This window comes from Actinomyces stomatis, assembly GCF_031292835.1.
GTDB lineage: Bacteria > Actinomycetota > Actinomycetes > Actinomycetales > Actinomycetaceae > Actinomyces > Actinomyces stomatis.
This window is the reverse complement of the sequence record NZ_JASPEP010000002.1, coordinates 1-56,111: the sequence shown is the minus strand read 5'-3', so window position 1 is coordinate 56,111 and position 56,111 is coordinate 1. Positions and strand designations below refer to the sequence as shown.

General features: G+C 69.0%; 52 protein-coding genes and 1 pseudogene (1 of these 53 running past the window's edge). 33 read left to right on the top strand and 20 right to left on the bottom strand.

Going from position 1 to position 56,111, the window contains the following annotated elements; genetic code table 11:
• On the top strand, positions 1–41 hold the end of the coding sequence (locus RIV12_RS01535) for a VOC family protein (RefSeq protein WP_309321732.1). It extends 574 nt beyond the left edge of the window; the window shows 41 of its 615 coding nt (coding positions 575–615); its start codon lies beyond the left edge, outside the window; it ends in the stop codon at positions 39–41.
• 61 nt (positions 42–102) lie between these two features.
• Here RIV12_RS01535 and RIV12_RS01530 read toward each other — a convergent pair whose 3' ends face one another.
• Positions 103–1,170: a DUF3097 domain-containing protein gene (locus tag RIV12_RS01530; RefSeq protein ID WP_428978901.1), complete on the bottom strand. Its 1,068-nt coding sequence runs from the start codon at positions 1,168–1,170 to the stop codon at positions 103–105.
• 180 nt (positions 1,171–1,350) lie between these two features.
• Between RIV12_RS01530 and hrcA the strand changes: the two genes are divergently transcribed.
• Both hrcA and dnaJ read left to right on the top strand, forming a co-directional pair.
• Positions 1,351–2,436 carry a heat-inducible transcriptional repressor HrcA gene (gene hrcA, locus RIV12_RS01525; protein WP_075417200.1) on the top strand — a complete coding sequence of 362 codons (1,086 nt, stop codon included), beginning with the start codon at positions 1,351–1,353 and terminating at the stop codon, positions 2,434–2,436.
• 93 nt (positions 2,437–2,529) lie between these two features.
• Positions 2,530–3,651, top strand: coding sequence for a molecular chaperone DnaJ (gene dnaJ, locus RIV12_RS01520; RefSeq protein WP_075417199.1), 1,122 nt, complete (start codon positions 2,530–2,532; stop codon positions 3,649–3,651).
• A gap of 25 nt (positions 3,652–3,676) precedes the next feature.
• On the opposite strand, the gene RIV12_RS01515 is transcribed toward dnaJ, so the two are convergent.
• Positions 3,677–4,495 (bottom strand): YggS family pyridoxal phosphate-dependent enzyme, encoded by an 819-nt coding sequence (locus RIV12_RS01515; protein WP_309321728.1) that lies wholly within the window; start codon positions 4,493–4,495, stop codon positions 3,677–3,679.
• 60 nt (positions 4,496–4,555) lie between these two features.
• On the opposite strand from RIV12_RS01515, the gene RIV12_RS01510 reads away from it, so the two are divergent.
• A complete protein-coding gene (locus RIV12_RS01510) occupies positions 4,556–5,368 on the top strand; it encodes a 16S rRNA (uracil(1498)-N(3))-methyltransferase (protein WP_309321726.1) in 813 nt (270 codons plus the stop codon).
• Between the two features lie 90 nt (positions 5,369–5,458).
• Here the strand turns inward: RIV12_RS01510 and RIV12_RS01505 are convergent, their stop codons facing one another.
• A complete protein-coding gene (locus tag RIV12_RS01505; RefSeq protein WP_309321724.1) occupies positions 5,459–5,728 on the bottom strand; it encodes a ribbon-helix-helix protein, CopG family in 270 nt (89 codons plus the stop codon).
• Positions 5,729–6,120: 392 nt separating this feature from the next.
• Here RIV12_RS01505 and RIV12_RS01500 point away from each other — a divergent pair, with 392 nt between their 5' ends.
• From RIV12_RS01500 to RIV12_RS01485, 4 genes are all read left to right on the top strand, one after another.
• Positions 6,121–6,738, top strand: coding sequence for a TetR/AcrR family transcriptional regulator (locus RIV12_RS01500; RefSeq protein WP_309321722.1), 618 nt, complete (start codon positions 6,121–6,123; stop codon positions 6,736–6,738).
• Positions 6,739–6,792: 54 nt separating this feature from the next.
• On the top strand, positions 6,793–7,626 hold the full coding sequence (locus tag RIV12_RS01495) for an ABC transporter ATP-binding protein (protein WP_309321720.1): 834 nt from the start codon (positions 6,793–6,795) through the stop codon (positions 7,624–7,626).
• The gene (locus tag RIV12_RS01490) at positions 7,626–8,372 is read left to right on the top strand and encodes an ABC transporter permease (RefSeq protein ID WP_309321719.1); all 747 of its coding nucleotides are present in this window, start codon (positions 7,626–7,628) and stop codon (positions 8,370–8,372) included. Before RIV12_RS01495 ends, RIV12_RS01490 begins: the two co-directional genes overlap by 1 nt.
• 86 nt (positions 8,373–8,458) lie before the next feature.
• Positions 8,459–9,328 (top strand): EamA family transporter, encoded by an 870-nt coding sequence (locus RIV12_RS01485; protein WP_309321717.1) that lies wholly within the window; start codon positions 8,459–8,461, stop codon positions 9,326–9,328.
• Positions 9,329–9,443: 115 nt separating this feature from the next.
• Here the strand turns inward: RIV12_RS01485 and RIV12_RS01480 are convergent, their stop codons facing one another.
• Complete coding sequence (locus RIV12_RS01480) at positions 9,444–10,388, bottom strand: AraC family transcriptional regulator (protein ID WP_309321715.1); 945 nt, start codon at positions 10,386–10,388, stop codon at positions 9,444–9,446.
• 351 nt (positions 10,389–10,739) lie between these two features.
• On the opposite strand from RIV12_RS01480, the gene RIV12_RS01475 reads away from it, so the two are divergent.
• The 7 genes from RIV12_RS01475 to RIV12_RS01445 all read left to right on the top strand — a co-directional run bounded on the left by RIV12_RS01475 (position 10,740) and on the right by RIV12_RS01445 (position 20,497).
• A complete protein-coding gene (locus RIV12_RS01475; RefSeq protein ID WP_309321712.1) occupies positions 10,740–11,237 on the top strand; it encodes an anthrone oxygenase family protein in 498 nt (165 codons plus the stop codon).
• A 128-nt stretch (positions 11,238–11,365) separates the two neighbouring features.
• Complete coding sequence (locus RIV12_RS01470; protein WP_309321710.1) at positions 11,366–12,232, top strand: NmrA family NAD(P)-binding protein; 867 nt, start codon at positions 11,366–11,368, stop codon at positions 12,230–12,232.
• A gap of 298 nt (positions 12,233–12,530) precedes the next feature.
• Positions 12,531–13,748, top strand: a complete 1,218-nt coding sequence (locus tag RIV12_RS01465) for a PhoH family protein (protein ID WP_428978900.1) — start codon at positions 12,531–12,533, stop codon at positions 13,746–13,748.
• Positions 13,738–14,196: an rRNA maturation RNase YbeY gene (ybeY, locus tag RIV12_RS01460; protein ID WP_309321708.1), complete on the top strand. Its 459-nt coding sequence runs from the start codon at positions 13,738–13,740 to the stop codon at positions 14,194–14,196. The genes RIV12_RS01465 and ybeY overlap by 11 nt, the downstream gene beginning before the upstream one ends.
• Positions 14,197–14,203: 7 nt before the next feature.
• Complete coding sequence (locus tag RIV12_RS01455) at positions 14,204–15,490, top strand: hemolysin family protein (protein WP_309321706.1); 1,287 nt, start codon at positions 14,204–14,206, stop codon at positions 15,488–15,490.
• A complete protein-coding gene (era, locus tag RIV12_RS01450) occupies positions 15,483–16,769 on the top strand; it encodes a GTPase Era (protein WP_309321704.1) in 1,287 nt (428 codons plus the stop codon). Before RIV12_RS01455 ends, era begins: the two co-directional genes overlap by 8 nt.
• A 155-nt stretch (positions 16,770–16,924) precedes the next feature.
• Positions 16,925–20,497 (top strand): proline dehydrogenase family protein, encoded by a 3,573-nt coding sequence (locus RIV12_RS01445; RefSeq protein ID WP_309321702.1) that lies wholly within the window; start codon positions 16,925–16,927, stop codon positions 20,495–20,497.
• 133 nt (positions 20,498–20,630) lie between these two features.
• Here the strand turns inward: RIV12_RS01445 and RIV12_RS01440 are convergent, their stop codons facing one another.
• The gene (locus RIV12_RS01440; RefSeq protein WP_309321701.1) at positions 20,631–22,067 is read right to left on the bottom strand and encodes an MFS transporter; all 1,437 of its coding nucleotides are present in this window, start codon (positions 22,065–22,067) and stop codon (positions 20,631–20,633) included.
• A 121-nt stretch (positions 22,068–22,188) separates the two neighbouring features.
• Here RIV12_RS01440 and RIV12_RS01435 point away from each other — a divergent pair, with 121 nt between their 5' ends.
• Positions 22,189–22,917, top strand: coding sequence for a TetR/AcrR family transcriptional regulator (locus tag RIV12_RS01435; protein ID WP_309321700.1), 729 nt, complete (start codon positions 22,189–22,191; stop codon positions 22,915–22,917).
• Positions 22,918–22,951: 34 nt separating this feature from the next.
• Here RIV12_RS01435 and RIV12_RS01430 read toward each other — a convergent pair whose 3' ends face one another.
• Genes RIV12_RS01430 through RIV12_RS01420 form a run of 3 tightly spaced genes read right to left on the bottom strand, consistent with a single transcriptional unit; the run spans position 22,952 to position 24,845 of the window.
• Positions 22,952–23,176: a helix-turn-helix transcriptional regulator gene (locus RIV12_RS01430; protein WP_075378154.1), complete on the bottom strand. Its 225-nt coding sequence runs from the start codon at positions 23,174–23,176 to the stop codon at positions 22,952–22,954.
• 2 nt (positions 23,177–23,178) lie between these two features.
• A complete protein-coding gene (locus RIV12_RS01425) occupies positions 23,179–23,997 on the bottom strand; it encodes an ABC transporter permease (protein ID WP_309321698.1) in 819 nt (272 codons plus the stop codon).
• Complete coding sequence (locus RIV12_RS01420) at positions 23,994–24,845, bottom strand: ABC transporter ATP-binding protein (RefSeq protein WP_309321696.1); 852 nt, start codon at positions 24,843–24,845, stop codon at positions 23,994–23,996. Before RIV12_RS01420 ends, RIV12_RS01425 begins: the two co-directional genes overlap by 4 nt.
• Positions 24,846–25,226: 381 nt before the next feature.
• On the opposite strand from RIV12_RS01420, the gene leuA reads away from it, so the two are divergent.
• The 3 genes from leuA to uppS are packed head-to-tail and all read left to right on the top strand — an operon-like array spanning position 25,227 to position 28,652.
• Positions 25,227–27,008 carry a 2-isopropylmalate synthase gene (leuA, locus tag RIV12_RS01415; RefSeq protein ID WP_309321694.1) on the top strand — a complete coding sequence of 594 codons (1,782 nt, stop codon included), beginning with the start codon at positions 25,227–25,229 and terminating at the stop codon, positions 27,006–27,008.
• 22 nt (positions 27,009–27,030) lie between these two features.
• Positions 27,031–27,780 (top strand): DNA repair protein RecO, encoded by a 750-nt coding sequence (recO, locus tag RIV12_RS01410; RefSeq protein ID WP_309321693.1) that lies wholly within the window; start codon positions 27,031–27,033, stop codon positions 27,778–27,780.
• Between the two features lie 2 nt (positions 27,781–27,782).
• A complete protein-coding gene (uppS, locus tag RIV12_RS01405; protein WP_309321692.1) occupies positions 27,783–28,652 on the top strand; it encodes a polyprenyl diphosphate synthase in 870 nt (289 codons plus the stop codon).
• Positions 28,653–29,146: 494 nt separating this feature from the next.
• Here the strand turns inward: uppS and RIV12_RS01400 are convergent, their stop codons facing one another.
• The 4 genes from RIV12_RS01400 to RIV12_RS01385 form a co-directional block, all read right to left on the bottom strand.
• Positions 29,147–29,572, bottom strand: a complete 426-nt coding sequence (locus RIV12_RS01400; protein WP_075417174.1) for a Fur family transcriptional regulator — start codon at positions 29,570–29,572, stop codon at positions 29,147–29,149.
• Positions 29,569–30,459 carry a metal ABC transporter permease gene (locus tag RIV12_RS01395; protein ID WP_309321690.1) on the bottom strand — a complete coding sequence of 297 codons (891 nt, stop codon included), beginning with the start codon at positions 30,457–30,459 and terminating at the stop codon, positions 29,569–29,571. The genes RIV12_RS01400 and RIV12_RS01395 overlap by 4 nt, the downstream gene beginning before the upstream one ends.
• Positions 30,456–31,385 (bottom strand): metal ABC transporter ATP-binding protein, encoded by a 930-nt coding sequence (locus RIV12_RS01390; protein WP_309321688.1) that lies wholly within the window; start codon positions 31,383–31,385, stop codon positions 30,456–30,458. Before RIV12_RS01390 ends, RIV12_RS01395 begins: the two co-directional genes overlap by 4 nt.
• A gap of 73 nt (positions 31,386–31,458) precedes the next feature.
• Complete coding sequence (locus RIV12_RS01385; protein WP_309321686.1) at positions 31,459–32,547, bottom strand: metal ABC transporter substrate-binding protein; 1,089 nt, start codon at positions 32,545–32,547, stop codon at positions 31,459–31,461.
• A 226-nt stretch (positions 32,548–32,773) separates the two neighbouring features.
• Between RIV12_RS01385 and RIV12_RS01380 the strand changes: the two genes are divergently transcribed.
• On the top strand, positions 32,774–34,165 hold the full coding sequence (locus RIV12_RS01380) for a glycine--tRNA ligase (RefSeq protein WP_075417170.1): 1,392 nt from the start codon (positions 32,774–32,776) through the stop codon (positions 34,163–34,165).
• A gap of 103 nt (positions 34,166–34,268) precedes the next feature.
• Positions 34,269–35,573 (top strand): YibE/F family protein, encoded by a 1,305-nt coding sequence (locus RIV12_RS01375; protein ID WP_309321685.1) that lies wholly within the window; start codon positions 34,269–34,271, stop codon positions 35,571–35,573.
• Between the two features lie 37 nt (positions 35,574–35,610).
• Here the strand turns inward: RIV12_RS01375 and dusB are convergent, their stop codons facing one another.
• A complete protein-coding gene (gene dusB, locus RIV12_RS01370) occupies positions 35,611–36,909 on the bottom strand; it encodes a tRNA dihydrouridine synthase DusB (protein WP_309321683.1) in 1,299 nt (432 codons plus the stop codon).
• A 181-nt stretch (positions 36,910–37,090) separates the two neighbouring features.
• On the opposite strand from dusB, the gene RIV12_RS01365 reads away from it, so the two are divergent.
• On the top strand, positions 37,091–37,819 hold the full coding sequence (locus tag RIV12_RS01365) for an SDR family oxidoreductase (RefSeq protein ID WP_178388802.1): 729 nt from the start codon (positions 37,091–37,093) through the stop codon (positions 37,817–37,819).
• An 85-nt stretch (positions 37,820–37,904) separates the two neighbouring features.
• Positions 37,905–38,405 (top strand): SixA phosphatase family protein, encoded by a 501-nt coding sequence (locus RIV12_RS01360; RefSeq protein WP_309321964.1) that lies wholly within the window; start codon positions 37,905–37,907, stop codon positions 38,403–38,405.
• A gap of 28 nt (positions 38,406–38,433) precedes the next feature.
• Here RIV12_RS01360 and serB read toward each other — a convergent pair whose 3' ends face one another.
• Positions 38,434–39,144, bottom strand: coding sequence for a phosphoserine phosphatase SerB (gene serB, locus RIV12_RS01355; RefSeq protein ID WP_309321680.1), 711 nt, complete (start codon positions 39,142–39,144; stop codon positions 38,434–38,436).
• 84 nt (positions 39,145–39,228) lie between these two features.
• Positions 39,229–40,473: a glucose-1-phosphate adenylyltransferase gene (locus RIV12_RS01350; protein WP_075417164.1), complete on the bottom strand. Its 1,245-nt coding sequence runs from the start codon at positions 40,471–40,473 to the stop codon at positions 39,229–39,231.
• A gap of 349 nt (positions 40,474–40,822) precedes the next feature.
• Here RIV12_RS01350 and glgA point away from each other — a divergent pair, with 349 nt between their 5' ends.
• The gene (glgA, locus tag RIV12_RS01345) at positions 40,823–42,052 is read left to right on the top strand and encodes a glycogen synthase (RefSeq protein ID WP_309321678.1); all 1,230 of its coding nucleotides are present in this window, start codon (positions 40,823–40,825) and stop codon (positions 42,050–42,052) included.
• A 45-nt stretch (positions 42,053–42,097) separates the two neighbouring features.
• On the opposite strand, the gene RIV12_RS01340 is transcribed toward glgA, so the two are convergent.
• Entirely contained in the window at positions 42,098–42,823 is a 726-nt protein-coding gene (locus tag RIV12_RS01340; RefSeq protein ID WP_309321677.1) for a hypothetical protein, read from the bottom strand.
• Between the two features lie 121 nt (positions 42,824–42,944).
• Here RIV12_RS01340 and RIV12_RS01335 point away from each other — a divergent pair, with 121 nt between their 5' ends.
• From RIV12_RS01335 to RIV12_RS01320, 4 genes are all read left to right on the top strand, one after another.
• The gene (locus RIV12_RS01335; RefSeq protein WP_309321675.1) at positions 42,945–43,766 is read left to right on the top strand and encodes an ABC transporter ATP-binding protein; all 822 of its coding nucleotides are present in this window, start codon (positions 42,945–42,947) and stop codon (positions 43,764–43,766) included.
• Positions 43,767–43,859: 93 nt separating this feature from the next.
• The gene (locus RIV12_RS01330; RefSeq protein ID WP_309321673.1) at positions 43,860–44,327 is read left to right on the top strand and encodes an NfeD family protein; all 468 of its coding nucleotides are present in this window, start codon (positions 43,860–43,862) and stop codon (positions 44,325–44,327) included.
• A 178-nt stretch (positions 44,328–44,505) separates the two neighbouring features.
• Positions 44,506–45,813, top strand: coding sequence for an SPFH domain-containing protein (locus RIV12_RS01325; RefSeq protein WP_309321671.1), 1,308 nt, complete (start codon positions 44,506–44,508; stop codon positions 45,811–45,813).
• Positions 45,814–45,958: 145 nt separating this feature from the next.
• Positions 45,959–46,819 (top strand): TrmH family RNA methyltransferase, encoded by an 861-nt coding sequence (locus RIV12_RS01320; RefSeq protein ID WP_309321669.1) that lies wholly within the window; start codon positions 45,959–45,961, stop codon positions 46,817–46,819.
• A gap of 138 nt (positions 46,820–46,957) precedes the next feature.
• Here RIV12_RS01320 and RIV12_RS01315 read toward each other — a convergent pair whose 3' ends face one another.
• A complete protein-coding gene (locus RIV12_RS01315; RefSeq protein ID WP_309321668.1) occupies positions 46,958–49,078 on the bottom strand; it encodes a glucose PTS transporter subunit IIA in 2,121 nt (706 codons plus the stop codon).
• Positions 49,079–49,451: 373 nt separating this feature from the next.
• On the opposite strand from RIV12_RS01315, the gene RIV12_RS01310 reads away from it, so the two are divergent.
• The 4 genes from RIV12_RS01310 to RIV12_RS01295 all read left to right on the top strand — a co-directional run bounded on the left by RIV12_RS01310 (position 49,452) and on the right by RIV12_RS01295 (position 53,479).
• The gene (locus RIV12_RS01310) at positions 49,452–50,108 is read left to right on the top strand and encodes a hypothetical protein (protein WP_309321666.1); all 657 of its coding nucleotides are present in this window, start codon (positions 49,452–49,454) and stop codon (positions 50,106–50,108) included.
• Positions 50,109–50,156: 48 nt separating this feature from the next.
• Positions 50,157–51,815 (top strand): ABC-F family ATP-binding cassette domain-containing protein, encoded by a 1,659-nt coding sequence (locus RIV12_RS01305; protein WP_309321664.1) that lies wholly within the window; start codon positions 50,157–50,159, stop codon positions 51,813–51,815.
• A gap of 239 nt (positions 51,816–52,054) precedes the next feature.
• Entirely contained in the window at positions 52,055–52,447 is a 393-nt protein-coding gene (locus RIV12_RS01300) for a HesB/IscA family protein (RefSeq protein WP_075417154.1), read from the top strand.
• Positions 52,448–52,486: 39 nt separating this feature from the next.
• Positions 52,487–53,479 carry an FKBP-type peptidyl-prolyl cis-trans isomerase gene (locus tag RIV12_RS01295; protein WP_309321662.1) on the top strand — a complete coding sequence of 331 codons (993 nt, stop codon included), beginning with the start codon at positions 52,487–52,489 and terminating at the stop codon, positions 53,477–53,479.
• A 100-nt stretch (positions 53,480–53,579) separates the two neighbouring features.
• Here RIV12_RS01295 and RIV12_RS01290 read toward each other — a convergent pair whose 3' ends face one another.
• Positions 53,580–54,203, bottom strand: coding sequence for a superoxide dismutase (locus tag RIV12_RS01290; RefSeq protein WP_075417152.1), 624 nt, complete (start codon positions 54,201–54,203; stop codon positions 53,580–53,582).
• 180 nt (positions 54,204–54,383) lie between these two features.
• Between RIV12_RS01290 and RIV12_RS01285 the strand changes: the two genes are divergently transcribed.
• Entirely contained in the window at positions 54,384–54,827 is a 444-nt protein-coding gene (locus RIV12_RS01285) for a hypothetical protein (protein ID WP_075417151.1), read from the top strand.
• A gap of 95 nt (positions 54,828–54,922) precedes the next feature.
• Here RIV12_RS01285 and RIV12_RS01280 read toward each other — a convergent pair whose 3' ends face one another.
• The gene (locus RIV12_RS01280; protein ID WP_309321659.1) at positions 54,923–55,516 is read right to left on the bottom strand and encodes a class I SAM-dependent methyltransferase; all 594 of its coding nucleotides are present in this window, start codon (positions 55,514–55,516) and stop codon (positions 54,923–54,925) included.
• A 28-nt stretch (positions 55,517–55,544) separates the two neighbouring features.
• Positions 55,545–56,111, bottom strand: a pseudogene (locus tag RIV12_RS01275) (DEDD exonuclease domain-containing protein); the annotation flags it as partial.

The following is a 56,111-nucleotide window of genomic DNA, read 5'->3' as shown; positions in this document are numbered from 1 at the left end:
AGTCCATGACGGTGACCTTCGACGACGGCGGTGTCCTGTGAGACTCCCCGTGAGGGCACTGCGTTGAGGACCGTGGCTCCTTAGTGACTCTTCGGTGACTCCTCAGCGCGTGCCCGGGGCGGTGACGAAGTCGATGAGCTCCTCCATGCGACCCAGCAGGCTCGGCTCGAGGTCCTTGTAGGAACGCACCGTCGCCAGGATGCGCTGCCAGCCCCGGGCGACGTCGGCCTGGGTGTCATGCGGCCAGCCCAGGGCCTCCAGAGTGCCGTGCTTGATGTCGGTGCCCCGCGGGATGTCCGGCCATCGCTCCAGACCCACCCGGGCCGGTTTGACCGCCTGCCACACGTCCACGTACGGGTGCCCCAGGACCAGCACGTTCTCCCCGCCGGGCATCTCGGTCACCCGCTGGGCGATCCTCGACTCCTTGGAACCGGTCACCAGGTGGTCCACGAGGACGCCGGCCCTCCGCTCAGGTCCGGGGCCGAAGTCGGCCATGATCTCCTCGAGGTTGTCGACGCCGTCGAGCATGAGGACGACGACGCCCTCGTGGCGCAGGTCGTCACCCCAGACCTTCTCCACCAGCTCGGCGTCGTGCTTTCCCTCCACCCAGATGCGGGAGGCACGTGCCACCTTGGCCCGTTCGCCCTCAACCGCGTAGGAGCCCGAGGCCGTCAGCCGTCTCCCGGCGGCGCTCACCGGGCCGGTGGGGGTGCGCCTGCGCGCCACAGGCGGATCCAGGATCACCGGGCGGCCCTCGATCCAGAACCCGGGCCCCAGGGCGAAGCCGCGGCGCACACCGTGACGGTCCTCCAGGACCACGACGTGCTGACCGCCCGACTTCTCCACCGCCACCGCGGCGCCGACGAACCCGGTCTGCCGGTCCTCAACCACCAGTCCAGGCTTCACCGGCACGTGCACCGACTCCGGGCGCACGGCGCCGGGCCCCGTGCGGTGCGGATTCACCGACAGGACGTCCCCGCCGTAGCGGTCGCTCGACGACGGCCTGCGGGCGGCGGATTGCTTCGCAGCCGCCCCGCCGCGCGAGCGCGAACCGGCCGAGGCGCCCTGCGCCTGCTGCTTCTGCTCCGCCTCGGCGCGAGCCCTCAGAGCGGCTCGGCGGGCGGCGGTCGATCCGGGAACGGGGGAGCGGTACGGGGCAGGCGTGTTCACCCTCGGCACGGTAGGGGAAACTCACGGTCCGCCAGCGGTGGACCCGCCGGACCACGGCGTAGGATGGCACTCACGTGGGGTGAGTGCTAATCGCTTGCCGCACCCCACAGGTGTACGGGCGGCCTGCCGCCTGACGCCGGCACTGATCGCGTCTCGGCACTGACGAGGGGAGGAGGACCCGTGGCCAACGACCGACGTCTCAAAGTCCTGTCCGCCATCGTCACCGACTACGTGCGTACGCGCGAGCCCGTGGGGTCCAAGGCCCTCGTGGAGCGCTACCGGCTGGGCGTGTCCCCGGCCACCATCCGCAACGACATGGCGGCCCTGGAGGACGAGGGCTACATCCACCAGCCGCACACCTCGGCCGGGCGCGTGCCCACCCAGAAGGGGTACCGCCTCTTCGTCGACGAGGTCGCCCGCATCAAGCCCCTCTCGGCGCCTGAGCGGGCCGCCATCACCGCGCTCCTATCCGGAGCGGTCGACCTGGAGCAGGTCGTGGCCCGCACCGTGAGGGCGCTGGCCCAGCTGACCGGCCAGCTCGCAGTCGTTGAGTACCCGAGCCTGCGGTACGCGGCCCTCCAGCACCTCGAGCTCGTGGCCCTGGGGCCGGAGCGCGTCCTGCTGGTCATCATCACCGACACCGGACGTGTCGACCAGCGCACTGTGACCCTTAGGTCCAGGGGCGCCGTGAACTCCCACCATGACGGGGGCTTCGACATCGCCGACGTCGTCGATCCCCTCGTCCTGGAGCGCCTGCGCACCCGGCTCAACGGTGCTCTCACGGGCCGCCGCGCCGCCGACGTCGTCCCGATCCTGGCCGCCCTGGCCGAGCAGGCGCCCGCCGACGAGCGGTTCCTGCTCGATGCCGTCTCCGACGAGCTCGTCGCCGCACTGCGCCCCGACGCGGAGGAGCGGCTCGTCGTCGCCGGGACCGCGAACCTGGCCCGCTCCACCCCCGACTTCTCCTCCCTGGGGCCTCTCCTGGACGCCGTCGAGGAGCAGGTGGTGCTGCTGCGCCTGTTCACCGCCGCAGACGACGCCCAGGCCGGCGAGAACCGGATGCGCGTGAGCATCGGCTCGGAGAACAACGACGATGCCCTGGCCGAGGCCTCCGTCGTCACCACCACCTACGGGCCGGGCACCGGTGAAGCCGTCGCCCACCTCGGGGTCATCGGCCCCACCCGGATGGACTACCCGGCCACCATGACCGCCGTACGGGCCGTGGCCCGCTACCTGTCCCGGTTCCTGTCCCCACCGGAGACGTGAGAACCGGCCTGCCCGACCCACCCCACAGCGGCCCGGTCGAGCACGCCACCCAGACATCCACCGCAGAAGTTGTAGCCGTAAAGGAAGAACGCAGTGAGCAACTACTACGAGGTCCTCGGCGTCAGCCGCGACGCCAGCCCCGAGGAGATCAAGAGGGCCTACCGAAAGAAGGCCCGCCAGCTGCACCCTGACGTCGCCGGCCCCGGCCATGAGGACGAGTTCAAGGAGGTCTCCTCCGCCTACGAGGTCCTCTCCGACGCCGACAAGCGCCAGATGTACGACCTGGGTGGCGAGGACGCCGTGCGAGGCGGCGGATTCGGCGGCGGGTTCGCCGGCGCCGACTTCGGTGACCTGGGCGGCATCTTCCAGTCCTTCTTCGGTGGGGGAGCGGCCAGCCGCGGGCCGGCCTCCCGGGCCCGACGCGGTCAGGACGCCCTCGTGGCCGTGGACGTGGAGCTCTCCGACGTCGCCTTCGGGGCGACCCGGTCGGTCCCCATCGACACCTACGTCACCTGCACCGCCTGTGACGGATCGTGCTGCGCCCCGGGCACCGAGCCGGTCACCTGCTCCCAGTGCAACGGGGTCGGCAACGTCCAGCGCATGACCCGCACCCTGCTGGGACAGGTGATGACCTCCTCACCCTGCCCTGGCTGCCAGGGCTACGGCACCGTCATCGTCACCCCCTGCAAGGACTGCTCGGGCGAGGGGCGCACCCGCGTGCGCCAGGACCTGGAGGTCTCCATCCCCGCCGGGGTGTCCACCGGGACCCGTATCCGCATGTCGGGGCGCGGCGAGGCCGGCCCGGCCGGCGGCCCCAACGGCGATCTCTACCTGGAGATCCACGAGAAGCCGCACGAGTTCCTCGAGCGTGACGGCGACGACCTCTACACCGAGCTGCGCGTGCCCATGACCGCGGCCGCTCTGGGCGCGGTCTTCCCGCTGCAGACACTCGACGGCGAGCAGAACGTCACTGTCAAGGCCGGCAGCCAGCCCGGCGACGAGGTCGTCCTGGACGGCCTGGGCGTGGGGCGCCTGCGCCGCAAGGGCCGCGGGGACCTGCACGTGTCCATCATCGTGGAGACCCCCACGCGCCTGGACGACCGCCAGCGCGAGCTGCTGGTCGAGCTGGCCCGCCTGCGTGGGGAGGACGACGTCGAGCCCGTGCGCGACTCCAGCGTCATGGGCAAGCTCAAGGAGCGCTTCTCCGGACGCTGAGCGCTACCGGGGCGCGGTCCGCCGTTCAGCTGCTGGCCGACGGCTGGTCGGCCTGAGACGACTCGGGCCAGTAGTAGGAATCGGGGGTGGCCCGGGCCCCGAAGATCGCCTGGCCCACCCGCACGCAGGTGGAGCCGCCCTCGATGGCGGCCTCGAAGTCCCCGCTCATCCCCATCGACAGCAGCCCGTCGCCGACGGTGCCCGCCTGGAGGGCGGCGTCGCGCAGCCGACGCATGATGCGGAAGCACTCGCGCACCCGTGCCTCGTCACTGGTGTTGGCGGCCAGGGTCATGAGCCCGCGCACCCGCAGCGAGGAGTAGGCCGGCAGCGCCGCGAGGAAGTCGGCGACATTGTCCGGTTCCAGCCCGAACTTGCTGGGCTCACCCGAGGAGTTGACCTGCACGTAGACGTCCAGGCCGCGTCCGGCCGCCTGGAGGCGCCGGTCGAGGGCCTCAGCCAGGCGCAGGGAGTCCAGGGCCTGGAACTCATCGGCGAAGGCGGCCACGTTCTTGGCCTTGTTCGTCTGCAGGTGACCGATGACTGACCAGGAGATGCCCAGGTCAGCCAGGTTCTCGCTCTTGCGCTGGGCCTCCTGGACCTTGTTCTCACCCATCTGGGTGATGCCTGCGGCGAAGGCGGTGCGCAGGCGCTCCTCTGGGACGGTCTTGGAGACCGGCAGTAGACGGATCTCGGCGGCGTCGCGGCCGGAGCGCCTGGCGGCGGCATCGATCCGGGCGCGGATGGCGGCCAGGTTGCGGCGGAAGTCCTCCACCGTGACGGCAGCGGCATAGGCGGGGGCCGGTGACGACTGCGGGGAGTGGGCGGTGGCTGAAGGCTTGGTCATGGTCACTGACGCTAGCACTGCCGGCGGACACCGGTTTGATGCGGCCCGTAGGCTGGGGGAGTGACCGCACCCGTCTTCCTCTTCACGTCCGAGACCATTGAGCCCGCCGACGCCGTCGCATCGGCGGGGGCCGGAACCGTCCTCATGCTCACCGGTCCTGAGGCCCGCCATGCCGTGACCGTCAAGCGCCTGCGTGCCGAGGAACGTGTGGACCTCGTTGACGGCGCGGGCCTGCGTCTGCTGTGCGAGGTGACCGGGGCCGGTGTTGGTGGCGCCAAGAACTGCCTGGCCGTGCGGGTGCTTGAGCGCGTTGAGGAGCCTGAGCCGTCGCTGAGGCTGGCCCTCGTTCAGGCCCTGGCCAAGGGCGGGCGCGATGAGCAGGCCGTGGAGACAGCCACCGAGGTCGGGGTGGGGCTGGTGCTGCCCTGGCAGTCCGAGCGCTGCGTGTCCGTGTGGCAGGGGGCCAAGCAGGCCAAGGGTCGCCAGCGCTGGCAGGCGACCGCCCTCCAGGCCGCCAAGCAGGCCCGGCGGGCGCGCGTGCCCGAGGTCGATGAGGTTCGGGACACCCGGAGGCTGGTCGACTGGGTGGGGCAGACAGTTCGCGGCGGGGGAGTGGTGCTAGTCCTGCACGAGGAGGCCAGGACCCCTATCAGCACCGCGATGGAGTCGGTGCGCCTGCCCGCGTCCGGAGAAACGCCACTAGCACTGGCCGTCGTCGTGGGGCCCGAGGGCGGTATCGGCCCCGAGGAGACGGCGGCCCTGGAGGCCGCCGGAGCGATGATGGTGCGGCTGGGCCCCCACGTCATGCGCACCGCCTCGGCCGGTCCTGTCGCCCTGGCCGTCCTCGCCCACGCCAGCGGCCTGTGGGAGTGAAACCGTGGTGATGGTGACGATCCCTGTGGAGACCGGGGGAGTTGAGTGGGCTGGCTGACGAACATGGCATCAGCGTGGATGTCGCTTGCTTCAGGCTAGTGCTCTTTCGAGTGCTTCTCGCATGAACTGACTGCGAGTTTCGCCCTGCGCCTCAGCCCTACGGTCCAGTGCGTCTCGATGCGAGCGTGGCACTTTGAAGGCGATGGTGACAAGATCCTCGTCTGAGAGTCGAGGTCTTCCCGGAGAAACAATGAACTCTCCTGGAGTGCCGGGATACACTCCTCGTTCTGCTGCCTCGCCAAGTCGCTCGATCTCATCGTCAGTGAGCGTGGCTCCGCTCTTCGTCTTATAGGTGCTCATGTGCTCTCCCTTCTGATCTGTAGTTCCTGAGCCATCTTGTCGGTGAGTCTCATGGCGTGAAAAATCAGTAGGCTGCCATCGTCGAGTTCCACTCCAACCATCTCGAGCAGCCGTCCATGAGAGTCTGCTCCGGCTGCTGCGTAGTACTCAGGTGGGTCATAGTTTCTTCGGCGGACTGCGATGGCGCTGTGCCAGGCGGACTCAACATCTGCGGCCTGTATGTCAGGGTGACGGCGGGTGATTCGAGGGTGAACGGTGATCCTGTCCAACATCCGCACAACCTCCTGCCGATGCATTTTGTTGAACAAAATTCTAGCATGTCGTGTCGTGGAGTCGCTTCCCAACGGAGTGGATCGCGGGCATGCTCTGTCTATGAGCGAGATGAGTGAGCGATGAGCCCGCGAGGGCGGCGGCCGGCGGGGAGCCCGGACACGCGTGAGGCCATCCTGGCGGTGGCTCGCACCGCCTTCGCCCGCGACGGCTACCAGACCTCCCTGCGCGGCATCGCGCGCGACGCCGGCGTCGACCCAGCTCTGGTCCACCACTACTTTCCGGACCGGGCCACGCTCTTCGCCAAGGCCGTCATAGAGTCGACCGCTGGGGTCGACGCCAACCTCATGCACCGGGCGGCCTCCATCACCGAGCTCGAGCCCGAACAGCTGGGGGAGGGGATCGTGCGTGCCGTCATCAGCCTGTGGGACGAGGCGGGTGCGGACCGCTTCACGGCGGTCATCCATGCCGCGCTCGGTCAGGGGAGTGACGTCGAGCCTTTCCGCGACTTCATCGCCACCGGGATCCTCTCGCCAATCGTCACTCACTTCTGCCCCGACCGCCACCAGCTGCGAGCCCAGCTCATTGCCAGCCAGATCATCGGACTCGGCCTGGCCCGCTGGGTCGCTCGCATGGACCACATCGCCGGCCTCGACGTCGAGGCAGTCGCCGCGCTCGTCGGCCCCACCATCCAGCGCTACGCCTTCGACGACCTGCCTGGCCTCGCCGATCCCGCCTAACGTCATCTGACCCTACCTCTGGACAGGGGATTGTCATCGACCTATATTCATCACATGATGAAAAGCGATGAAGGAGACGCGCCCCGGGAGTCGGGGGCCAGCAACCGATCGCACGACTCCAGTCGAGACATCACGTCCGCCACCGACTCGGCACCACCGGCCGTTACCGCGACGGACCTGCGCGTGACCCGCGGGCGCAAGGAGATCCTCCACGGCCTGGACCTGAACCTGGAGACCGGCACCATTACCGGCCTGCTCGGCCCCTCGGGCTGCGGCAAGACCACCCTCATGCGCACCGTCGTCGGCGTCCAGCGCTACCGCGGGCAGGTCGAGGTCCTCGGGCACGCACCCGGCGCCGCCGCCGTGCGCGGCCGGGTCGGCTACGTCACCCAGGACCAAGCCGTCTACACCGACCTGACAGCCCGCCAGAACCTGCGCTACTTCGCCTCCCTGGCCGGCAGTCGGGCCCGCGCCCTGGACGAGGTCCTCGACGTCGTCGGGCTCACCTCCCTGGCGGACCGGCCCGTGTCCACCTACTCCGGCGGCGAGGCCGGGCGCGTGAGCCTGGCCTGCGCGCTCGTGGCCGACCCCGACCTGCTCGTCATGGACGAACCCACCGTCGGCCTGGACCCGGTCACCCGCGAGGAGCTGTGGGCCACCTTCCACGCCCTGGCCGAGCGTGGCGCCACCCTCCTGGTCTCCAGTCACGTCATGGACGAGGCCTTCCGCTGCGACCAGGTCCTCCTCATGCGCCAGGGACGCATCCTGGCCACCACCACGGCCACGGATCTCCTGGCCAGCACCGGGGCGGACACCGTGGACGCCGCCTTCCTGGCCGTCATCGCCGACTCCGAGAAGCAGTCCGAGCAGAAAGGAGGACAGCGCTGATGCACCTGCGCACCTACCTGGCCACCACCCGCCGCATCCTCACCCAGCTGCGGGCCGACCGGCGCACGGTCGGCCTCATCGCGATCGTGCCCGCCGCGCTGCTGACCCTGCTGTACTTCGTCTACCGCGACTATCCCGGTGCGGATCTGCTGTTCAACCACATCGCCGTCTCCATGATGGCGATCCTGCCGACGACGGTCATGTTCCTGGTCACCAGCGTCGCCATGTTGCGCGAGCGCGTGAGCGGCACCCTGGAGCGGCTGTGGACCACCCCGATCCACCGGGCCGACCTCCTGTTCGGCTACGCCACCGCCTTCGCGCTGACCGCCGTCATCCAGTCCCTCATCCTGTGCGCCGTGGCAGCCTGGGGCCTGGACGTGGACATCTCCGCCGCCTGGGGGTGGGTGGTGCTCACCGCCCTGGTCGACGCCTTCGTCGGGGTGTCCCTGGGGCTGCTGGTCTCGGCCTTCGCTCGCACCGAGTTCCAGGCCGTCCAATTCATGCCGGTAGTCATCGCACCCCAGCTGTTCCTGTGCGGGCTCCTGGTCAGCCGCGACCAGCTGCCGCGCGCCCTGGAGGTGGTCGGTGACGCCCTGCCCATGAGCTGGGCGGTCGACGCCGTCACCGAGCTCACGACGGCCAGCGAACCCTCCAACGATTTCTTCCGATACCTGGCCTACCTGATCTGCTTCGGCCTGGTGGTCCTGGGGGTGGCAGCCTCCACCGTGCCGCGCAAGACCCGCTGAACCGGAAGGAGCCTGCAACGGCGGTTGCGAGGGCGAGGGCTGTCGTGCCCGCCGTGCGGTCGTGCAGGTGGGGTTAGGGTTGCCTTATGTGGATCGTCTTCGCCTGCGGCTCAGCGCTTTTTGCCGGCATCACCGCCGTCCTGGCCAAGGAGGGAATCCGCACCACGGACTCGACCGTGGCGACGGCGCTGCGCACTGTCGTGGTTCTGGCGGGCGCCTGGGGCATGGTGCTCATCGTCGGCTCGCAGGCCGAGCTGGCCCACCTTGACACCCGCAGTACCGGGCTGCTGGTGCTCTCGGGGCTGGCGACTGGCGCCTCCTGGCTGTGCTACTTCAAGGCGCTCCAACTCGGCAGCGTCAGCAAGGTGGTCCCGATCGACAAGCTGAGCACGGTGCTCACGGTGCTGCTGGCCCTCATCTTCCTGGGGGAGAGGGTGAGCCTCCTCGGTGCGCTCGGGGTTGTGCTCATCGCAGCCGGGACGTTGTTGATGCTCGACGCCGATGACCTGCGCTGCCTGCCTCGAGCTGTGCGCGGCGGCGGGGGCTGGCTGCTCTATGCGCTCGGTTCAGCCTTCTTCGCCGCGCTCACCGCGATCCTCGGTAAGGCAGGCATCACGGGGGTGGAGTCCAACCTCGGTACCGCGATCCGCACCGGGGTGGTCCTGGTGATGGCCTGGGTGATGGTCGCCGTCACCGGGAAGCTCAGAGAAGTCCGTGCCGTGCCTCGTGGTGAGCTCGGCTTCGTCCTGGCCTCCGGTGCTGCAACCTGTGCCTCGTGGCTCTGCTACTACCGGGCTCTCCAGGACGGCCCCGCCAGCGTGGTCGTCCCCATCGACAAGCTGAGCGTGCTCGTCACCGTCCTGTTCTCCGCCCTCGTCCTGCGGGAGGCTATCGGTAGGAGGTACCTCATCGGGCTGACGCTGCTCGTCGGTGGGACTCTTGCCATGCTGACATGAGAGACGGCCGGGAGGACTATTCACAAGCATGCCAATCGTCCGTGTTTGCCCAGGTCATATTCTCCCTAGCCCGTGAGTAAGCCTTCGCGTGCTCCAGAACGCCGGCGGGAAGTGGTTAGTGGGTGCGTGACGTGGCAGCCTCGGCGCGGAAGTCACGGGGACTGAGCCCGTAGCGGCTCTTGAATGCGGAGGAGAAGCTGAAAGGACTGGCATACCCCACCTGGTGGGCAATGGCGGACAAGGTGGCATCGCTGCGGTCCAGGAGATCGGCAGCCATTGCCAGCCTCCACTGGGTCACATAGGTCATGGGGGAGATGCCGAGCGTGGCATTGAACCGCCTCGTGAGAGAAGCCCGGGAGACACCTGCTAGAGTCGCGAGTGAGTCCACCGTCCAGTCTCGTGAGGGGGCCGTCTGTACCGACTCGGTTACCCTTCGCACCACGTCGTCCCGGGAGGCGGAGAGCAGACTGACATGGTTCTGTGTCCCAGTGTTGATCCAGGCACGCAGCGTGGTGACCAACAGGACATCCAGGAGCCTGTCCAGAACACTGGACTGTGCAAATCCGTCATGGACGGTCTCGCGGTTCAACAGACTCACCAGTTCCGGGTCAGGGGTGCTCACCAGGAACCACGGTGGCAGCGACTGCAGCATCAGTCGCCCCAGCTCGGAGTGGTGCCGGTAGGTGCCCACCAGCAGTTGATCCTCGCCCTGCGGATCATTGCCCCAGGTGCGCACCCCGGTGCGCAGCTCTTCGGACAGGTCGCGGCCGTCTGGGCCTGAGCAGACCTGGCCGGCCCCAATCCTGGTACCACCGTCGTGCTCCTGGCTGGAGCTCAGTGTGTAGATGGTAGGAGAGCGCACCACAAGGATTTCACCGGCCTCGAATCGGTGCGGGCGTGATCCGTTTGCAGTGATCCATCCTCCGCCGCTCAGTGTGGGGATGATGGATAGCGGTGCCTTGTCCTCCACCGACAACGACCAAGGACGCCCCATGACCACGCGCAGCAGGAATGCGTCGCGAGCGTGAGGCTGGGCCAGGAAGTCCTCCAGCAGGTCCATACCTCTGAGTCTAGGTGGTTGATTCCAAGGCGGTGTGGGTCGATCGCGCCCTTGCTGTGTATCGATACCGAACGATGTTTCCTGTGCTACGCCTGCAAGCACCTGGCCGGTCGGGCTGGCACAACGGCGCCACCGGTACCCCTGCCTTACGCTCCCTGAGTTCCGATGACCGCGAGCCGCCTCCTCTGGAATCAACCATCGAGGGGTGCCTCGAGCCGATGTCGCATGAAGGTGAGCCGTCGGCCCATGGAGCTGTGGACGCCTCGCCAATGGAATGGAGGTGTGCAAGCAGCGATCTGAGAAGCGCTGCCTTGGGTCGGTTGTCACCCCGGTTCTTCGGAAGGGAGAGTCATGTCACTGAACAACTTTGTGTCCGCATGCGGTGCGGTGGGATCCGCTGTTGTCGGGGGCGTCTACACCAACTTTTCGGCCAGGGTGATGCCTTGGCTGGGTTCGTTGTCGGACGCTGAGGCGATCGAGACCATGCAGAAATTCAACCGCACTGCCGTGCAGGTGCCGTTCATGACCTTCTTCTTTGGCACAGCGATCGCCAGCGCGTGGACAGTGGTGCACAACGTGCGTAAGACGGATCGGGGTATTGGAGAGCAGATCTCCGCCGCGGGAGGCCTTCTGTATCTGGCGGGCTGGGTGCTGACCATCGTCTACAACGTTCCGCGCAACAACCGCCTGGCCGACGTGGTAGCGGGGACCGCTGAGGGAGCCCGGATCTGGCACATGTACCTGGCTGAGTGGACCTCCGCAAACAGCGTGCGAGCCGTTCTCTCACTCCTGGGTGCTGTGGGACTGGGAGTTGGAACTGCCATGAACATTATTTCCAAATTGCGGTGACCGGGCAGGGCCCGGCTGGCAGGTGCCTGTCTGTCGACATCGAGTGACCAGACCGTGCTGCAACGATGCTCGCGCCAGCTGCGCGCACCTTGCTTGAAAAGAATCAGCCATACAGAACAGGAGCCACCATGTATGTCATCTCTGGAGCCAGCGGCCGTATCGGTTCAGTCGTGGCCAACTGCTTACTCGATTCCGGCCACCCCGTCCGTGCTGTCGTCCGTCGTCCAGAAGCAGCCGCCGATTGGATCTCTCGAGGGGCTGAAGCGGTCGTCTTGGACCTGTGCGACAGCCGGAAGCTCACCGAGGCCCTGAACGATGCGGCGGCCTTCTTCGCCATGCTGCCCTTCGATCTTTCCGTGCCGGACCTGGATCAGTACGTTGCAGAAGTGGTGCAGTCGGTCTCCAACGCGGTCAAGGACGCCGGCGTTCGACACACGGTAATGCTCTCTTCCGGCGGTGCGGATCTGACCGAAGGTACCGGACCTATTCTGGGCCTGCACCACATGGAACAGGCGCTCGCACAGACTGGGACCGTCTTGACTGCCCTGCGCCCGGGACACTTCCAGGAGAAGTTCGGGGATATCCTCGGAGCCATTATGCATGAGGGGATCTTCCCGGTTTTCGCCTCAAGTGCGGACACGCCTCTACCTATGGTGGCCACCCGCGACATCGCGGAGATCGCGGTCCAGGAGCTGCTGGCGGATACACGGACCAGCGAGACCGTGGACATCGTGGGGCCGGAGTACACGGAGCGCCAGGTTGCCAGGTCGCTGAGTACCGCCCTGGGCAAGCCGCTTGAGGTCGTGCCGATCCCCGAACCCGGTTGGATGGACGCCCTGTTGAAGGCCGGCTTCGCACCGCACATCGCGGAGAATCTGGCAGAGCTGTACCGGGCGGACGAGCAGAAGCGGCTGGGGCCGCGCGGTGATCGGAGCATCCGTGTAACCACGGATATCGACACCACGGTCCGGCACGTGCTTGCACAGGAGGCCTGATCCCTCTCCCCACGTTGACAGTTCCCCGGACAACAGTGGCTCTGTCTGGTGTCTGCGAGTGACTGTGCTGCCGGCAGTAGATCGTAGAGAGCACCGTCTCGGATTCTGGTGTTCAGGGTCAAGATGCGACGAGTACGAGGACGTCAGTGTTCGCCAAGGCTGTGGTTGTGCACAACGGTCTCATGGGTGAGTTGAGATTCCGCTTGAGCTCCATAAGTATTACTTTCACAGCGTGCGAGTAGGCCAGGGGCGACGTGCCCTCGGCGTCTTTCGGGCCAATCATCTAGGATCGACAGTGATGACGACACCGCCCACCGCTGCAGCCGATTCGCCGGCGATGACCTCCTCAACCGCCAACTCCTCAATCCCGGCAGGTTCCACAGCCCCGACCGTCTCATCAGTCAACTCGGCCACCACTCATCCGGACACTCCCGACGCCGTAGTGGTCCGCTCCCTCACCCTGCCCGAGGACGTCGCCCCGGTGACCCTTCTGGGAGCCCGGGACGAGGTCCTGCGCGCCATTGAGAAGGGCTTCATCGACGTCGATATCCACGTGCGCGGCACCGCCGTCACCGTCTCCGGTCCCGCTGCCCGCGTCGACACGGTCGTCGTCCTGCTCTCCGAGCTCATCGACGTCGCCCGCACCGGCACGCCTCTGACCGCGGACGCCGTCGAGCGCGCCGTCGGCCTGCTGGAGACCTCCACCCGCCCCACCGAGGTCCTCACCGACGACATCCTCACCTCCCACGGCCGTACCATCCGCCCCAAGTCGCTCGGCCAGAAGGCCTACACCGACGCCATCGAGGAATCCACCATCACCTTCGGCATCGGCCCCGCCGGCACCGGCAAGACCTACCTGGCCATGGCCAAGGCCGTCGACGCCCTGGCCCGCAAGCGCGTCTCCCGCATCATCCTCACCCGCCCCGCCGTCGAGGCCGGTGAGAACCTCGGCTTCCTGCCCGGCAGCCTCACCGACAAGATCGACCCCTACCTGCGGCCCCTCTACGACGCCCTCCACGACATGCTCGAGCCCGAGGCCCTGCCCCGCCTCATGGCCGCCGGCACCATCGAGGTCGCGCCCCTGGCCTACATGCGCGGACGCACCCTCAACGACGCCTTCGTCATCCTCGACGAGGCCCAGAACACCAGCCCCGAGCAGATGAAGATGTTCCTCACCCGCCTCGGCTTCGGCTCACGCATGGTCGTCACCGGAGACATCTCCCAGGTCGACCTGCCCGGCGGACGCGAGTCCGGCCTCATCGTCGTGCGCAGGATCCTCGCCGGAGTCGACGGCATCAGCTTCTGCGAGCTCGGATCGGCCGACGTCGTACGCCACCGCCTCGTGGGCCGCATCATCGAGGCCTACGCCCGCCACGACGCCGAGGCCGCCGCCCAGGACGCCGCGGCCCGACCCGCCGGACCGCCTGGCCGCAGCGGCCGCAACAGCCAGTACCGTCGGGGGAGCAGCAACCGCCCCGCCCGGCCTTACTCGGAGAGGAACCCGCATGACCACTGAGGTCATCAACGAGACCACCACCGTCATCGACGCCGCCGAGTTCGCGGACCTCGCCGACCACGTCCTGACCGCCATGCACGTCAGCCCCGCCGCCGAGCTCAACATCATGTTCATCGACCCCGAGCCCATGGAAGAGCTCCACGTGCGCTGGCTCGACCTGCCCGGTCCCACCGATGTCATGAGCTTCCCCATGGACGAGCTGCGCCCCGGTTCGGCCGACTCGCCCACCCCCGCCGGGACCCTGGGCGACATCGTCCTGTGCCCGCAGGTCGCCGCCAAGCAGGCCCTGGTCGCCGGGCACTCCGCCGTCGAGGAGATGCTCCTGCTCACCGTCCACGGCATCCTCCACCTCCTGGGCTACGACCACGCCGAGCCCGAGGAGAAGAAGGAGATGTTCGACCTCCAGCGCCGCCTCCTGCTGACCTTCCTGGCCGAGCGCGGCAAGTGAGACCCGCGTGACCGGCATCCCCACCGCCGCGCTCATCGCCTGCGCGGTGATCGTCCTGGCCCTAGGTGCCCTCCTGTCGGCCGGCGAGTCCGCTCTGCTGCGCTTCACCCGCGCCGCCGCCGACGACCTCATCGAGGAGGGCCGCCGCGGCGCCGTCCGTGTCCGCCGCCTGGCCGAGCACCGTACCCGGGTCCTGGGCGCCCTCAGCGTCGCCCGCGTCGCCGTCGACATGCTCGCCGCCGTCCTCATCACCCTGGCCGCCTCCGGGCTGGTGCGCGCCTGGTGGCAGGTCCTGGCCCTGGCCCTGCTGGCCAACATCATCCTGCTGGGCGTCGTCGTCGGCTTCTCCCCGCGCACCTACGGCCGACGCAACCCCGCCGGCACCCTCCTGGCCCTGGGCGGCCTGCTCACCTGGGTCGACGTCCTGGCCGCCCCGCAGCGCCGCTTCGTCTCACGCACCCGCCGCCCAGAGTCCGCCCTTACCGACGCCGAGACCCGCGAGGCCGTCAACGAGGACCTGCGCGAGATGATCGACGAGATCGGCGAGACCGACACCATCGAGGACGAGGACCGCGAGATGATGCGCTCGGTCGTCGAGCTCGGCCAGACCCTCGTGCGCGAGGTCATGGTCCCACGCACCGACATGGTCACCATCGACGCTCACAAGCCCGCCTCCGCCGCCATGCGCCTGTTCATCCGCTCCGGCTACTCGCGCGTGCCCGTCATCGGGGAGGACGCCGACGACGTGCGCGGCATCCTCTACCTCAAGGACGTCCTGCGACGCCTGGCCGCCCACCCCGAGCACGAGGTCCTCGCCGTGGCCGGATTCGTCCGCGAGGCCGAGTACGTCCCCGAGACGAAACCCGCCGACGATCTCCTGCGCGAGATGCAGACCGGCCGCTTCCACATGGCCCTGGCCGTCGACGAGTACGGCGGCACCGCCGGCCTGGTCACCATGGAGGACCTCCTGGAGGAGGTCGTCGGCGAGCTCACCGACGAGCACGACCCCGAGCTGCCCGAGGTCGTCGAAGTCGCCCCCGGCACCTACCGCGTCCCCGCCCGACTCGCCCTGGACGAGCTCGGAGAGCTCTTCGACCTCGAGATCGACGACGACGACGTCGACACCGTCGGTGGCCTGCTCACCAAGGCCATCGGCCGCGTCCCCCTGCCCGGCGCCGCCGGAGACACCCAGGGCGTCCACCTCCAGGCCGAGGAGGCCACCGGCCGCCGCCGCCAGGTCTCCACTATTCTCGCCTCGCGCACCACCGCCCCCGAAGAGGACATCGATGACTGACACCGCCGACCAGACCGCCTCCGCAGCCCGCGACGACCAGCCCCAGCCCACCGAGGAGGCCACCGAGGAGCTCCTGTCCGAGCCCCTCGAGATGCCGGCGCCCGGCCCCGCCCCGGTCGGCTTCCGCTTCCCCACTGACGCCGAGCTCATGGACGGACCCAACCCGCTGACCGAACCTGACGATGAGGAAGACGGCGAGGACGAGACCGGAGACGAGGCCGACGGCTCCGATGACTCCGGTGCCGCCATCGGGCTGGACGCAGACGGCTTCCCGATCCTGGACGAGGACGACGACGCGGATGAGGACGAGCCCGCCGACACTGCCGACTCGACCCGCGTCGAGATCGTCGTCCCCGACTTCCCCGAGGACTTCCGCGCCGGTTTCGCCTGCATCGTGGGCCGCCCCAACGCTGGTAAGTCCACCCTCACCAACGCCATGGTCGGCGCCAAGATCGCCATCACCTCCGGGCGCCCCCAGACCACCCGCCACAACGTGCGCGGCGTCATCCACAAGGAGAATGCGCAGATCGTCCTGGTCGACACCCCCGGCCTCCACCGCCCCCGCACCCTGTTGGGCAAGCGCCTCAACGATCTGGTGCGCGAGACCCTCACCGACGTCGACATCGTCGTCTTCTGCATCCCCGCCAACGAGAAGATCGGCCCCGGCGACCGCTTCATCACCCGTGACCTCGCCGAGCTGCGCACCCCCGTGGTCGCCGTGGTCACCAAGGCCGACACCGTCACCCGCGAGGCCCTGGCCGTCCAGCTCCTGGCCGTCAGCGAGCTGGGGGACTGGGCCGACATCGTCCCGGTCTCAGCCCAGCGCAACGAGCAGATCGACGTCCTCGAGGAGGTCCTGCTGGGGCACATGCCCCTGTCTCCGCCGCTCTACCCCACCGGGGAGATCACCGACGAGCCCCAGCAGGTCATGATCGCCGAGCTCGTGCGCGAGGCCGCCCTGGAGGGCGTGCGCGACGAGCTGCCCCACTCCCTGGCAGTCGTCGTCGACGAGATCGCCGACCCCGACGACGAGCGCGAGGTCGGCCGCATCAAGGGCGCCGGAGGCCGTCTCCAGGTGCGCGTGAGCCTCGTCGTCGAACGCGACTCCCAGAAGGCCATCATCATCGGCAAAGGCGGACGGCGCCTCAAGGAGGTGGGCGTCACCGCCCGCAAGGGCATCGAGAAGCTGCTGGGCCGCAAGGTCTACCTCGACCTGCACGTGCGCACCGCCAAGGACTGGCAGTCCGACCCCAAGGCCCTGGCCCGCCTCGGCTTCTGAGCCGCCCCACCCTGTCAGCGTGGCGGCGGGACGACATCTAGGACCAAGGGGACTTGCGACACGTGGCGACTCGGTGCCCGAATCGGTCGCGCACAATGGGTGTCGTCACGCACACTTGGAGGGCCCGATGCCACATCGACCTGGAGGCCAACCGCATGACGAACAACGCCGTTCCCAGTCAGCCCCTTACCAACGCAGGTAACACAGGACGCCGCTGCCCCGACGACCTGTGGGCGCTAGGTGAGAAAGCCGTCGCCCGAGCACGCCGGTGGGCTGACGAGTCGGCAGCCGAGCCGGTACCGCGCTCGGCCAAGCTTCTCTCCGGCATCCTCTCCGACCCTGAGGGCCTGACATTCACCACCCGCTTCGTCGACGACGTCGTGCGTCCCACCGACCTCGACGTCGCCAGCACAGCCCTCAAGCGCCTGTCCGCAGGGCGCACCGACTTCCTGCCGCCCGCCCTGGCCGGAGCCATGGGCCTGGGCTCGGCCGCCTCCCGCCTCGCCCCGCGCACCGTCACCGCCGTCGCCCGGCGGGTCTTCCGGGAGATCGTCGGTGACCTCGTCGTCGATGCCACCGACAAGGGCCTCGGACCCGCCCTCGCCCGCCTGCGCAAGGGCGGCAACCGGCTCAACGTCAACCTCCTGGGCGAGGCCGTCCTGGGGGAGAAGGAGGCGTCCCGCCGCCTGGCCGAGGTCTCCCGCCTGGTCACCCGTGAGGACGTCGACTACGTCTCGGTCAAGGTCTCCGCCGTCACCGGCCCCCACAACCCGTGGGGCTTCGAGGAGGTCGTCGCCCACGGCGTCCAGGCCCTCCTGCCCCTCTACCGCCTGGCCCGCGACCACGGCACCTTCCTCAACCTGGACATGGAGGACTACAAGGACCTCGACCTGACCATCGCGGTCTTCACCGCGATCCTCGACCAGGAGGACATGCGCGGCTATGAGGCCGGCATCGTCCTGCAGGCCTACCTGCCCGACTCCCTGGGCGCCATGCAGCGCCTCCAGGAGTGGGCCGCCAAGCGTGTCGCCTCCGGCGGCTCACGCGTCAAGGTCCGCATCGTCAAGGGCGCCAACCTGTCCATGGAGAAGGTCGACGCCGAGATCCACGGCTGGGAGCTGACCACCTGGCCCTCCAAGCAGGCCACCGACACCAACTACAAGCGCATGCTCTCCTGGGCGATGACGCCCGAGCGCACCCGCAACATCCGCCTGGGCGTGGCCGGCCAGAACCTCTTCGACATCGCCTTCGCCTTCGAGCTGCGCGCCGCGCGCGGCGTCGAGGACGACGTCGAGTTCGAGATGCTCTCCGGCATGGCCACCGGCATCCAGGAGGTCGTGCGCCGCGAGACCGGTCACCTCCTGCTGTACGTGCCCGTCGTCGACCCTCACGAGTTCGACGTCGCCATCTCCTACCTGGTGCGCCGCTTGGAGGAGAACGCGGCGCCGGAGAACTTCATGTCCGGTGTCTTCGACCTGGCCAGCAACGAGCAGATCTTCGCCCGCGAGCGCGACCGCTTCCTGGCGGCCCTGTCCGACCTCGACCCGGACGCCCCGGTACCGGTGCCCAACCGCACCCAGAACCGGCTCGCCGAGCGGGAGGCTGGCATTCCTCAGGAGACCGGGACAGTTGCCGAGCGTGCCAGGAGGCCCTTCGTCTCCGAGCCCGACTCCGACCCGGCCCTGGCCGCTAACCGCCAGTGGGCCCGGGACATCGCCGCCGCCATCCCGGGCTCCACGCGGGGCGTGGCCGAGGTGGAGGCAGGTGCCGCCCGCCTGGCCACGAACGCCGAGGTGGACTCCCTCGTGGCCGCGACGGCCGAGGCTGCCGGCGTCTGGCAGTCCCTGGACCCGGAGGAGCGGGCCGCCGCCCTGCACCGCGTCGGTGACGTGCTGGCCGCCCGGCGCGCCGAGCTCATCGAGGTCGCCGGCTCCGAGGCCGGCAAGACCATCGACCAGTCCGACCCCGAGGTCAGCGAAGCCATCGACTTCTGCCACCACTACGCCGAGGCCTCGCTGCTCCTGCACGACCCGGAGTACATGGTCGGGGCCCGCTTCGCCCCGGTGGATGTCACCGTGGTCGCCTCCCCCTGGAACTTCCCGGTGGCCATCCCCACCGGGGGAGTGGCCGCGGCCCTGGCGGCCGGCAGCGCCGTCATCCTCAAGCCCGCCCCGCCGGCCCGACGCTGCTCGGCCGAGCTCGTGCGCGCCTTCCACGATGCCGGGATCCCTGAGGACCTCGTGGTGCTCGCCCCGCTGGAGGACGGCGACGTCTCACGCCACCTGGTGACCCACAAGGACGTCGACCGCGTGGTCCTCACCGGCTCCTACGACACAGCCCGCCTCTTCCGCTCCTGGAAGCCGGACATGCACCTGCTGGGGGAGACCAGCGGCAAGAACGCCATCATCGTCACCCCCTCCGCCGACCCCGACATCGCCGTGCGCGACGCCGTCTACTCGGCCTTCGCCCACGCCGGCCAGAAGTGCTCGGCCTCCTCCCTGCTGGTCCTGGTCTCCTCGGCCGGCACCTCCGAGCGCATCGCCCGCCAGCTCGTGGACGCCACCGCCTCCCTGAGGGTCAGGCTCCCGCTGTCGCTGGACTCCCAGATGGGGCCCGTCGTCGTGCCCGATGACGAGAAGGCCGTGCGCGGCCTGACCACCCTGGGGGTCGGTGAGCACTGGGTCCTCAAGCCCCGCTACCTCGGTGACGGCCTGTGGACCCCGGGTATCCGAGCCGGGGTCGTACCCGGCAGCGAGTTCCACCTCACCGAGTACTTCGCACCCGTCATCGGCGTCATGCGGGTCGACACGCTCGAGGAGGCCATCGATGCGGTCAACGCGGTCGACTACGGGCTCACCTCCGGGCTCCAGACCCTCGACGCGGCCGAGCTCGCCGTCTGGCTCGACTCGATCCAGGCCGGCAACATCTACGTCAACCGCGGTATCACCGGGGCCATCGTGCGTCGCCAGCCCTTCGGCGGCTGGAAGCGCTCGGCCATCGGTTCGACGACGAAGGCCGGCGGCCCCTCCTACCTGCTGGGACTGGGGGACGTCGAGCCCGCAGGCGGTCAGGACGTGAAGGAGTCGGCCAGCCAGGGCACTGCCGCGCTGGACCCGCGCGTGGCGAGCCTGTGCGACGCCGTCAGCGGTCAGCTGGATGAGGGCGACCTGGCCGGGCTGCGCCGCGCACTGGTGGCCGACGCCTCCGCCTGGAGGAGCGCCTACGGCGTCAACCGCGATGTCACGGCACTGGCCTGCGAGCGCAACGTTCTGCGCTACCGGCCCACTGACGTCGTCGTGCGCGCCGGGGCGGGAACCGAGCTGGCCGACGTCGTGCGTGTCATGGCGGCCGGTGTGCGCGCCGGAGGGTTCGTCAGCCTGTCAGTGGCCGACCGTCTGCCTCAGCCGTTGCAGAACGCGCTGCTGGCCGCCGGCGTCCAGGTGGCGGTCGAGGACCAGGGGGCTTGGGACGCCCGCCTGGCTGAGCTGTCCGCCTCCGGCGGGCTGGGAACGCGCGTGCGCATCCTCGGCCCACGTGAGGAGACCTCGGCCGCCCGCTGGAGCCAGGCCAGCCGGGTGACCGGCGGGAGCCCCGACATCGCCCTGTACACGGGGGCCGTGACGGCCTGCCCGCACTCCGAGTTGCTGCCCTTCCTGCGTGAGCAGGCAGTGGCCATCACCAACCATCGTTTCGGCACCCCGCTGGACCTGGCCGAGGGCCTCCTGTAGACCGCGGTGTCGCAACGTCCCGACGGGACCGAGTGACAGAAACGATCAGCCGGGTGGTGCCCTCTCGATTGGGAGGGCACCACCCGGCTTCCACATCGCTAGGTATCAGGGGGATCGGAACAGGGGAGCGGACTCATGCGTCCTGCGGTAACGCCTTGGTGCGGTCAGGCATGATCACTGAGGCGAGGCCGGCGAGGCCGTACGCGACGATAGCCACCCACAGGGCGGTTGTGACGGCCTCGCGAGGGTCGGCCGTGTCCTGAAGGATCCCGAAGAACATGGTCCCGGCAAGAGCGACTCCCAGCACCATGCCGACCTGGCCGAAGGTGGTCAGGGTGCCGGATGCCGCTCCGGCGTCCTGGGTGGGCACCGACTCAAGCGTGATACTCGTCAGCGGCATGATGAGAGTCATCAGCCCGGCACCTGTCAGCGCCAGCGGGGCGGTGAGGTCCCACCCCGTCAGGGACGCTCCGGCGGTCCGGATCGTCCACAGGACCCAGGTCAGCGCACCTGCTTGCACCATCCCGCCGAGCAGCACGGCCCACTTGCCGATCCGCCTCGTCGCGAGGATCGCCAACGGTGTGGCCGCCATGGAGCCCAGTGCGAAGGGAAGGAGCGTGAGCCCCGCCGCCAGTGCGGTGAAGCCGAGTGCGCTCTGAACGTAGTACAGCAGGATGAGCACGTACCCGCCGTTGCCGATCGACGAGAGCACCTGCACCAGCTGTCCGCTCGCAAATCCTCGATCGCGAAACAGTGGGAGCGGCAGCAGTGGGGATCCGTGAGCCTTGAGCATGCGCCTCTGCTGCCACACGAAGGCGGCGATGACGAAGGGCGCCGTCGTCAGCATGGCCCAGATCCACCACGCCCACCCCGCGGCGCGACCGTCGGTGAGTGGGAAGACGACCAGGAAGACCCCGAGACCACCCAACAGCACCCCGACCAGATCGGGCCTGAGCGGATGCTCCGAACGACTCCTCGGTACGAACAGGAGCGCCGCAGCGACAAGCATGACTCCGACCGGCACGTTCACGAGGAAGATGCTGCGCCAACCCATACCCAGAAGGTCGGCCGTGACGAGCCAGCCACCGAGGATCAGTCCCCCGATGGCCCCCAGCGAGCTCAGCGCTCCAATGATGCCCAGGACGGGGGCGCGCTCCTCAGGTGCGAACATCACCTGCACGCTGGAGAGCACCTGGGGCACCATGATGCCGGCGAACGCGCCTTGAATCACGCGGGCCGCGACGAGCAGGTCGCCCGTCTGGGACAGTGCTGCCCCCAGGGAGGCGAGGGTGAATCCCACCATCCCAATCACGAAGATGCGCCGGTGCCCGAAGATATCGCCAAGCCGACCGCCCGTGATGAGTAGCGTCGCGAAGGCGATGACGTAACCGGCGAGAGTCCACTCCAGCTGCTCCGGCGTCGCACTGAGGTCCTTGCCGATCGTGGGCAGTGCGACGTTGGTGATCGTTGAGTCCATCAGATCCATGAACGTCGCCACCATGAGCACGGTGGTGGCAACGGTGCGTGACCTTGCGGCGCCCTGATGCTGGGATCGTTCCTCGTTCTTCATGCTCCCGTCCTCTCACGGCTCCAAAATGTATACGCTGTACACGTCGGTGGTGAGTACACTGTACGCATGTGTCGTGGTTGACGCAATCCAATGCCCGACGCAACGGCGAGGAGAGACAGTGATGCACACCGATCCGGACGCCCCGCCCAAGTGGGTGCGGTGGCTGTGGGAAGTCGATGCCTCCGAGGCGGTCGAAGATCGGGAGGAGGGCAAAGGTCTGGATGTCGGCAAGATCGTTCGCGCGGGTATCGCGCTCGCAGACGATGAGGGTCTGGAAGGCGTGTCGGTTCGCAAACTCGCCCAGCGCCTGAGCGTGAGCACCATGGCTGCGTATCGGCACATCAGTTCCCGCGACGAGGTCATCGCCGCCATGATCGATGTCGCCTTCGGGCCGCCTCCGGTCCTTTCAGGGCATTCCGAGGACTGGGCGGGCGGACTGCGATGCTGGGCGCTCGCCGTCCACGCCCGCTATGACGCGCATCCCTGGCTCCTGGATGCCCCGGTCCACGGCATGCCAACCGGGCCGCATCGGCTGCGGTGGATGGAGGCTGTCCTTCAGGTGCTCGCCGGTGCGGGGCTCGAACTGCAGGAGCGGCTCAATGCGGCGCTGCTCGTCGACGGCCACGTGCGCACCGTCGCCGCGCTGAAGCGTTCCTTGGAGACGGCGGAGCGCGGTACGGGCCGCGGTACGTCCACGAGCTGGCTCCTGACCCGCCTCGAAGCCGATGGGCTGACAACCATGGCTCAGGTGCTCAAGGCCGAGGCCCTCGATGACGAACAAGGGTATGAGCTCGACTACGGCCTCGATCGGATCATCGCCGGGATCGAGGCCGATAGCGTCTCAGGCTGACGGCCCGATCGGAGCGTGAGGGTGGGGATGCGTCTCACGTCAGACGGGGGAACTCCTCGAGGGAGAAGACTGACTCGACGGGCACGTCGAAGTAACGGGCGATGCGCAGGGCCAGGTGCAGCGAGGGTGCGTACTCCCCGCGCTCGAGGTAGCCCACCGTCTGGTAGTGGACGCCGAGGGCCTCGGCGAGCTCGCGGCGGCTCACCCGGCGGTCGGTGCGCAGGACCGCGATCCGGTTGTGGACGACGTCGTCGGACATGGTCACAGACCGGTCTGGGAGCGAATGGTGGACTGCACGCGCGCCAGACTACCGATCGTCTCCTTGCGGAAGCTGTACCGCACGATGAACGAGGCCCCTGCGAAGCCGAGGACTGTCCAGGCCGCCAGGACCCCGACGGCGAGCGCCGGGGAGAAGGCTCTGCCCACCTCCCACGAGGGGTCGCCCACCAGTGCCCATCGGGTCAGGTGTCCCGACCAGTACGTCGGCATCACCAGCTGAACCGCCTGCACCCAGGCCGGGAAGCGGTCCAGGGGCATGAAGAAACCGCTCGTTCCGACGAGGGCGAAGATGGGCAGCCAGGAGGCCATGAAGCTGTAGGCGCCGCGGACGAAGGTGCCCACGAGAAAGCCCAGCGGGGCCGTGGCGACGGCCGACAGCGCTATGAGTGGCAGACAGGCCAGTATCTGGGGCGTGTGCAGAGCAAGAGCGTCCACGAAGAGCGCTCCCCCAAGAAGAATGGCCCCCTGGAAGATGAGGGTCTGAATGATCGAGGACATCGTCTTTCCGATCGCCCACGCAAGCGGGCCGTGGGGCAGGATGCGCACCCGCAGCAGGGCGCCGCCGATACGGTCGATGTAGGTCTCGCTGGCGATCTGAAGGGTGATGAAGCAGCTGATGGTGCCGATGCTGCCGGCAAGGAAGATAGGGCCGACAGTTGCTTGGGTGTTCCTGCCGACGATCACGATGGCGCTCACGGATGTCAGCAGCGCGACGCCCATTCCGACAAGACCCGTTCGAAGGTCGGTGGCCGCCTGACGGGAGGCTGCGCGCAGAACCGCCAGGAAGGTGCGAATACTCATGAGTGGGACTCCTCGCTGACGAGGGAGAGGTAGGTCTCCTCCAGGGTGGGGCGGGTGATGGTGAGCCCGGTGACGGTATCGAGGTCGAGCCCTTTGACGAAGCGCTCAGGGCAGTGGGTGGTGTGGACGTGGTGGGTGCCGTCCTGGACCCAGGTGATCTCGGCGCCGCGGTCGAGGCGTTCGCGCAGTGCCGTGACCGTGCCGTCGGCGATGATCCGGCCCTCGTTCATGATGAGCGCCCGAGAGGCCAGGTGCTCGGCCTCGGCCAGATCATGGGTGGTCATGACGATGGTGGCGTCGTCGTCGACCCGGGCCAGGATGAGATCGTGCAAACGCGCCTTCGAGGCCGGGTCCAGTCCGGTCGTCGGCTCGTCCAGGACGAGGATCTCGGGTGAGGCCATGAGCGCGGCCGCGAAGTCAATGGTGCGTCGCTGCCCGCCGGAGAGCCGTGACAGCCGGGAGTCGGCCTTCTCACTGAGCCCGACGGCATCGAGTACCTCTTCGACGCTGCTCACCCGGCTCGCCGCCGTCAGCTGGACCGAGCGGATCCACTCCAGCTGCTCCCTCACCTTCCATTTGGCGTGGTCGGTCCAGCTCTGCTGCACCAGTCCGATCCGCGCCCAGAAGTCGGCGCCCGCCCGGCGCGGATCGGTGTCGAGCACGCGCACCCTGCCACTGGTCGGCATCAGTGAACCCAGCAGGTTCTCCACGAGGGTCGTCTTGCCCACGCCGTTGGGGCCGAGCAGGCAGACCACCTCGCCGGCCTCGACCGACAGGTCGATGCCGCGCAGGACCGGGGTGTCCCCGTAGGAGAACTCGAGGCTCTCCGTGGTGATGACTGGAGACATCGAACAAACCCTCCTCAATAGAAGCGCAACCAAATGTAGCAGAGATACTACAATATAGTGTTGGTGTTCGTCAGATCGGGAGGTGCGGCTCGCGGGGGAGCTCCTTTCCTCTCCGTCTCACACTGCGGTCCCGTGGGGCCGTCTTGCCTGACGACGGATCGTCATCGGGGTAGGGTCTACCCCGTGCGAGCGACTCCAGGCCACCAGGTGAGCCTCCTGCTTAGTCGCCGCGGCGGGGCCTGACAGGCCGGCACCCCGACCGCGGCTGACTCGTCCTGCTCGGCCACGTCCTTGATCGTGCCCCGGATTCCCTCAGGGCTCCTCAGCCCCTGCCGGAACCGCCGTCGGAACCACGAAGCACCTGATCCCAGGAGAACCCCGATGCGTAACGCCCGCCCCGCCCCCCAGCAGCCCTCCGGTATGCCGTTTGCCAAGTACCGGCCCTTCCTCGACGTCGCCACCATCGATCTGCCCGACCGCACCTGGCCGGACAAGCGCATCACCACCGCCCCCCGTTGGCTGAGCACCGACCTGCGCGACGGCAACCAGTCCCTCATCGAGCCCATGGGGCCCCAGGCCAAGCGCGCCGTCTTCGACCTGCTTGTGACCATGGGCTTCAAGGAGATCGAGATCGGCTTCCCGGCCGCCTCTCAGACCGACTTCGACTTCGTGCGCTCCCTGGTGGATGACGGCGCGATCCCCGAGGACGTCACCATCTCGGTACTCACTCAGTCGCGCGGCGACCTCATCGACCGCACCCTGGACGCCTGCGTCGGCATCCCCCGGGCCACCGTCCACCTCTACAACGCCCTGTCGCCCATCTTCCGTGACGTCGTCTTCCGCATGGACCGTGATCAGGTCCGCGAGCTCGCCGTCGACGGCACCCGCCAGATCATGGCCCGCGCAGAGAAGGTCCTGGATGAGGACACGATCTTCGGCTACGAGTACTCCCCGGAGTTCTTCATCGACACCGAGCTCGACTACAGCCTCGAGGTCTGCGAGGCCGTCATGGACGTGTGGCAGCCCGAGGATGATCGCGAGATCATCCTCAACCTGCCTTCCACCGTCGAGCGCGCCACGCCCAACGTCTACGCCGACCAGATCGAGTGGATGAGCCGCCACCTGCCCCGGCGTGAGTCCGTGTGCCTGTCCCTGCACAACCACAACGACCGCGGCTCGGGCGTGGCCACTGCCGAGCTCGGCCTCATGGCCGGCGCCGACCGCGTCGAGGGCTGCCTGTTCGGCCACGGCGAGCGCACCGGCAACGTGGACCTGGTGACCCTGGCCCTCAACCTCTTCAGCCAGGGCGTCGACCCCATGCTCGACCTGTCCGACATCGACGAGGTCCGCCGCATCGTCGAGCGGGCCACCGGCATGGACGTGCCCCCGCGCACCCCCTACGCCGGCGAGCTCGTCTACACCTCCTTCTCCGGCTCCCACCAGGACGCCATCAAGAAGGGCTTCGCCGCGCGCGCCACGCAGGTCAATACCAAGAAGGCCGCGGGGCTCTCCGAGGCCGACGCCGAGATCGCCGTGCCCTGGTCCATGCCCTACCTGCCCATCGACCCCCATGACGTGGGCCGCTCCTACGAGGCGGTCGTGCGCGTCAACTCCCAGTCCGGCAAGGGCGGTGTCGCCTATCTGCTGGGCACCACCCGCAAGCTCGAGCTGCCGCGCCGCCTCCAGATCGAGTTCTCCCACATCGTCCAGCGCCACACCGACACCTACGGCGGCGAGGTCGACGGCGCCCGCCTGTGGTCGATCTTCGCCGACGAGTACCTGCCCGCCGCGGCCGCCCCCGAGGCCGAGCTCAGTCGCTGGGGCCGCTTCGAGCTGCGGGGGGCCACCCTGACCTCCACCGGCGACGACGAGGACTCCACCCTCACCGTCACCCTGGTCGACGGTGGCCAGGAGAAGCACCTGACCGCCTCCGGCAACGGCCCCCTGGACGCCTTCGTCACCGCCCTGGAGAGCACAGGCTTGAGCGTGCGGATCCTCGACTACGCCGAGCACGCCCTGAGCGAGGGACACGACGCGAAGGCCGCCAGCTACGTCGAGTGCGAGATCGACGGCCAGATCCTGTGGGGCGTGGGCATCGACCCCTCCATCACCACCTCCTCCTTCAAGGCCGTCATCTCCGCGCTCAATCGCGCTCTGCGCTGAGAGGGCGTGAGAGACTGCGCCCGTGACGAGCAGGCTGTACCGGGATGAGGCGATCATCCTGCGCACCTACAAGCTGGGCGAGGCCGACCGCATCATCGTGATGCTCACCCGCCACCACGGTCAGGTGCGCGCCGTGGCCAAGGGGGTGCGCCGCACCACCTCCCGCTTCGGCGCACGCCTGGAGCCATTCTCCATGACCGATGTCCAGCTCCACGCCGGACGCACCCTCGACGTCGTCACCCAGGCCGAGATCATCGACCCCTTCGGGCGGGCCATGAGTGCCGACTACGCCATGTTCACCTGCGCCTCGACCATGGTGGAGACCGCCGAACGACTCAGCGCCGACGACGGAGACCTGGGCACCGAGGCCAGCCCCCAGCAGTACCTGCTGCTGGCCGGGGCCCTGGCCGCCATGTCCCACCGGCGCCACGCCCCAGGACTCATCCTGGACTCCTACCTGCTGCGGGCCCTGGCCCTTGGGGGCTGGGCGCCCTCGTGCTACGACTGCGCCCTGTGCGGCACCCCCGGACCGCACCGGGCCTTCCACGTGCAGGCCGGTGGTGCGGTGTGCGAGTCCTGCCGCTCGGCCGGCGCCGTCGAGGTCGAGCCGGCCACGATGGCGCTCCTTGGGGCCCTGCTCTCCGGCGACTGGGCCGTGGCCGACGCCTCCGGCCAGCGCGAGCGCTCGCAGGCCTCCGGACTCGTCTCGGCCTACACGACCTGGTACCTGGAGCGGCGCCTGCGCTCCCTCGCACTGGTGGAAAGGGCATAACCATGACAGACGTCGCCAGAGACATGACGGTCGAGGCCGCCCCGCCCCTGCACCGGCCCGGCCTGACCCCGCCCGTGCTGCCCGCCGCCTCCCTGCCCCAGCACGTCGCTGTTGTCATGGACGGCAACGGGCGCTGGGCCAACGCCCGTGGCCTGCCCCGCACCGAGGGCCACCGGGTGGGGGAGGCCAATATGCTCGACGTCGCCGCCGGCGCCATCGAGATCGGTGTGAAAGAGCTGAGCGTCTACGCCTTCTCCACCGAGAACTGGCGGCGCTCACCCGGCGAGGTCCGCTTCATCATGGGCTTCGCCCGTAAGGTCCTGCGTGTCCAGCGCGATGTCCTCAACTCCTGGAACGTCAGGCTGCGCTGGATCGGGCGCACCCCGCGCCTGTGGAAGTCCGTCCTGCATGAGCTGCGGGAGGCTGAGCGCATCACCGCCAACAACACGGGCCTGGTCCTCAACCTGTGCATCAACTACGGCGGGCGGGCCGAGATCGCCGACGCCACCCGAGCCATCGCCGAGGACGTCGCCGCCGGCCGGCTCAGGGCCTCCTCCATCAACGAGAAGACCATCCAGCGTTACCTCTACTCGCCCGCCATGCGGGACGTGGACCTGTTCATCCGCACCGGCGACGAGCAGCGCACCTCCAACTTCCTCATGTGGTCCTCCTCCTACGCCGAGCTCTACTTCTCGCCCCTGGCCTGGCCCGACTTCAACCGCACCGAGCTGTGGAGGGCGTGCGAGGTCTACGCCGGGCGCGAGCGCCGCTACGGCGGCGCCGTGGACAGGGTGCTGCACGAGGAGCCCGCCGACGCCGAGGTCCTAGAGGACAACGAGGCGAACGAGGAACCGCACCACGATGGGAAATAGGGAACTGTCTTGTCTCCTCACATCTGAGACATGTGAGTGTCATGGCTGCTGAGACGCTCGCTCCTGCGGGATTCCGGGGTGGGACAAGATGGCCTGGAGTCGATGGCGGGCGCGATGGAAGAGGCCTGACGGGGCACCAGTGTCCATGACGCTGACATCAACCTTGCTCAGGCGTCGTACTTCGAGGAGAAACCCCAGAATTCCAACGATTTCCGCTGGCCGCTTCCACGGCGAAGCCGCTGATGTCAGCGCTGTGGACACTGGGCTGCTGGTGGGATCGACTCCGCGGGGTCGGTGCGACACCGGCTCCGGCCCGAGTCGGCCTACTCCACGAGGGTGGGGATCTACTGGCCAAGGGTGTGCGTACTGCACGAACCCCCGGCCTACGTGGAGTACCCCCGGCCCTCTTTCAGCAGCTCCCAACCCTCGTGCACTACACGCCAGGCACCACCCAAACAACTGCGAAACCCGGCTCAGGCACCGGGCCGATCTGTTCAGTCCTGTGAGGCGTCCTGCGTCGAGCAGGCGGCGCACAGGCCGAAGAACTCCGCCGTGTGCTCCATCTGGCTGAAGCCCTGTTGAGCCGAGACCCGCTGAATCCACTTCTCCAGCTCACCGCCGGCAACCTCCACGGTGTAGCCGCAGCTGCGGCACACGATGTGGTGGTGGTGCTCCTGCTTCTCGCAGGCCCGGTAGAGGACCTCGCCCTCGGCGCTGCGCACCTGGTCCACCGCTCCGGTCTCCGCCAGGGCCTGCAGGTTGCGGTAGACGGTGGCCAGCCCCACCTTGGTCCCCTCGGCCTCCAGGGCGGAATGGATCTGTTGTGCCGAGCGGAACTCGTCGGTGCGGGCGAGGATGTCGGCGACGGCGGCGCGCTGGCGCGTGGCGCGGGGACGCTGCGCCGTGCTGCTTGCGCTCATGATCTGCCTCCTGAGGTGGTGCGGTGCCGTCGGGAGCGGCTGACGAGCTGCAGCAGTCCGGACAGGAGGGCGACGACGGCGTAGCCCCCTACTAGGAGTACCACGATCATGGCACCGGGAGAGGCCGCCACCAGGTAGGTGATCGTCAGACCGGACACACAGGCCACCACTCCCAGTCCCATCGCCAGATACATGGTGCGGGCGAAGGAGTGCGAGACTAGCTGGGCGATGGCCACCGGCACGATCATGACGGCCGAGACCAGCAGGGCGCCCACCACCCGCATGGACACTGAGACCGTCAGCGCCGCCACCACCGCCACCAGCACGTTGAGGGCACTGGTGGGCAGCCCGCAGGCGTGGGCGAACTCCTCGTCGTGGCACAGCGCGAACAGCGGGCCGCGCAGTCCCAGCCCCACCAGGAGCACCAGGGTGGCCAGGGCGATGGTGAACCAGGCGTCGGAGACCGAGACCGTGGAGATCGAGCCGAACAGGTAGGAGTTGAGATTCGTGGTCGTACCGCCGGCGACGCGAATGAGGATGACGCCCCCGGCGATGCCGCCGTAGAACAGGATCGCCAGGGCCACGTCACCCCGGGTGCGGCCGTTGGCGCGGATGACCTCGATCATCACGGCGCCCAGCACGCTGATGATGATCGCCCCGGGCACGGCCCAGGCGTCGTGGGGAGTGACGTTGGCGGCGGCCCCGGCCAGCCAGCCCAGGGCGATGCCGGTCAGGGCGATGTGCCCGATCCCGTCGCCCAGCAGCGCCAGGCCCCGCTGAACCAGGTAGGTGCCCACCACCGGGGCGGCCAGCCCCACCAGGACCGCCACGATGAAGGCCCGCTGGATGAGGGGGCTGGCGAGCATGTCGGAGACGAACTCGATCATGGGCGGGTGCTCCTACCGGAATGGGGGCGCGTTTCAGGCAGCCGATGGTCGAGGACGGGGGCGTGATGGGCCGGAGGGCCTCCGGCGTCAGGGTGGTGGTCGTCATCGCCATATCCGCTGCGAGCGCCGCGCGGACCGTGGGACGCACCGGCCCCGCTGTCACGCAGATGAGCGACCTCGTAGGCCGGGCCGTCGGCGACGAGCCGGCCGTCCTGCAGGAGAATCGCCCGCTGGACGACGTCGGAGAGCTCACCCATCTCATGAAGGACCGTCACCAGGGTCAGCCCCTGCGCGCGCAGTCCCTGGAGGATCTCGGCCAGGGACTCACGGCTGGCACGGTCGATGCCGGCCAGGGGCTCATCGAGGATGAGCAGCTCGGGGGAGCGGACCAGGGCCCGGGCGATGAGGACCCGCTGGGCCTGCCCGCCGGAGAAGACCTGGACGTGGTCCGCGGCCCGGTGGGCCAGGCCGACGGCGTCGAGCGCGGCCATGGCCTTCCGCTTGGCGCCCCGCCCCCGGTCGGCCCAGGGCCTGCGCGGTCCCAGGAGCCCGGAGCGCACCACCTCCAGGGCCGTGGCCGGGACGCCTGAGCCCGCACCGATCCGCTGGGGGACGTACCCGACGCGCTCCCAGGGGACCCTGCGGCGGCGCGCGGTGGGGGTGCCCAGTACCTCGATGCTGCCGCCGGACAGGGGAACCAGCCCCAGAACGGCTTTGACGAGGGTGGACTTGCCCGAGCCGTTGGCGCCCAGGATCGCCACGGACTCGCCGCCGCCCACTGCCAGGCTCACGTCGTCCACGATGAGGGAGGACCCCAGGACGACGCTGAGCTCACGGACCTTGATGGCGAGCGCGGACGACGCCGCCCGGGGTGAGCCGGACGGCGTCGTCACAGACGCTGATGATGTTGGAGATGATGAGGTCATACCGTTGCGATCATGCCAATCTGAGTGGGCGTTATCTGCTTCGGGCCCCGGGCTCACCGGGCCGGCCCCGAGCCTACTGGCACACCAGGGCGGACTTAAGCCGCTCCAGGTTGCTGGACATGGCGTCGCTGTAGTCGCCCCTCTCGGGCTTGGACTCCAGGGGACTGAGAACGCTTGTCTCCGCCCCGGTCTCCGCGGCGATCGCCTTGGCGGGAGTGTCTGAGACCAGCTCCTCGGTGAAGATGGTCTTCACCCCCGTCTTCTCGACCACCGACTTGATGTTGGCCATCTCGGCGGGGCTGGGCTCGGCCTCCGGGTCGATGCCGGAGATGGAGGCCTGGGTCAGGCCGTAGCGCTCGGCCATGTAGCCGAAGGCGGCGTGGGAGGTGATGAAGGTCTTGTGCTGGCAGGTGGACAGGCCCTGCTTGTACTGGTTGTCCAGGTTGGTCAGCGCCGTCTTGAGCTTGTCGAGCCCCGCCTTGTAGTCGTTGGCGTTGGCCGGGTCGATCTGGGCGAAGGAGGCCTCAAGGGTCTCGGCCACCTTGATCATGCGGTCCGGGTCGAGCCAGAAGTGCGGGTCGAGGTCGCTGTCGTGCCCCTCCTCGCCCTCGGCGTGGCTGTGCTCGTCCTTGTGCTCGTCGTGGCCCTCCTCGCTGGCCTGCGCGGTGGCGGCGGCACTCGCCGTGGCCGAGGCGCCGTCGGTGGCCTCCTCGCCGTGCTCGTGCTCCTCCTCGACCCCCTCGTGGTGGACGAGGTTGGCCGGCTTGCTCAGGTCCACCACGGTGGGCCCGGAGCCGATCTCCTTGACAGCCTTGTCCAGGGAGGGCTGGAAGCCGGGAACGTAGGCGATGAGGTCGGCCTTGCCCAGCTCGGCGGTCTCCTTGCCGGAGAGCTCGAAGTCGTGCGGCTCGACGTTGGACGGGGTCACGGTGGAGACCTTGACGAGCTTGCCACCAATGGCCTCGGCCAGGTACTGGATCGGGTAGAAGGACGTGGAGACCGTCAGGGTCTTGCCCGGGGCGATCGTGTGCGGTGCCGAGGCACTTGACGAGCTCTCGCTCTTCAGGGCGCTGCACGCGCTCATGCCGGCAGCCAGCATCAGGGTGGCTCCGAGCGCCACGATGCGACGGAGATGATGGGAACGAGCCTGTGAAACACTCATGCGAATCATTCTCATACTCTGACAGCCGTGCGTCAAACTCCGAGGGATTCCGTGTGTGCGCTGCTGAGAGCCGGTTTGAACGGCGGTCAGAAGGTGCCCCGGTGCTTACACGCGCATCCTCGGTGCGACGGTCCCCTCACCAATTGTCCGCGACTGTCCGCCTAGACTGTTGCCACTCGTCCCCACCATCCAGGCGGGACCACGACCACTCCTGAAGGAGCATCCGTTGGCATCCACCCCTTCACGTCTTGACGCCGTCATCAACCTCGCCAAGCGGCGCGGGTTCGTCTTCCCCTGCGGCGAGATCTACGGCGGAACCCGCTCGGCCTGGGACTACGGGCCGCTGGGCGTCGAGCTCAAGGAGAACATCAAGCGCCAGTGGTGGCAGTACATGGTCCGCTCGCGCGACGACGTCGTCGGACTGGACTCCTCAGTCATCCTGCCGCGTGAGACCTGGGTCGCCTCCGGCCACGTCGGCGCCTTCACCGACCCGCTCGTGGAGTCCCTGCACACCCACAAGAGGTACCGCGCCGACCAGCTCGTCGAGGACTACGCGGCCCGCAAGGGCCTCGACCCCGAGGCCGTCACCCTCGACATGGTCCCCGACCCCGTCACCGGCCAGCCGGGCTCCTGGACCGAGCCGCGCGAGTTCTCCGGCCTGCTCAAGACCTACCTGGGGCCGGTCGACGACGAGTCCGGCCTGCACTACCTGCGCCCCGAGACCGCCCAGGGCATCTTCATCAACTTCACCAACGTCATGAGCGCGGCCCGCAAGAAGCCGCCCTTCGGCATCGGCCAGGTGGGCAAGTCCTTCCGCAACGAGATCACGCCGGGCAACTTCATCTTCCGCACCCGCGAGTTCGAGCAGATGGAGCTGGAGTTCTTCTGCGAGCCGGGCACCGACGAGGAGTGGCACCAGTACTGGATCGACTACCGCAAGGCCTGGTACACCGACCTGGGCATCAGTGAGGACAACCTGCGCCTTTACGAGCACCCCGCCGAGAAGCTCTCCCACTACTCCAAGCGCACCGTGGACCTGGAGTACCGCTTCGGCTTCGCCGGCTCGGAGTGGGGCGAGCTCGAGGGCATCGCCAACCGCACCGACTTCGACCTGTCCACTCACGCCGAGCACTCCGGCAAGGACATGTCCTACTTCGACCAGACCCGCTCCGAGCGCTGGACCCCTTACGTCATCGAGCCCTCGGCCGGCCTGACCCGCTCGCTCATGGCCTTCCTCGTGGAGGCCTACACCGAGGACGAGGCTCCCAACACCAAGGGCGGGGTGGACAAGCGCATCGTGCTCAGGCTCGATCCGCGCATCGCCCCGGTCAAGGCGGCCGTCCTGCCGCTGAGCCGCAAGGAGGAGCTGACGGGCCCGGCCAAGGAGCTGGCCGCCCGCCTGCGCCGCTCCTGGAATGTGGAGTACGACGACGCCGGTGCGGTCGGTCGTCGCTACCGCCGCCAGGACGAGGTGGGCACGCCCTTCTGCCTGACCTACGACTTCGACTCGCCCGAGGACGGGGCGGTCACTGTGCGCGAGCGCGACACGATGACCCAGGAGCGCATTCCGCTCGAGGGCGTCGAGCGCTACCTGGCTGAGCGCCTCGTCGGCTGCTGAGCCGCGCCGAGCAGGCCGGCAGCGCCACTGACCCGACCACCATCCGGATCCCGCCCCGTGTCCCTGGCTCACGTCAGGGACACGGGGCGGGCATGATGGGACGGTGAGCACCAACTCGACCTCCCCGAGCAACGAGTCTCTTTCCGCTGAGGACCTTCCCGAGCCGTCGGCGGGACCTGCCGGCTCTCACGGCGGCCACAGCCACTCCCACTCCGGGCCCCTGGACCTGGAGGCGGGGGAGGCCCGCCGGGTGCGGATCGTGCTCGGTGTCATCGTCGGCGCCCTGGTCCTGGCCACCGTCGTCGGGCTGTTCGTGCTCTGGCCGGGCAAGAGCTCGCTCATCGGCTCACGCTCCTTCACCGCCGAGGGCGGCTCAGTGGGCAAGGCCACCATCACCTCCACGGACCTGTCCGGCTGTGAGAGCTCCGTGAGCGCCCTGACGGAGGTCAACGGCGTCAAGCAGGAGGAGTTCGCCAAGAGCCACGTGTGCGCCCGCATCACCGAGGGCGAGGGCAAGGGCCTGGTCATGCCGGTCCAGCTGGTGGGCGAGCCCCGCAAGCTCGCCCACGCCGGTGACAGGCTCGTCGTCCTCTACTCGCCCCAGGCCATCCTGTCCGGCTCCCCCTACTCCTTCATCGACTACCAGCGTCAGCTCCCGGTCGGTGCCCTGGCAGTCGTCTACCTCGTGCTCGTCGTCGCCGTGGCCGGGCGCAAGGGCGTCCTGAGCGTCCTGGGTCTGCTGGTGGCCACCGGTGTGCTCGCCTTCTTCATGATCCCGGCACTCCTGTCAGGCTCCCACCCGCTGGCGGTGACACTGGTCGGATCGATGGCGATGATGCTGGCCGCCGTCTACGTGGCCCACGGCGTGTCCATCCGTACCACGACGGCCCTGCTGGGAACGGTGGCCGGTATCGTGCTGACCGTGCTGCTCGCCCTGTGGGGGACCGACGCCGCTCACTTGACCGGCGACGTCGACGAGACCGCCCGTCTGCTGGCCTCGCGCACGCACATCGATCTGCAGACGCTGCTGACCTGCGGCATGGTCATCGCCGGGCTCGGCGTCCTCAACGACGTCACCATCACCCAGGCCTCCTCGGTGTGGGAGCTGCACGCCGCCAACCCGCTGCTGTCGCGCACGCGCCTGTTCACCGGCGGGATGAGGATCGGCCGGGACCACATCGCCTCGACCGTCTACACCCTGGCCTTCGCCTACGCCGGTACGGCACTGCCCCTCATCCTGGCCGCCTCCCTCATGGACCGGGCCGTGCTGGACACCATGCTCTCGGGCGAGATCGCCGAGGAGATCGTGCGCACTCTCATCTCCTCCATCGGCCTGGTCCTGGCGATCCCGGCAACGACGGCGATCGCGGCGGCCCTGTGCCGTGTCACCCCGGTCCTCGACGAATAGCTGACGACCGACCTCAGGGCCCGGTGGGACCGCTCTCTCAGCCTCCGGAGACGTCGGACTCGGCCTGGCTGAGCACCTCGCGGTGGGCCTCGTCCAGAGCGGGGGAGTCCAACCAGCCGTCGGGCAGGCGGGGAGTCTTGGGGCTGCCGGCCCGTCCCCGGGGGCCCTCGACGATGTCACCGGGGTAGTCGACGACGTCGGGCAGGCGCGAGCGCATCCGCTCCAAGCCAGCGTCGAGCTCATCGAGGGTCCGGATCCCCATGAGGTCGGCACGCGCCGCGCCGCCCACCGGGTAGCCCTTGAGGTACCAGCCCACGTGCTTGCGCAGGTCACGCACCCCCCGGTCCTCGCCCATCTCCTCAGCCAGCATGCGCCCGTGGCGGCGGATCACCTCGATGACGGCGTCCAGGTCCGGGCGGGTGCGCGCCGACGAGCCGTGCATGGCCGCCACGATGTCGGCGAACAGCCAGGGGCGGCCCTGGCAGCCGCGGCCCACGACGACGCCGTCGCAGCCGGTGGTCTCCATCATGCGCACCGCGTCGTCGCCGAGCCAGATGTCCCCGTTGCCGAGCACCGGCAGAGCGGTGGACTCCTTGAGACGGGCGATCTCCTCCCAGCGGGCCTGACCGGAGTAGTGCTGGCGCGCGCTGCGGGCATGCAGGGCAACGGCCGCGATCCCAGCGTTCTCGGCGGCTCGGGCGGCGTCGAGGAACGTCTCATGCTCCTCGTCGATGCCCAGACGCATCTTCATGGTCACCGGCACCTGACGCGCCCGCCCGACAGCGCGGGCAGCGGCCTCACTGGCACGTACCGCCTCGGTGAGGATCGCCGCCAGCAGATCACGTTTCCACGGCAGCGCCGCCCCGCCTCCCTTGCGGGTCACCTTGGGGACCGGGCAGCCGAAGTTGAGGTCGATGTGGTCGGCCAGGTCCTCCTCCACCAGGATCCGCACCGCGACCCCCACCGTGGCCGGGTCGACCCCGTAGAGCTGGATGGAGCGCACTCTCTCGGTCGGGTCGGTGCGCACCATTGCCAGGGTGCGCTCGTTGCGCTCCACCAGGGCCCGGGTCGTGACCATCTCCGTGACGTACAGGCCCGCCGGTGCCAGCAGGCCGCCGGAGGGTGCGGCCACAGGTCCGGGGCAGGAGGGCCTCAGTGCCTCCGGCAGCGCCGCCTCGGCCATCTCACGGCACAGACGGCGGAAGGAGGCGTTGGTGACGCCGGCCATGGGGGCTAGCTCGACGGGGGTGGGTACCGCCAACGGCCCGATGCGCAGCGGTGCGGGCGTACGGCCCGAGGCGCAGGCGTCGGGGAGGCGGGGGGAGGTCTCACTCATCGTCACCCCGACATGCTGACACACGGCGGGTTCCGGGGCAGTGACCGGCCCCGTCGTACGTCCCGGAACGGAAACAGGTATAGACCACTTGTGAATGAAGTAACAGGGCTGGATCCGGGCCGGCGCATGACGAACTGCTGATGACGAGTGCTCATGCGCGTTACCTTGTGTGCTTGTGCAGATGAACGAAGAGACCGAGCCGTCGATATCACGTTCCGTCGTCGTGACCGGAGCCTCCCGCGGAATCGGGGAGGCGGTTGCGAAGGCGTTTATCGCACAGGGCGACCGGGTGGCGGGTGTCTCCCGCTCCGGTGAGGCCCCCGACGGCGCCCTGGCCCTGGCCGCCGATGTCACCGACCCCGACGCCCTGGCCCAGGCCCTCGCCGCCGCCACCGAGGCGCACGGCCCCATCGAGGTCCTCGTGGCCTCGGCCGGCATCAACCGGGAGTCCCTGGCCGCCCGCACCTCCTCCCAGATGTGGGACGAGGTCATCTCCGCGGACCTGACCGGCACCTTCAACACGGTGCGCGCCGTGACGCCGGCCATGATGCGGGCCCGCAGGGGACGCATCATCCTGGTCTCCTCGGCCATCGCCGCCCGTGGAGGCGTGGGCCTGTCGGCCTACGGCGCCGCCAAGGGCGGTGTGGAGGGGCTGACCCGCTCCCTGGCCCGCGAGCTCGCGCCGCGCGGCATCACCGTCAACGCCGTGGCCCCCGGCTTCGTCACCACGGCGATGACCGCCTCCCTGCCCGACCACATCCGCACCGCCTACCTCGAGCAGATCCCCCTGGGGCGCTTCGCCGACGTCGCCGACATCGCCGGCCCCGTCCTCTTCCTGGCCTCACCCGCGGCCGCCTACGTCACCGGTGCGATCCTCGGCGTCGACGGCGGCCTGGGCATGGGGCGCTAGGCGCAAGGCAGGGCACGAGACGCCGTCGGGGCCGTATCCGGGGACCGCCGCGGTGCCGTAGGGTAGAGCCGTGACAACGGATCCCATGCGCCGGCTCGTGCTCGTCCGACACTCCAAGGCCTCTCACGATGCCGTCACCGACCTGGAACGTCCTCTGACCCCCAAGGGCACCGCCCTCGCCGACCTGCTGGCCAAGGAGCTGCGCAAGCGCCTGGAGACCACCGACCTGCTCCTGGTCTCCCCGGCGGCCAGGGCCCGCGAGACCGCCCGCCCCATCCGCGACCGCCTCGAGCCGGCCGACACCCTCGTGCGCGAGGAGATCTACAACCTGGGCCCCAACGGCATCCTCAGAGTTCTGGCCGAGGAGGGCGCAGACGCCAGGACGGTCGTCGTCGTCGGCCACGAGCCCACGATCTCCGTGCTCGCCCACATCCTCCACGACTCCGACGACGACCTGGCCTCTCAGATCTCCTTCGGGGTGCCCACGGCCACCGCCGTCATCATCGACGTCCCCGGCACCTGGGCGGGCCTGGAGCCCAAGAGCGCCCGCATCCGAGAGATCTTCACCGCCCGCAAGCGCGACTGAGGCCGGACGCCCCCGAAACAGCCGCCGCTCAGCCTCCGATCAGCTGCAGGACGGCACACAGGTCACGCACGTGGATGGCAGCATCGGCCTGCTCAACGACCACCGGCTTGGCGCAGAACGCCACCCCCAGTCCCGCGGCCTCCAGCATCCCCAGGTCGTTGGCCCCGTCCCCGACCGCGATGGTGCGCTCCATGGGCACACCGTCCTGCTGGGCCCAGGCGAGCAGGCAGCGGACCTTCTCCTGACGGTCCACGATCCGCCCCAGCACCCGACCAGTGAGACGACCGCCCTCCACCTCCAGGCGGTTGGCCGCCACGTGGTCGATGCCCAGCCGCTCGGCCAGAGGCACCACGACCTCCTCGAAGCCGCCCGAGACGACCCCCACGCGGCAGCCGCGCGCGTGCAGCGTCTCAATGAGCTCGGCCGCCCCCTCAGTGGGACGCACCTCGGCGAGGACCTCTGCGAAGACCTCCTGGCAGACCCCGGCCAGCGTCGCCACCCGCTCACGCAGGGAGGCCGCGAAGTCCAGCTCCCCGCGCATCGCCCGGGCCGTGACCTCGGCGACCAGCTCACGAGTCCCGGCGCGCTGGGCGATGAGCTCGATGACCTCCTGCTCGATGAGAGTGGAGTCCACGTCCATGACCAGAAGGCCGGGGCCCTCGGTCACCAGGGGGCCATCGGTCAGCGCCCCGCTGAGACCCACGGAGTCGCCGGCACGGTGTCGAGAGGTGTCGCTCATGACGCCATGCTAGTGGGCGAGCACGGCCGCGCCGTCGCCCGGAAGCTCGGGCGACGGCGCACATGAACGGCGGTAGGCCTCCGGTCAGCGGGTGACAACCTGCCCCTTGGCCACCACCGTGATACCGGACTCGGTCACGGTGAAGCCCCGTTCGCGGTCGTGCTCGGGGTCGATCCCCACCATGGCGCCCTCCTCGACCTGGACGTACTTGTCCAGGATGGCGCGATTGACCACGGTGTTGCGGCCCACCTCGGCGCCGTCCATGAGGACCGACTCGCGCACCGACGACCAGGAGTTGACGCGCACACCGGGGGACAGGACCGAGGAGATCACCTCACCACCGGAGACGATGACACCCGGTGAGACGATCGAGTCGACCGCGTGCCCCAGGCGCTCGTGGTGGCCGTAGACGAACTTGGCCGGCGGCATCGCGGCCTGGTAACCGGCGAACAACGGCCAGCGGTCGTTGTACAGGTTGAACACGGGGGTCACCGAGATGAGGTCCTGGTGCGCCTCGAAGAAGGCGTCCACGGTCCCCACGTCGCGCCAGTAGTCGCGGTCGCGCTCGGAGGAGCCGGGCACGTCATTGTCCTTGAAGTCGTAGACGCCGGCCGCACCCTGGTTGACGAACCAGGGCACGATGCTGCCGCCCATGTCGTGCTTGGAGGCCTCATCGGCGGCGTCGACCGTCACGGCCTCCAGGAGCGCGTCGGCGTTCATGATGTAGTTGCCCATCGAGGCCAGGACCTCCTCGGGGGAGTCCGGCAGACCGGGGGTCTCCTTGGGCTTCTCCACGAAGGCCTTGATCCTCCCGCGGTCGGCCGGGTCGGTCTCGATGACGCCGAACTGGTCCGCCAGGGACCGGGGCTGACGGATGCCCGCCACGGTGCAGGGCAGCCCGGAGGCGATGTGGTGGTCCAGCATCTGGGAGAAGTCCATGCGGTAGATGTTGTCCGCACCGGTGATGACCACGTAGTCCGGCCGCTCGTCGTCGAGCAGGTTGAGGGACTGGTAGATCGCGTCGGCACTCCCCAGGAACCAGTGCTTGCCCACACGCTGCTGGGCCGGCACCGGCGCGATGTAGTTGCCCAGCATGTCGGACATGCGCCACGTCTTGGAGATGTGACGGTCCAGGGAGTGGGACTTGTACTGGGTGAGAACCACGACCTTGAGGAAGCCGGAGTTGATCATGTTGGACAGGGAGAAGTCGATGAGCCGGTAGATACCGCCGAAGGGCACGGCCGGCTTGGCGCGATCAACGGTCAGGGGCATGAGGCGCTTGCCCTCGCCACCGGCGAGGACGATTGCGAGAACACGAGGTTGAGCCATGTGGCCCACCTTACGTTGCTCGAGAGGCTTGCGGGGCCGAATGGGTCACAAGCCGGGTAGATTCTGTAGCGAATCGTTGCCTGGAGCCTCGCCCCGCTCCCTGTGCGCCAAGCGGATCGTCCTGACCGAGACCCCGGATCCCACGCGCGCGCCGTCCCCCTCCGACGCGGGACGGACCTCAGCCGGACCTTCTCGCAGGAGTCGGTGGAAACCACCGGTGTTGAACGGTCCCGCCTGGGCCCGTGTGCGTATACCGTCGGAGGTGGTGCCCGACACCCACCGCGGGCGCCCGTCCTGCGCCGAGGACGGCGCGGTCAGTCCATCCAGCAGACAGAGGAGAGGCACACCCATGAGGGTCGACCTGCTGACCAAGGAGTACCCACCCTTCATCTACGGCGGCGCCGGGGTCCACGTCAACGAGCTCGCCAAGGTCCTGCGCCCCCTGGCCGACGTGCGCGTCCACGCCTTCGGAGGCCCCCGCGAGCCCGGTACCGAGGGCGCCGACGACGGCGTCACCGGCTACCCCGAGATCGCCGAGCTCGACGGCGCCAACGCCGCCCTGCGCACCTTCGGCGTCGACCTGGAGATGGCCCAGGGCACCGAGGGAACCGACCTCGTCCACTCCCACACCTGGTACGCCAACCTCGCCGGACACCTGGCCGGCCTCCTCCACGGCGTCCCCCACGTCATCAGTGCCCACTCCCTGGAGCCCCTGCGCCCCTGGAAGGCCGAGCAGCTCGGGGGCGGCTACGCCCTGTCCTCCTGGGCGGAGAAGACCGCCTACGAGGCCGCCTCCGGCATCATCGCAGTCTCCAACGGCATGCGCGAGGACATCCTGCGCTCCTACCCGGCCGTCGACCCCGAGCGCGTCAAGGTCGTCCACAACGGCATCGACCTCGAGGCATGGAAGCACCCGCAGGGCGAGGGCGCCGACGCCGCGGCCGCCGCCACCCTCAAGCGGCTCGGCATCGACCCCGACCGCCCCGCCGTCGTCTTCGTCGGACGCATCACCCGTCAGAAGGGCCTGCCGCACCTGCTGCGCGCCTGCGAGCAGCTGCCCGCGGACGTCCAGGTCATCCTGTGCGCCGGCGCCCCCGACACCCCCGAGATCAAGGCCGAGGTCGAGGGCCTCGTGGCCAGGCTGCGCGAGAAGCGCACCGGCGTGGTCTGGATCGAGGAGATGCTGCCGCGCCCCGAGCTCATCGCCGTGCTGGCCGCCTCCGACGTCTTCGTGTGCCCCTCGGTCTACGAGCCCCTGGGCATCGTCAACCTCGAGGCCATGGCCGTGGGCCTGCCGGTCGTCGGATCGGCCACCGGTGGCATCCCCGATGTCATCGTCGACGGCGAGACCGGCCTCCTGGTGCCCATCGAGCAGGTCCAGGACGGCACCGGCACCCCCATCGACCCGGCCCGCTTCGAGGCCGACCTGGCCGAGCGCCTCACCACCCTGGTCACCGACACCGAGGCCGCCAGGACCATGGGGCAGGCCGCACGACGTCGCGTCGAGGAGCACTTCGCCTGGGAGGCCATCGCCCAGCGCACCATGGACGTCTACAACTGGGTCCTGTCCCAGGCCTGAACGGGACGACCCCCGCCCGACCACGCCACCGAGTGGCGTAGGCCCCTACCGGGCCCACCACTCGGTGGCCGCGGCGGCGCCGTGACGCGCCACCGCCAGCAGCGGACGCAGGACGCCGGCTCGCCGCTGCGCCTGAAGGGCGGTCGTGGCCGCGCCGTCATCGTCCAGGGCCAGCTCGCACATCCCCGCCAGCCGCAAGGAGCGCTCCAACAGCTCCCGATCACGGCGCGCCAGCCACGGCGGGATGAGGCGCGGATCCACCACGGCGGTGAGAAGGTCATTGAGGGCATCGGCCATCTCCGGGCGCTCGCGGGCCAGGTCGAGCTCGACGAGCGCCTCGATGGCCTCCTCGGTCGCGGAGTGCACCTGTCTGCGGGCGTGCGCCGCATCCAGCGGAGGCAGTGGGTCGGCCACCGGCTCGGCGTGCCAGGTCACCGAGGTGCCGGAGTCCTCAGGCACCAGCAGCACTCGACCGGGTGCCCCCTCCAGGACGACGCCCTCCTCGATGTCGGGGAGGATCCCCCAGGTGCCGGTGCCGCCGGCCGGTGAGGGCAGAACCGCGCTCACCCGGCTCAGTGGGCGGGCGGCGGTGAGCCACTGCGCCAGGCTGACGCGCTCTGGACCGTTGGTGTCGTCGGCGGGGCCGTCGACGACACCGCCGACGACGTCATGGGCGCCGTCGGGGCCTTCAATGAGCGACAGGCCGTGCGATGAGGGCGATGGCGCCCACAGAGCCAGCACGATGCTGACAGGCGGGTTGAGGGGATCCATGGGGGACAACCATAGTGAATGGCGGCGAGGCGGGCCCCGAAGGGGACCGGGCGCCATGCGGATCGCGGCTCTCGTCCCGCATCTGCCCTGTGTGAACTCGGCGTCACGATAGGATCACTTCATGACCAGTGTCCTGCACCTCGACGACGTCTCGCTGCACCGCGGCAGCCACCAGATCCTCAGCCACGTCAGCTGGACCGTGGAGGAGGGCCAGCACTGGGTGCTGCTGGGCTCCAACGGTGCGGGCAAGACCACGATCGCCAGGATCGCCTCGGCCAGGCTCTTCCCCTCCTCCGGCACGGTGGACATCCTCTCCGAGCGGCTCGGGCGCGTGGACGTCTCCGAGCTCCACCCCCGTATCGGCCTGTTGTCCTCAGCCCTGGCCGCTGATGTCCAGAACGGCGAGAAGGTGCTCGGTGTGGTCCTGTCGGCCTCCTACGGGCGCATCGGGCGCTGGCGCGAGGAGTACGACGACTTCGACCTTGAGCGCGCTCACGCCCTTCTGGGCGCCCTGGGGGCCGCTCACCTGGTCGACCGGCTGTGGGGAACGCTGTCATCGGGGGAGCGCAAGCGCGTCGAGCTGGCTCGCGCCCTCATGCCGGACCCGGAGATGCTCTTCCTCGACGAGCCGGCCTCGGGCCTGGACCTGGCAGGTCGTGAACAGCTCCTGGCGGCGCTCACTGAGATCATCTCCTCGCCCGACTCGCCCTCCATGGTCCTGGTGACCCACCACCTGGAGGAGATCCCGGAGGGCTTCACCCATGCACTCACGCTGCGTGAGGGGAAGGTCGTGGGCTCCGGTCCGCTGGAGCAGGTCCTCACCGTGGACACGATCAGCACGACCTTCGGCATGCCGCTGGAGGTCACCTACGACCGCGGTCGCTACGCCGCCAGGGGCCGACCCGGCGGCCACGGCAGGCGCGTCGCCGCGGCCAGGGGCTGACCGGCTCCGGGCGCATCAAGCCGCTTTGGACCGCCCCGTCCCCGCCCGGTACGGGACCACGTACTCACCAACCGCGTTCATCAGGAGGTTCTCATGGAATGGCTGATCTGGGTCGGAGGGGCGTTGCTCCTCATCGTCATTGAGACGGTGACAGCCGACCTCACCTTCCTCATGATTGCCGGCGGTGCGCTGGGAGGAGGACTGACATCCTTCCTCGGTGGACCCGTGTGGGCGCAGGTCGTGGTCTTCGCCTGCGTCTCCACCCTGCTTCTCTTCGCCGTGCGCCCTTGGGCCAAGCGGCGCCTGGCGGCCGCCACCCCGCAGATGAAGACCAACGTCGACGCCCTCATCGGCAGGCCGGCCACCACCATCACCGCGGTGGATGACGGCGGCGGCCGGGTCCGCCTGGGCGGTGAGGAGTGGAGCGCCCGTCTGGCTCCCGCTACCCAGGGGGGCGTCACCCGCCTGGAGGCAGGGGCGAGCGTGACCGTGACACAGATCGACGGGGCCGTGGCGGTGGTCTCCCCGGCGGCGACTTCCGCCACCGCCCCCTCATCCTGACGTGCAGTCTCGGTGTGGGGAGCTCATAGCGGCGCGGACCGGGCCGATGGTGCCCTACTGTGTTGGCATCGTCAGGATCCGGCATCGCGTCTGCTGACCCTCCCCTCCCGCCCTGATATTCCCGGCGTCGGCCCATCAACCGTTCTGACCACCCGTTCAACCCCGCAGGAGGAAACTCGTGCCCTTCGTCTCCATCATCTTGCTTCTCTTGGCCGTGCTGGTCATCGTCGCCATCTTCCGGTCGGTGCGGATCGTCAAGCAGAGCACCGCGATCATCGTTGAGCGCCTCGGGCGCTTCCAGGCGGCCTACGGCGCTGGAATGCACTTCCTGGTGCCCTTCATCGACCGGGTGCGCAACATCATGGACCTGCGTGAGCAGGTCGTCTCCTTCCCGCCTCAGCCGGTCATCACCTCCGACAACCTCGTCGTGAGCATCGACTCGGTGGTCTACTACCAGATCACCGACCCCATGCGTGCCACCTACGAGATCTCCAACTACCTGCAGGCCATTGAGCAGCTGACGGTCACCACGCTGCGTAACGTCGTCGGCTCCATGGACCTGGAGCAGACGCTGACCAGCCGTGACCAGATCAACGGCCAGCTACGCGGTGTCCTGGACCAGGCCACCGGTCGTTGGGGAATCCGCGTCAACAGCGTGGAGCTGAAGTCCATTGACCCGCCGGCCTCCATCCAGGGCTCCATGGAGCAGCAGATGCGCGCCGAGCGTGACCGCCGCGCCGCGATCCTGACCGCCGAGGGCGTCAAGCAGTCCCAGATCCTCACGGCCGAGGGTGACAAGCAGTCCGCCATCCTGCGCGCCGAGGGTCAGGCGCAGTCCGCGATCCTCAAGGCCCAGGGTGAGTCTCGCGCCATCCTCCAGGTCTTCGACGCCATCCACCGCGGCAACGCCGACTCCAAGCTGCTGGCCTACCAGTACCTCCAGACCCTGCCCAAGATCGCCAACGGCTCCTCCTCCAAGATGTGGATCGTGCCCACCGAGTTCACGGCGGCACTCGACGGCATCGCCGGCGCCCTCGGCGGCGGCAAGGACGGAGGCCCCGGCGGCGGCTCGGACCACTCCGACGACGACGTCTCCCGTCCCGGTGTTGACCTCTCGGGCAGCGAGCTCGACCTGGGCATCGCCTCGGACCTGGCCAGCACCAGCCTCCAGGCCCCCGAGGAGGCCCTCGCCCAGGCCCGCGGCGAGGTCGAGTCGGCCTCCCAGGAGGCCAGTGAGGAGCCCGCTCCCAAGGGAGGAGTCTCCCCGAAGGCTCCCGTGGATGAGGTTGACGGCGAAGCCACTGTGGCCGTCCCGACCTCCGAAGGCGTCGAGGGGGCTCACGCCGCACACGGCAGCCACGTGGCCGACCCCGAGGACGAGGGCCAGCAGCCGGGTTCCGTGCCCCCGCGCGGCGGTTACGGCATCCAGGCTCAGCCGGGGTACGGCACACCTCCTGGCGCGCCCCAGGGACCCCACGGGGCCTGAGACGTATCCGCTGACGCCGGTTGCCGGCATCGGCTGAGCCTCCCGGCACGCTACGGCGGGAAGACTAGGTGATCCAGGCGGATCGGCCTATTCTTCCCGCCGTACTGCTGTGCTGAGCGGGGAAGGACCCAGAAGGTGACGAGCGATGATTATTGAGCTGGACGACGGCGCCGACGAGCGCCTGGCGGACTACACCAGGCTGACAGACGTGGCGCTGCGCCGTCGGCTGGAGACACAGCGGGGCCTGTACATGGCCGAGTCCTCCAAGGTCATCACCCGTGCCGTGGCCGCTGGGCACTCCCCGCGATCCTTCCTCATGGCCCCGCGCCACCTGGCTGAGATGCGCCCGGTCATCGCCTCAGCGGCCGGATGCGGGGGAAACGACGACGGTGGGGAGGTTCCCGTCTTCGTCGCCCCCGAGGAGGTACTGGAGTCCATCACGGGTTTCCACCTGCACCGCGGGGCGCTGGCCGCCATGAACCGGCCCGAGCTGGCCAGTGTTCCCGAGCTCCTGGCGGCTGCTCGAGGGGGAGCAGGGGCCAGGAGGGTGGCGATCCTGGAGGACCTGGTGGATCACACGAACGTGGGGGCCGCCTTCCGCAGTGCGGCTGCCCTGGGGATCGACGCCGTTCTGGTCACTCCGCGTTGCGCGGATCCTCTCTACCGGCGCAGCGTGCGTGTTTCCATGGGCACCGTCTTCCAGGTCCCCTGGACCCGGATCGAGCGCTGGCCCGTCATGGACGAGCTCCATGCGCAGGGCTTCACCGTGGCCGCCCTGGCACTGTCGGACACCTCAGTGGCGCTGGATGAGTTCGCGACCTCAACGACTTGTACCGGTGCGGACTCCAGGGTCGCCGTCGTCCTGGGCACGGAGGGTGACGGCCTGTCCCACCGGACGATCACCGCGGCCGACGAGGTGGTGCGCATCCCCATGGCCGGGGGAGTGGACTCCCTCAACGTGGCGGCTGCGGCCGCGGTGGCCTTCTGGGCGCTGCGTCTGCCCTGACGCGGACCGCAGTCCGGTGCCGCCGGTGAGCACTGGATGAGCAACTGAAGTAACACGGTGGGGCCGGATCCGTCAGCATACGGATCCGGCCCCACCGTCGTATCAGCGGCCGATCAGGTCGGCGGCGTCATGTGAGGCTCAGGCCTCGGGTGCGGTGACCTTGATGAGGGCCTGGCCGGGCTCCACCGAGTCTCCGCCGACGATCTCGACGGAGGCGAAGGAGGCGGTGTTGGTGACGAGTACCGGCGTGGTCAGCGGGTAGCCGGCCTGCTCGATGACGGAGCGGTCCACGCGGACGAGCTCTTGGCCCTCGCTGACGCGGTCGCCCTGGGAGACCTTGACGTCGAAGCCCTTGCCCTCCAGGTTGACGGTGTCCAGACCCACGTGGATGAGGATCTCCACGCCGTTGTCCAGGGTGATGCCGAAGGCGTGCCCCGAGGAGGGGGCGACGACGACGGTTCCGTCCGCGGGAGCCGTGACGACGATGTCGCCTTCGGGCTCCAGACCGACGCCCTGGCCGACGGCGCCCGAGGAGAACACCGGGTCGGGAACCTTGTCCAGGTCCATGGTTGTGGCCTTGAGCGGTGAGGCGATCTCGGTGACCGCGCCGGGAACGAGGGCCGGCTTGGGCGTGGGGGCCTTGGCGGTCCGGTCGCCCTCCTCAGCGGTACCGGCAGCCGCGGCGGCGCCGTCGGTCTCGGGCTCCTCAGCGGCCTCAGCCGGGGCAGATGCAGAGACCTTGGCGGCCTCCGCGTCGGCCACAGCCGCACGGGCCTCGGCCCGCTCCTCCTTGGTGCGGTAGTCCGTGAAAATGATGAGAGTCATCGAGGTGGCGAAGGCCGCGGCGATGGCGATGCCGTACAGGGCCATGGGGGTGAAGACCGGGATGCTCAGCAGTGAGCTGAACACGAAGGTAGAGGCCTTGATACCGCCGCCGATACCGGTGATGAGACCGCCCACGAGACAGCCGGCCAGCAGACGCGGGTAGATGCGCTTGAAGCGCAGGTGGATACCGTAGAGGCTTGGCTCGGAGATGCCACCGAAGAGGCCGGCGGCCAGGGCACCGGAGGCCGTCTGACGCATGACCTTGTCCTTGTCACGAATGGCCAGGACCAGCACACCGGCGGTGGCGCCGAAGCAGGCGAAGTTCCACGAGCCCATGGGACCCTGGATGAAGTCGTAGCCCAGCGAGCTGATGTTGGCCAGCATGATGGCGTTGAGTGGCCAGTGCAGACCCAGCGGCACCAGGAACGGGTAGAGCAGTGGGATGACGATTGCGAAGACGATCGGAGCGCTCGTGTTGAGCCACGCCAGTCCGGATCCCAGGCCTGTACCGACCCAGATACCTACTGGACCGATGATGAAGGCCGTCACCGGCATCATGATGATGAAGGAGAAGAACGGAACAAACACCATCTGCACGTTAGAGGGAATGAGCTTGGCCAGACCCTTGTAGACCAGGGCCAGGATGGCCACCATCATGAGGGGAACGAAGACCTGGCCGCTGTAGTCGTTGAGCTGCATGGGAACGCCCGCGATATGCGCGACACACAGGTCCTTGTTCAACGTGGCGTTGTGGGTGCAGGTCGTTCCCATTGCCTTGTCGAGTTCAAGGAATGGAGGCGTCATAAGCGCCGCCATGACCGCAGCGCCGACCCAGGGGTCGATGTTGAGCTTCTTGGCGGCGTTGTAGGCCACCATGATGGGCAGGAAGTGGAACACCGACTTGAACATGGCCTCCGCGAAGACCTGTGCGGCGGGCTTGTCCGCGGCCGTGAGGTTCGGGTCACTGGCATTGATGACGCCGAGTGAATCCAGTACCGCAAGGCCGGCGATGATGAGCGAGGCGCCCAGCAGCACCGGCAGCAGGGGGCGGAAGGAGTCCGAGAGGTACTCGAAGAAGGCATCGACGTAGGCGTTCTTGCCGCGGGCCTTGGCCCGAGCGGCGGCCTTGACGTCGGCGTCGGACTCACCTGAGCTGGAACCGGAGGAGCTGCCCTGGCTCTTCATGGCCGGCAGGTTGTTGATCTCGTCGTACACGCTCTGTACGGCACCACCGATGACGATCTGGTAGCGGTCCCCGGACTGGGGGACTGCGCCCATGACACCGGGGATGGCCTCGACGGTGGCCTTGTCGATGCCGGAGGCGTCCTTGAGCTCGAAGCGCAGTCGGGTGGCGCAGTGGGTGAAATGGATGATGTTCTCGGCGCCGCCGACGGCGTCGAGGATTGCCTCAGGGGTTGAGGTCGTGGTTGCCATTCGGGCCCTTTCCTACTGGGCGAGGTCGACGACGACGGATGCACGCCGGTGCGCTCCGGGCCCTCGGTGGGCTCGCTCTCGGTGGTGGGGATCTGACACCTCGTGCGCCGCACGGGCGCGAAGAAGGTGGTTGAGGAAGAGGGTACTGTCTTATGGCTCAGAACAAAAAGGGAACAGTCCGTCCGGATGGTGCTGCTGGCCTTCTCAAGACGGCCAATGTCCACGAATCTGCGCGATCCCGGTATCCACTGGTAGGTGTTTGCGCAGATGAGGCTCTTTGCGTGCACAGCCGCCCAGACCAGTGGGTGCGCCGGCGGAGTGGTTTTTGCACGCTTGAGGCACGCCGCCCCTGCCTCACGTGAAGGAGCCCGACATGAGTGCGCAGACCTTTCTGGTTGCCCAGCCGGCACCGCCGGTCCTACCGAACAATCCGGTTCGCCCGCCCACCACGACTTCGCCTCCCGCCCCGTCCCAGACCGGCTCGCCGGATTCGCCGAGCCTCTACGGTCCACCGGGGTGGACGGTGCGCATCGGCCTGTGGCGCCTGCTTGAGCCCTGGCTCGACACCCCGCGCTGCCTGCCGGGGGAGACGCCACTGCGGCTGGATGCTCTGGGCGCCCCGCTGAGCGACTACGTGCCCTTCCGTGGGATGGACGCCGCCACAGCGGCCGACCTGCTCCTGCGGCTGCCGGCTGCGGCACTGAGTGACCGCCAGAACCTCGCCCCGAGCCTCAAGACGTTGCTGACCGCCTGCGCCGGAGCGGACGGGCAGGTGCGCCTGTCCGGTTACGGCATCGGTCCCCAGCGAGAGGACGAGCGTCTGAGCGTCGAGGCTCTATGGGTCGCCGACGCCGACCTGCAGGGCTACGAGGTCCTCGCCGAGCACAGCCGGGCCTGCCAGTGCTCCGCGCTGTGGGAGCGGGTCAAGGAGCGTTACGAGCTCGACGCCAGGTGCGTCCCTGACGACATCGTGCGCACCCGGCCAGAGTGGGCCGGCGGCGGGGTCGGCTGGTGGATGTGGTGGGACTGATAGGTCCGTTGCGGCGGGCAGGACCGGCGGGCCCGTACGATGGCGCGCGTGATCAATGTCCAGGACCTCACCATGCGTATCGGTGCCCGCCAGCTCGTCGCTCACGCCGGCTTCCGGGTCGACAAGGGGATGCGCATCGGCCTCGTGGGCCGCAACGGCGCCGGCAAGACCACCATGACCAAGCTGCTCGCCGCCGCCTCCGTGGCCCAGGGAGCCGGCCGCGCCGTCAACGACGCCGATGAGCGCCACGGGCTGGAGGCCGTCGAGCACGAGGGCACGATCACCTGCACCAGCTCGGTGGGCTACCTGCCTCAGGACACCAAGGTCGGGGACCTTGGCGAGATCGCCCGGGACCGGATCCTCTCGGCCCGTGGCATCGACGCGCTCCTGGCCCGCATCCGCAAGGCCGAGGAGCGCATCGCCGTCACCGAGGGTGAGGCTCAGGCCAAGGCCCTGGACCGCTACACGCGCCTGGACCACGAGTTCACCATGGCCGGCGGCTACGCCGCCGCCTCCGAGGCCGCCCGCATCAGCGCCGCCCTGGGCCTGCCCGACCGCGTCCTCGACCAGCCCATCGGCACGCTCTCAGGCGGCCAGCGCCGTCGGGTCGAGCTCTCCCGGGTCCTGTTCCAGCAGCCCGACACGCTTCTGCTCGACGAGCCCACCAACCACCTGGACCACGACTCGATCCTGTGGCTGCGCGACCACCTGCGCACCTACGCCGGTGGCTTCATCGTCATCAGCCACGACGTCGAGCTCCTGCGCGACACCGTCAACCAGGTCATGTACCTCGACGCCGGCCGCGGGGTCCTCGACGTCTACCACCTGGGCTGGGACGCCTACCTCAAGCAGCGCGCCGACGACGAGCACCGGCGCCGTCGAGAGCGCGCCAACGCCGAGAAGAAGGCCGCCGCCCTGCGCGCCCAGGGGGAGAAGATGCGGGCCAAGGCCACCAAGGCCGTGGCCGCCCAGCAGATGCTCAAGCGGGCCGAGCGCCTCATGGCCGACCTGGAGGACGAGGCCGCCGTGGAGAAGGTCGCCCACCTGCGCTTCCCCGACCCGGCCCCCTGCGGCAAGACCCCGCTGCGGGCCGCCGGACTGTCCAAGGCCTACGGCTCCCTGGAGGTCTTCGCCGGCGTGGACCTGGCCATCGACCGCGGCAGCCGGGTTGTGGTCCTGGGCCTCAACGGCGCCGGCAAGACCACGCTCCTGCGCCTGCTCGGCGGGGTGGAGGAGCCCGACTCCGGCGAGGTCATCCCCGGCCACGGTCTCAAGATCGGCTACTACGCCCAGGAGCACGAGACCATCGACACCGAGGCGACCGTCGTGGAGAACCTGCGCCGCGCCGCCCCCGGCATGGACGACACCCAGGTGCGCAGCGTCCTGGGCTCCTTCCTCTTCTCGGGCTCGGACGCCGACAAGCCCGCCCGGGTCCTCTCCGGCGGGGAGAAGACCCGTCTGGCCCTGGCCATGCTCGTGGTCTCCAGGGCCAACGTCCTCCTGCTCGATGAGCCCACGAACAACCTCGACCCGGCCAGCCGCGAGGAGATCCTCGGGGCGCTGGGCACCTTCGCCGGCGCCGTCGTCCTGGTCACCCACGATGAGGGCGCCGTTGAGGCCCTGAACCCCGACCGGGTCCTCCTGCTGCCCGACGGCGACGAGGACCTGTGGGGGCCGGAGTACCTCGAGCTGGTGGCCCTCGCCTGAGGGCGAGGCCGTCACATCCCACCCGGCCCGGGGGCGATGCCGTCGAACACAGTGAGTCCCCTCACCCCGGCTCCGGTGTGGGGACCGCGTAGGGTTGTCACCAGGAACAAGGCATCCGGATGGAGTGTTGGCTCCAACGGATCCTTACGGCTCTCGTCAGGAGAGCCGCCGCAGGACCTTCAGCGGCGCCACACGGAGCGCCGCAGACACACGTAGGCATACGAGACCAGGAGATGACCATGGCAGAGACCGCCCTGACCGACACCACTGACACCGAGACCCCTGAGCACGAGGTCATCCTCACCGAGACCGCCGCGGCGAAGGTCGCCAACCTCCTGGCCCAGGAGGGTCGCGACGACCTGCGCCTGCGCGTGGCCGTCCAGCCCGGAGGCTGCTCCGGCCTGGTCTACCAGCTCTATTTCGACGAGCGTCTCCTGGACGGCGACGCCGTGCGCGCCTTCCCCACGGGCAGTGACGAGATGGCTAGCGTCGAGGTGGTCGTCGACCGCATGAGCGTGCCCTACCTGTCCGGCGCCACCATCGACTTCGCCGACACCATCGAGAAGCAGGGCTTCACCATCGACAACCCCAACGCCGCCGGAAGCTGCGCCTGCGGCGAGTCCTTCCACTGATCCCTCCCGCGCAGGCCCTCCCTCACGCAAGGAGCTCATGTGCGCCGCACATCCCTGACCCTGACGGCCCTGGCTGCGGCCGCCTGCCTCGCGCTGGCCGGCTGCTCAGGGTCCTCCAAGAACACGTCTGCCACGCCGTCGGCACAGGTATCCCCGACCCTGACCCCCTCGATCATCAACTGCGCTCAGGAGGCCGGCACCATCGAGACCGACTCCGAGGCGCTTCCGGCAATCGCCGGCGATGCGGGGGCCGAGCCGACCGTCACCTGGAGTGAGGGGAAGCAGGCGCCTGCCAACCTCGTCTCCAAGACGCTCACCGCCGCGGAAGGTCCGGCGGTGACTTCGGGCGACATCATCACCGCCAACTACGTGGGCTGGAAATGGGGTTCAACGGAGGCCTTCGACTCCTCCTTCAAGAAGGGCTCCCCGATCTCCTTCGGCCTGACCGGGGTCATCCCCGGATGGACCTGCGGTCTATCCGGACACAAGGTCGGCGAGCGTGTCCTGCTGTCCATCCCGGGCAAGCTCGGGTACGGCGAGACCGCCGATCCGGCTCGTCCGAACTCGCCGACCGGCCCCCTCGTCTTCGTCGTCGACATCACCGGCCGCATCACGGGCGATGAGCTGACTCCGGCCACCAAGGACGCCACGATCGACTCCGCGGCGGTCAAGAAGCTCGCTGATCGCGGGGTGACGCTTTCCGGGGACCTGGGCGCCCCCGCGGCCGCTCTCGCGAGCCCTCAGGCTGAGGAGCCGCTGCAGCCGGAGGTCGTCGTCGTCGCTCGCGGCAAGGGCGAGGCGATCAAGGAGACCGACACGGTGGCCGTGCAGATGTCCCGCACCTCGTGGGACGGAACGACGCGGAGCTCGACCTGGGAGGATCACGCCCCCAGCGCCATGTCGGCCGCACAGATCCGTGCGGCCGGGGTACCAGTGGGCTCCAGGATCGTGCTGCTGGCCCCCGGTAACTCCAACGGAGGGCAGCGTCAGTCGGCCTACATCTTCGTGATGGACCTCGAGAAGGTCATCTGAGCGGAGAGCTGCTCAGGCAGCCACTCGATACAGCTGTGGCCCGCACCCCGGTCAGGGGCGCGGGCCACAAGTCTGTGCGGCGTGCTGCCAGGGCTCGGCGTCAGCGAACGATGAGGCCCTGGGTCTTGGCGACGGCGTCGGCCAGGCGCTCGGAGACGTCCTGCCAGTTGGCGATGTTCCAGACGGCCTTGACGTAGTCGGCCTTGACGTTGAGGTAGTCGAGGTAGAAGGCGTGCTCCCACATGTCCACCATGAACAGCGGGATGGTGCCCACGGGCACGTTGCCCTGCTGGTCGAAGAGCTGGAAGGTGACGAGCTTTCCGGAGAGGGAGTCGTAGGCGAGCACGGCCCAGCCCGAGCCCTGGATGCCCATGGCGGTGGCGGTGAACTGCGCCTGGAACTTCTCGAAGGAGCCGAAGGAGTCCTTGATGGCCTCTGCGAGCTCGCCCTCGGGCTGGCCTCCGCCATTGGGGGAGAGGTTCTTCCAGAAGATGGAGTGGTTGGTGTGGCCGCCCAGGTTGAAGGCGAGGTTCTTCTCCCACAGGTTGATGGCGGCCAGGTCGCCGGCCTCACGGGCGGCGGCCAGGGCCTCCAGGGCGGCGTTGGCGCCGGCGACGTAGGCGGCGTGGTGCTTGTCGTGGTGGAGCTCCATGATCTTGCCGGAGATGTGGGGCTCCAGGGCGGCGTAGTCGTAGGGGAGCTCGGGAAGGGTGTACACGGCCATCAAGGACTGCCTTTCGGTGGGTGAGGTGGCTTCAGTCCCGCCTCAGCAGGGCTCGTTAGGACTGAAGTCCTGAACATGGCTTATGCTAGACGTGGGGCCGGAAGAGGGATAGTGAGCCGCCTTGTGATTACACTGACCGCGGAAACACTGCCGTCCGTACCCGTCCACGAAGGATCCGATATGACCGACCAGGCTGCTTCCGCCCGCCTCGAGCTTCTCGTCTTCTCCGACGACGCCACCGTGCGTCGGGAGGTCATCGACGGTGTCGGACGCCGACCTGCCAAGGGCCTGCCGCTGGTGAGCTGGACCGAGGCGGCCACCGCCGAGGGCGTGCGCATGGCCATCAAGGACCGCGAGAAGAAGGACCAGCCGCCCTTCGACGCACTGGTCCTGGACGCCGAGGCCAAGAAGCTCGGCGGCATGGGGCTGGCCCACGAGCTGTTCACCGAGCTCGAGGAGCGCCCCGCCGTCGTCCTGCTGACCGCCCGCCCCCAGGACGACTGGCTGGCCGCCTGGGCCAAGGCGGAGGTCGTCGTGCCCCGCCCCCTGGACCCGCTGAGCCTCCAGGAGGGTGTCGCCAAGGCCCTCACCGCCCGCCGCGGCACCGTCACCCCCGCCGGCTGAGCTCGGCTCCACCCTTCCGGCCAGGCGCCGGAGAGGACCTGAGCCGTCTGGCCGTGGGCCGCTCGCCTTCGTTTCGCATGCATTGAAGCGGCCTTCTACACCGCGCGGCAGGAGATGCTGCCGTGGTCGCGTGCACCGGTGACCCTGCGGTGCTCCACGTCCAGGACGTTGAATCCGCTGCGCTCCAGAAGCGAGGCCAGCTCCTGCGGGGGCCAGTAGTAGGCCGGGGCGACCGCGTGGGGGAACTCCTCGACCCGGTCCCCGGCGAAGAACCCGATGAGCAGGCTCCCCTGCGGCTTGAGGCTGCCTCCCAGGGACGTCAGCGTTCCGGGCAGATCCTGAGGCGGGATGTGAATGAGGGAGTACCAGGCCAGGACAGCGCCGTAGACGCTCGCGGGCAGAGTGTCGGAGGAACCCTGCCGATAGGTGACATGCGGGTGCTGATCGCGGGCGATCTCGATGAAGCTCTCGACCGGGTCCACCCCCTCGACCTCCAGGCCCAGGTCATGAAGGTAGGCGGTCCAGTGCCCCGGCCCGCACCCCAGATCAACGATCCGCCCCTGTACCCCTCGCGCCCATCGGGCGATGAGCCGCCTGTCCTCTTCCGCCGTCACCGCCATGTGGCCAAGCGCCTGTGCGTACTCCTCGGCACGAGCGGTGTACGCCGACCACACATCACTGGAGCTCATCGCGCCGAGCCTACAAGGAGCCGAGCCCTCAATCCTCCGAGGCCAGGACCTTGCGATGGCGGGCAGCCGCCCCGATCGGCCACGTGAGCACGGTGGGGTCGCCGTCGACCTCCACGATGCGGGCGCCCTCCTCCAGGACCCAGTCGGCCAGCAGATTCGTCTCCTCAATGCTTGCGACCTCACCGACGCGGCCCGGCCTCTCAACGACCCGGGCGCTGGCGCGCAGCAGCTCGACGGCGGGACGCGGGTCGGCCCCCGGAGCGGTCGTCATGGAGCCGGCCAGCACGCCCCAGCGCACCACCACCAGCTCCCAGCCTCCGACCTCGCGCCTCCTGGCCGCCATGAGATGCGGGCAGGTCAGCAGGGGCCGTACCCGCTCGGCTCGGGCCACCGCGCGCAGCAGGCAGCGCAGGCGCCCCGTCCAGGTTCCGGCCTCCTCGTAACGCTCGGCCCGGGACAGTGCCGCGATGCGCTCCAGCAGGGGAGTGGCCACCAGGTCGACCTCCCCCGACAGGCAGGCCAGCACCTCGGCCGGCTCCGCCGGGACGTCGTCGCGGCGCACCCGGCGCAGCTCGTGGCCGTCCCAGCGGCGCAG

Excerpts from the sequence above, each read along its gene's own strand:
- RIV12_RS01515 (WP_309321728.1), bottom strand. The coding sequence starts at position 4,495 with ATGACCAAGCCTTCAGCCACCGCCCACTCCCCGCAGTCGTCACCGGCC.
- RIV12_RS01505 (WP_309321724.1), bottom strand. The coding sequence starts at position 5,728 with ATGAGCACCTATAAGACGAAGAGCGGAGCCACGCTCACTGACGATGAG.
- RIV12_RS01500 (WP_309321722.1), top strand. The coding sequence starts at position 6,121 with ATGAGCCCGCGAGGGCGGCGGCCGGCGGGGAGCCCGGACACGCGTGAG.
- RIV12_RS01495 (WP_309321720.1), top strand. The coding sequence starts at position 6,793 with ATGATGAAAAGCGATGAAGGAGACGCGCCCCGGGAGTCGGGGGCCAGC.
- RIV12_RS01490 (WP_309321719.1), top strand. The coding sequence starts at position 7,626 with ATGCACCTGCGCACCTACCTGGCCACCACCCGCCGCATCCTCACCCAG.
- RIV12_RS01485 (WP_309321717.1), top strand. The coding sequence starts at position 8,459 with ATGTGGATCGTCTTCGCCTGCGGCTCAGCGCTTTTTGCCGGCATCACC.
- RIV12_RS01480 (WP_309321715.1), bottom strand. The coding sequence starts at position 10,388 with ATGGACCTGCTGGAGGACTTCCTGGCCCAGCCTCACGCTCGCGACGCA.
- RIV12_RS01475 (WP_309321712.1), top strand. The coding sequence starts at position 10,740 with ATGTCACTGAACAACTTTGTGTCCGCATGCGGTGCGGTGGGATCCGCT.
- RIV12_RS01470 (WP_309321710.1), top strand. The coding sequence starts at position 11,366 with ATGTATGTCATCTCTGGAGCCAGCGGCCGTATCGGTTCAGTCGTGGCC.
- RIV12_RS01465 (WP_428978900.1), top strand. The coding sequence starts at position 12,531 with ATGACGACACCGCCCACCGCTGCAGCCGATTCGCCGGCGATGACCTCC.
- ybeY (WP_309321708.1), top strand. The coding sequence starts at position 13,738 with ATGACCACTGAGGTCATCAACGAGACCACCACCGTCATCGACGCCGCC.
- era (WP_309321704.1), top strand. The coding sequence starts at position 15,483 with ATGACTGACACCGCCGACCAGACCGCCTCCGCAGCCCGCGACGACCAG.
- RIV12_RS01445 (WP_309321702.1), top strand. The coding sequence starts at position 16,925 with ATGACGAACAACGCCGTTCCCAGTCAGCCCCTTACCAACGCAGGTAAC.
- RIV12_RS01440 (WP_309321701.1), bottom strand. The coding sequence starts at position 22,067 with ATGAAGAACGAGGAACGATCCCAGCATCAGGGCGCCGCAAGGTCACGC.
- RIV12_RS01435 (WP_309321700.1), top strand. The coding sequence starts at position 22,189 with ATGCACACCGATCCGGACGCCCCGCCCAAGTGGGTGCGGTGGCTGTGG.
- RIV12_RS01430 (WP_075378154.1), bottom strand. The coding sequence starts at position 23,176 with ATGTCCGACGACGTCGTCCACAACCGGATCGCGGTCCTGCGCACCGAC.
- RIV12_RS01425 (WP_309321698.1), bottom strand. The coding sequence starts at position 23,997 with ATGAGTATTCGCACCTTCCTGGCGGTTCTGCGCGCAGCCTCCCGTCAG.
- RIV12_RS01420 (WP_309321696.1), bottom strand. The coding sequence starts at position 24,845 with ATGTCTCCAGTCATCACCACGGAGAGCCTCGAGTTCTCCTACGGGGAC.
- leuA (WP_309321694.1), top strand. The coding sequence starts at position 25,227 with ATGCGTAACGCCCGCCCCGCCCCCCAGCAGCCCTCCGGTATGCCGTTT.
- uppS (WP_309321692.1), top strand. The coding sequence starts at position 27,783 with ATGACAGACGTCGCCAGAGACATGACGGTCGAGGCCGCCCCGCCCCTG.
- RIV12_RS01400 (WP_075417174.1), bottom strand. The coding sequence starts at position 29,572 with ATGAGCGCAAGCAGCACGGCGCAGCGTCCCCGCGCCACGCGCCAGCGC.
- RIV12_RS01395 (WP_309321690.1), bottom strand. The coding sequence starts at position 30,459 with ATGATCGAGTTCGTCTCCGACATGCTCGCCAGCCCCCTCATCCAGCGG.
- RIV12_RS01390 (WP_309321688.1), bottom strand. The coding sequence starts at position 31,385 with ATGACCTCATCATCTCCAACATCATCAGCGTCTGTGACGACGCCGTCC.
- RIV12_RS01385 (WP_309321686.1), bottom strand. The coding sequence starts at position 32,547 with ATGAGTGTTTCACAGGCTCGTTCCCATCATCTCCGTCGCATCGTGGCG.
- dusB (WP_309321683.1), bottom strand. The coding sequence starts at position 36,909 with ATGAGTGAGACCTCCCCCCGCCTCCCCGACGCCTGCGCCTCGGGCCGT.
- RIV12_RS01365 (WP_178388802.1), top strand. The coding sequence starts at position 37,091 with ATGAACGAAGAGACCGAGCCGTCGATATCACGTTCCGTCGTCGTGACC.
- RIV12_RS01360 (WP_309321964.1), top strand. The coding sequence starts at position 37,905 with ATGCGCCGGCTCGTGCTCGTCCGACACTCCAAGGCCTCTCACGATGCC.
- serB (WP_309321680.1), bottom strand. The coding sequence starts at position 39,144 with ATGAGCGACACCTCTCGACACCGTGCCGGCGACTCCGTGGGTCTCAGC.
- RIV12_RS01350 (WP_075417164.1), bottom strand. The coding sequence starts at position 40,473 with ATGGCTCAACCTCGTGTTCTCGCAATCGTCCTCGCCGGTGGCGAGGGC.
- glgA (WP_309321678.1), top strand. The coding sequence starts at position 40,823 with ATGAGGGTCGACCTGCTGACCAAGGAGTACCCACCCTTCATCTACGGC.
- RIV12_RS01340 (WP_309321677.1), bottom strand. The coding sequence starts at position 42,823 with ATGGATCCCCTCAACCCGCCTGTCAGCATCGTGCTGGCTCTGTGGGCG.
- RIV12_RS01335 (WP_309321675.1), top strand. The coding sequence starts at position 42,945 with ATGACCAGTGTCCTGCACCTCGACGACGTCTCGCTGCACCGCGGCAGC.
- RIV12_RS01330 (WP_309321673.1), top strand. The coding sequence starts at position 43,860 with ATGGAATGGCTGATCTGGGTCGGAGGGGCGTTGCTCCTCATCGTCATT.
- RIV12_RS01320 (WP_309321669.1), top strand. The coding sequence starts at position 45,959 with ATGATTATTGAGCTGGACGACGGCGCCGACGAGCGCCTGGCGGACTAC.
- RIV12_RS01315 (WP_309321668.1), bottom strand. The coding sequence starts at position 49,078 with ATGGCAACCACGACCTCAACCCCTGAGGCAATCCTCGACGCCGTCGGC.
- RIV12_RS01310 (WP_309321666.1), top strand. The coding sequence starts at position 49,452 with ATGAGTGCGCAGACCTTTCTGGTTGCCCAGCCGGCACCGCCGGTCCTA.
- RIV12_RS01300 (WP_075417154.1), top strand. The coding sequence starts at position 52,055 with ATGGCAGAGACCGCCCTGACCGACACCACTGACACCGAGACCCCTGAG.
- RIV12_RS01290 (WP_075417152.1), bottom strand. The coding sequence starts at position 54,203 with ATGGCCGTGTACACCCTTCCCGAGCTCCCCTACGACTACGCCGCCCTG.
- RIV12_RS01285 (WP_075417151.1), top strand. The coding sequence starts at position 54,384 with ATGACCGACCAGGCTGCTTCCGCCCGCCTCGAGCTTCTCGTCTTCTCC.
- RIV12_RS01280 (WP_309321659.1), bottom strand. The coding sequence starts at position 55,516 with ATGAGCTCCAGTGATGTGTGGTCGGCGTACACCGCTCGTGCCGAGGAG.